The sequence below is a fragment of the Streptomyces sp. NPDC005791 genome (assembly GCF_042871485.1).
Lineage (GTDB): Bacteria > Actinomycetota > Actinomycetes > Streptomycetales > Streptomycetaceae > Streptomyces.
In genome coordinates this window covers 1-47,217 of sequence record NZ_JBIAIP010000027.1, presented here as the reverse complement: position 1 = coordinate 47,217, position 47,217 = coordinate 1, and the positions used below count along the sequence as shown (strand labels likewise).

The following is a 47,217-nucleotide window of genomic DNA, read 5'->3' as shown; positions in this document are numbered from 1 at the left end:
TCCACACCGAACCCGGAAGGCCCTCACCCGTTCAAGATCCCAAGACGGTGATCACTGTCACCGCACCCAACCTCCGTGGACAGAACACCTAGGGCCACGATCACACCACAGCGCCCCCGAGGGCGCGGATGCAGCAGTCCGGCGGCACCGTCCCTGTATGTGCAGGGAGCAGTTGGACGCGACGTCGATGGCGTGGAACTCGAAGGGGCTATCCCTGCGGGTGCGGGGAGCAGTGGTCTGCCAGGAACGTGCGGCGCGGCTTCCTGGGACCATCCCCGCGGGCGCGGGGAGCAGACTCACTGACCTGCTGTTCTATCAGCGGCAAGTCCAGTTCTGATGCACTTTCACCGAATCCGACATTGCCCCTCTAATGCCTAATTCGCCCATCACTTCAACGCGGCCCGCCTTAAGCATCCCTCCCTCATCCGGGTGACACGCCGCAGATTCTCGCCCCCGCCTGCGCCACGGACCACAGCGAGGTGAGTAAGGTAACCGCATGACCGTCCCATACTCCCCCGATGACAGGGAAAAGGTAGTCGCCAAGTTGCCCGCGGCCTTGCGGCAGGAACTCAAGGTCAGAGCGGCCGAGTTCGGTGTCGACATCAAGGACGCCGTGACCGAAGGCGTACAGGCATGGCGTGCAGATGACGCCGAGCGCTCCCCCGTGGACACCACGGGAGGAAGTTCGTTCTCCACCTATCTCCCCGCCGGGCTGTACGGGGAGTTCAAGGACGACTGCAAGCGACGCGGCCTCCCCTTCAACCAGGGCATCGCCCAAGCAATCCGTCTGTGGCTCGACACTCACCCCTCCCCCCGTAGCCCCGCAACGCGGCCCAGTTGGGCCCGCCGGTTCATCTTCGGTAACCAGAAGGGCGGGGTCGGCAAGACCGCGACCTCCTCCGGTGTCGCGCAGGCGCTGGCCGAGGCAGGCAACCGTGTCCTGCTCATCGACTTCGACCCCCAGGGCCACCTGACCAAGCAGCTCGGGTACGACCTCTTCGACATCGAAGCCCCCAGCCTGGCCAAGCACATGCTGGGCGAGGCACGGGGAGACCTGCGCGAACTGCTCGTCCCGATAGAGGACGGTGCTTTCAGCGGGCGCTTGTTCATGCTGCCGGCGTGCAAGGACGCGTTCCTGCTCGACGCCAAGCTCGCTACCAGCCGCTTCGTCCGCATCAAGGAGACGGCTCTCGAGAAGGCGCTGGAGCCGCTGGAGAAGGAGTTCGACTACATCGTGGTCGACTGCCCGCCCAGCCTCGGGTACACCATGGACACCGCCCTGTACTACTGCCGCACCCGCGAAGGCGAGGCTTCCGGCCTGTCCGGCATCTTCATCCCGGTGCTCGCGGAGGATTCGTCCGCCGACGCGTACGACATGCTCTACGACCAGATCCAGGACCTGAGCGTGGACATGGAGGTCGAGATCTCGCTGCTCGGGTTCATCGTCAACATGTACGACAGCCGCAAGGGTTACATCGCCACGTCGTCGCTCCACAGCTGGAAGGAGATCGGCGATCCGCCGGTCGTCGGTGTCATGCCTGAGCTCAAGGAACAACGCGAGTCGGTGCGGCTCAAGCAGCCCCTGCTGTCCTACGCCCCCGAGTGCGAGCAGTCCGAAATCATGCGCGCCATCGCACGGAAGGTGATGTCATGAGCGTCGCCGATCGGCTTGGCACGGGCTCGTCCTTCGGGGGCGTTCCCCGCGGCCGCAGTGCCCGTGGCCGGGCGAAGGCCATCGTGCAGGGCGACGTTCCGGCGTACGAACTGCGACGCCTGCCCTTGGACGATGTCGCGCCGACGCCGCTCAACCCCCGCCGCAACTTCGGTTCGGAGGCAGACCTCACCCGCTTCGGGGAAGAGCTGCGCGTCGCACAGCTCGCAGCGTGCGTCGCCGTGTCCCGTTCCGCGTACTTGCGGCTGTGGCCTGAACACGAGGCGCAGATCGGTGATTCTGCCTTCGTCCTGGTCAATGGTGAGCGGCGTTTCCGCAGCGCGGTCCATGTAGCCCTGGAGGCTTTGGACTTCGTCGTACGGGATGACCTGGCAGCCTCCCGCGAGGAATTCGTCGACCACCTGTTGAAGGAGAACCTGGAGCGGGAGGACTTCGATGTCGTCGAGCGTGCGCGCGGTGTCCTCGAGCTCGTACGGGTGTGCAGCGAGGAGTCCGAGAAGGGTGCTCGCACGCGGGCTGCCAAGCGGCTCGGGCGTGACCGTTCCTGGATCACGAACCAGCTCGCTCTCCTGGAACTCCCCACCGAGCTGCAGGCGATGCTCAGCACAGGTTCGCTTCCTGAGCGTGATGGGCGACTGCTCGCGCGGCGGCTGAAGGAAGAGCCTGGACTCGACGGGGCGCAGCTGCTGGCCCACCTCAAGGAGACTCGGGAGCAGGAGGTCCGCGCGCGCGAGGAGGAGAAGCAGCTTCTGCAGCAGGCCAAGCAGGCCGCTGCTGCACGGCCTTCCGCGCCGGTTGCCGACAGCTCGGAACGGGTGGGCCACTTCCCTGCTCCGGGATCCGTGTTGTCCGCGGACAACACACCGAACACGACCGAGGCCGTTCAGTCGGCTCCGGCTGGGGCCCAGTCTCGTACGAATTCCGCTTCCGCCGAAGGGCCTGTGTTGTCCGCGGACAACACGGAGGCCTTGTTGTCCGCGGACAACAAGATGGTCGTCGAGCCGGGATCGTCGGCCCCGGTTGTTCCCGTACCCGCCCCCTTGTTGTCCGCGGACAACACGAGCGATGCCTCAGCGGCTGCGCCCGACACGGCAAGCCGCCAGGGAAGTGAGACGTTCAAATCTGCAGACGAACGCAGCCTCCTCCTGGTGCGCCAGCTCGGCGCGTCCGTCGAGGAGCAGGCGCGAACCCTCGCGTCCGGACTTCCTCCCGAGCAGCTCACGCAGCTCATCGAGGAACTCCACGCTTACGTGTGACGTGTGAGACCACTGATTTGTGTGCCCGGGGGCCGGTCGGCCCCTGGGCACACTTCTGTCTTCAGCGGCTGCCGGACAAGCCGGCCGACCACGCGGCGTGAGCACCGCGTCCTCCCCGTATGCCTGAAGCGAGAAACCCGATCCTCCCGGCTCGACCGCACTCCATGCCGAGCGCGACGAGAAGTGCGCCGAGAGGCGAGCTATGCGCCGTCGTTGCCATCGCGCAGGAAGTGGATCATGCTCTGCAGGATCCGGAACGCGCCTGACTCCTCGGTCTCGGTCATGCCGGCCAGCATTCTGACCTCGACGGACCGGACCGCTACGGTCGCCTTCTCCAGGCTCCGTCGGCCACGGGGCGTGAGCCGCGTGGGAAGGGCCTTCCCGACGGGTGCCTCCGCGGGCCTGGTCACGTAGCCGTCTCGTTCCAGGGCCTGGAGCAGTACGTTCATCGACTGTCGTGTGACGAACGCGCCCCGCGCGAGTTCGGAGTTCGACAAGCCCGGCCGTTGCGCCAGCAGCTCGAGGCAGGAGTAGTGCGTCACGCTCATCCCGAGCGGCCGCAGCACCTCCTCCATGGCTACGCGCAGGGCACTCGAAGCCGCTTTCAACTGGTAGCCCAGCGATTTGTCCAGGTCGACACCGACATCCTTTTGACCCATGTCAGAATTCTGACATACATCGACATGTGTCAGAAAACTGACATGAAGAGACAGGGCATCATCATGCCTGTCACCGGCCCCGACTTCATCTCGCTCCAGGCGCGTGACCTCGACGCTTCGCAGGCGTTCTACGAGCAGTACCTCGGCCTCGTCCGCTCCCAGACGGGGCCTTCGCATGCCGTGGTCTTCGACATGAAGCCGACTGCGTTCGCACTCCGCGACGTCATTCCCGGCACAGACCTCGCATCCGTTGCCCAGCCCGGCATCGGTGCCGCGATCTGGCTCCATGCCACCGACGTCCAGGCCATCCACAATGCACTCGTCGCCGACGGTCACCGCATCGTCTCCGAACCGATCGCCGGACCCTTCGGCCGGACGTTCACCTTCGCCGACCCCGACGGCTACCAGATCACTGTCCACGACCGCGTCTGAGAACCAACGCCACCGACGATCACCGGTTGCGTCCGAGACGACCTGGCGCCTGTCAGCGCATTGCGTCCACCTGCCGACGCAGCCTGCTCGACACCGATGGCTTCAAGCCCCGACCACACCCTCTTGTGCGATGAGCCCGCCCAGCGCATGCTCCACATGACGCTCACCGTGTGGTGTGTTGTCCGCGGACAACACACCACACGGTGAGCGCGCTCTCTCATGCGGTCAGCCGGTGAGCCGCGCATCAGCCGGTTGTTGTCCGCGGACAACAACCGAAGAGACTCAGCGCTGGTAGATCAGGAGGGGAGCGGGTGTCCGCCAGCCGCCGGTGGAGGTCTCCCGAGGCTCAGCAGAACTCCGCTGTGCGTCAGGGGCATTCGCCAGTCTGCAGTCGATTCCTACGATGCGTACGAGGGCGCGGCCCCGGCATCCAGCAGCGCTCCGACGGCCTTCAGCGGCGCGGGCTGCGCGGCCACAGGCAAGCCGTTGACGATGGCGGTGCCGGAGGTCGGGGCGTCCAGCCCGAGGATCATCCGCATCGTCGTCGACTTTCCGGCGCCGTTCGGCCCCAGAAAGCCGTGACTTCTCCAGGGCGGATGGTGAAGCTCAGGTCGTCAACGGCCCGCACGTCGCCGTAGCGTTTGGTGAGCCCATTCACCTCGATCATCAGGTCCTCCAGCAAGGGTTGCGACGAGACAGCCACCGTGGCCGGTGCGTCCGAGGGGCAACCGTGTGAGCCGCATGTGAGCCGCGAGCCGGGCGATGCCACCAACACGCAGTTCAGCGGGTCAGGCCCGTGCCCCAGGGCACCGCTTGTCCCACGGACTCGCAGAGAACTCCCATAAAGCCCCCGCACCACTGCACTGGCCCGCCACGCTCCGCAGGCCACGCGTGCTGGCCTGACAGGCGGCGAGGGACCATCCCGCGGGCGCGCGGAGCAGGAGGAGTAGTAGTACGCGAGCAGCAGGGCGTCGGCAGGGCCATCCCCGCGGGTGCGGGGAGCAGGCTTCATGACCGCAGGCGGTGGCGTGCCCACCGGGACCATCCCCGCAGACGCGGGGAGCAGGTTGCCGAACCGGCGCCCGGAGGCCGGGAGCTGGGACCGCCCGTCGGCGCGCTGTCCGGCAGGGACGACGAGTTCGTGTCCAGGACTCGGGGTCAAGGCCCCGGGCCCTGCCCATGGACTTCCCTCCCTGGCGAACCTGTTACGGATTCATGGCCCGCTGGGCCGCCGCCGGCGTCATCGGACAAATCCGTGACCAGCTCCGCAAGCGGATCCGCCGCGAGATGGGCCGGGCCCCCGGAGCGGTCGCCACCGTCATTGACTCCCAATTGACTCCCAGTCGATCAAGGCCGCCGAGACCGTCGGCAAAGACTCCCGCGGCTACGACGCCGGCAAGAAGATCAACGGCCGCAAGCGGCACCTGGTCGTGGACACCAAGGGCCTGCCGCTGTTCGTCATGATCACCCCGGCCGACATGACCGACCGCATCGCGGCCAAGGAAGTACTGTTCCGGCTGCGGCTGATGCACCCCGAAATCACCATCGTCTGGGCCAACTCCGCCTATGCCGGACAGCTCGTGACCTGGGCGAAGACATACCTGAACCTGACGCTCAAGACCGTCAGCCGCCCGAAGAACGTCCCCGGGTTCGTCGTCCTGCCCCGACACTGGGTCGTCGAACGCTCACACGCCTGGATCATGCACGCCCGTCGGCACGCGCGCGACTACGAACGGCTCATCCAGCACTCAGAATCGCTCATCACCTGGGCTGCGATCACCCTCATGACCAGGCGAATCACCCGCCGAAGCTCTCGCAGGAGCGGACAGCCGGCCTCCCATGAGGCTCAACGCGACTGATCGTTTCGGCACTGACGGTCAGCAGTCCCGCCAAGAGGTCACCGGGCGCTTGGACCGGCCCCATTGTCGCACCACCAGCACGGCTCCGGCGGGCAATCCGCAACAGCGCCAGCCGTCCGCCGGCGACCAGCCGACCTCACCCCTCAAACCCTGCCGTTCGAACCCGGAGCTGGGCCAACACCGAAGCCCCACGGGCTGCCATGTCATGCCCAGCTCAGAGACACTCAACCCCAGGTGAGCGGGTCAAGATGGAGGTAGAAGCGCAGGCGGTCGTGGTCAAAGGAGATGTCGTACCTCTTGGCGAACGCCACGTCCGCGGTCCGCGCCTGCTCCTCATCCGCCCACGTCTCTCGCGCATTGGCGAGTAGCAGCGCCAGGTCGGCGTGGCGGTCGGCCAGCCCAAGGCGGCCCAGGTCAATGAAGCCCGACACGTCCAGGGTCAGCGGATCGAGGATGATGTTGGGCAGGCACAGATCCCCGTGGCAGACGACCGTGTCGGCGATCTCCTGATCCCGTCGGCGGGGGACCTCCCGGGAGATGCGGGCCAGCAGCTCCGTGGCGGGCGTGTGCTGCTGCTCGACGGGAAGAAACTCTGGATTCACGGCATCACGGGCCACGACGTCACAGGCAACGGCGAACATGGTGTCCAGGCCCCGGCGGAATGGGCACTCCGTCACCGGCAACTCGTGCAGCCGACGGACCGCATCCGCGATGCGCTCCCAGGAGGCCCACAGATCATCAGCACGCACCTGATCAGCAGGTATTCCGGAGACGGCACTTGTTACTAAGCAGGCGCCCGCATCACCGGAATACCAGCCGAGAACCTGCGGCCCCGGTACACACTGACCGCTCAGCCACGCGACCCGGTCGTGCTCGGCCCTCAGGTCGGCTGCATCCGCGGCGGGTACGCACTTGGCATACCGGGCGGCATCCCCACTGCGAAAGACGCAGGCTCCCGACTCACCCGCGGCGACAGGAAGCCAGTCGTCACCACCTGCGCCGAGCAGCGCGGGGGACACGGCCTGAGGTCCGGAGTGACCGCTCATAGCAGCCACTCTAGCCAGCCCTCACACAGGGACCATCCCCGCGGGCGCGGGGAGCAGGAGCAGAGCGAGCCGGAGCGCACCGGCGTCCCGGGGCCATCCCCGCGCGTGCGGGGATGGTCCCCCTGTTCACGACGGCCTCAGTGACACCACCTGCCCTCCACGGAATCCGAGAAGTAGGAGCCCGGGCTGGTTCGTTCCCACGCGTGGGCTCAGTTGCTCTGCCCCGTAGGAGCCTTTCGGCCCCTGCCCAAAGTCAAACGTAGGACGGGGACGGATGTGCGACATCCCGTGAGTTCCCCTGAGCCCTGCTGAGTCCCTGTCCCTGTGGCCAGGGCGTTCTTCCTCGTTCATGTGCTCTGTTGTCTTGTGACGTAACTTCGGGATTCTTGAAGCGTTCTCATCTCGTCCGATCGGTCCGTAGTCGGGCCGAAGGCGAGGAGGCTCGGGTTGGCGGCGCTGGCAGTCGTACGGGACCTGCGTGAGCACTGGGCGCCCGCGTCGGCGGAGGAGCTGGAGCGGTTCGAGACCGACGTGCTGTCCGGATTCGTCCTCGCCCGTGCCTCGGCGGGCCTGGCCGACGGCACCATCCGCGGCGACGTCGGGCACCTGGACCAGATCAGGACCTGGTTCGTCCGCCCCTGTAGGACATGGAGCCAGCCGACGCCGACATGTACTTCGGGAAAGTGCTGCGGAACTCGCCCAGCGGCACCCGGCTGGGCCCGGTCACAGGCGCTGAGCACGTACTTCATGTTCCTGGAGCTGCGGCACAAGGTCGAACTCCACCGGATGACCGGCCGGGTCGTCGAGTGCCCGATCGACGAGACGAACCGCCCACGCGGCGCGAAGGACGCCCAGCTGCGGATCCCGCCGAGCGAGCCGGAGGTCGGGAAGCTGTTCACCGGGAAGCTGCTGTCCCAGGTCGGCCTGCGGGTGAGCGAGGCGTGCGGGCTCGACCTGGACGACATCAAGTGGGACCTGGGCCGCTTCGGCAAGCTCCACGTCCGTCACGGCAAGGGCGCCCGTGGATCCGGGCCACGTGAGCGCATGGTGCCGCTGATCAATGGCGCCGACCGCACGCTGCGGTGGTTCATCGAGGATGTCTGGGGCCAGTTCGATGACGATCACACCCGCCCCGGCGCCCCGCTGCTCCCCTCCGAGCGCAAGAACGCCGACGGCTCCTCGCGCCGGGTCGGTGACGATGCCCTGCGTGGTGGGCTCAAAGACGCGGCCAAGCTGCATCTGCCGGGGTGGGAAGAGAAGCTGACGCCGCATGTCCTGCGCCACTTCTGGTTCTCCGCCAAGGCCACCGCCGGCCAGCCGCCCGCCGAGGCAGAGGTGAGGGGACCGGCTCAACGCCGTCCGGCACCATCAACTGTTCGTCACGGTCCTTGAGGAGATGGGGATCTTCCTGGCCGACAGCGAACCCTCATTCGAACGCTGGCTCTCCGAGCGCCTGGACGGCTTCGCCCCCGGCATCGCTGCGGAGGCCGAGCGCTGGACTCGGGTTCTGCGCGACGGCGGCCCTCGCAGCCTGCCCCGGCAGCAGAGCACGGTCTGGCTCTACCTCAACGGAGCTCGTCCGGCACTGCTGGGCTGGTCGGACCGCTACGACCACCTGCGGGAGGTGACCCGCGAGGACGTCCTCACCCACCTCAAGACCCTGCACGGCCACCATCGACGCGACCGACTCGGCGCCCTGCGATCCCTGTTCGCCTGGGCCAAGCGGTCCGGTCTGATCTTCCGCAACCCACCAGTCGCATCAAGGTCGGCCAGAGCGAGTACGGCGTGCTCCAACCGCTCGCACCCGGCCAGATCGACCGCTCCGTCGCGGCTGCCACCACCCCGGCCGCGCGACGGATTCTCGCCCTCGCCGCGGTGCACGCCGCCCGGGTCGCCCAGATAGCCACCCTCATGCTCGACGACCTCGACATCGGCAACCGCCGGCTGACCATCGCCGGACGAGCCCGCCCGCTCGATGACCTCACCACGAAACTGCTGCTGGACTTGCTGGAACACCGGCGACGCCGATGGCCGAGCACAGCAAACCTGCACCTGCTGATCAACAATCAGACCGCGACGAGGACCAGCCGCGCCAGCAACCACTGGATCAGCGCGACCCTGCGCGGACAGGACGCGACGCTGGAGCGGCTCCGCGTCGACCGGCAACTCGAAGAGGCCCTCACCCACGGGCCCGACCCGCTCCACCTCGCCGAGGTGTTCGGGCTCGATGAGAAGACAGCGATGCGTTACGCGGATTCCGCGCGGGCGCTCCTGGAGCAGGCCGCCGAACAAACCCCTGAGGGCCGGCAGTGACCTTCTGCCATTCTGCTTGCCATGTCCGCACGAAATCGAAGACTGCCCCGGCACCGTGCCTGGCCACTGACCACCACCGACATCAACGAGTGTCTTGGCGCTTACATGAGCCGCGTCACGGACCTGCAGTTCCTCACGGGCCATGACAGCGGGACCATCGTCCTGGGAGCAGAATGGATCGCTCCGAACCCCCGCAACTACGGCCGCGGCGTCCACCCGGACATGGTCGGCTTCCGCATAGACGTCCACCCAGTCGATGCCACTGAACGTGCCTCCACCCGCGCTGTTCTACGAGCGCATGCTTTCCCACAACTCCACGAATGGATCACGCAGGCGATCGCTGCCGACGAGACCTGGCAACTGACTCCGCACCAGCACTACTGGCGGCTCACCGACGGCCACCTCACCCACCGCGACGAAGCGTGAACCGAGTACGGACGGCCCCACACCCTCACATCAGCGAGGTCACACACGCGGGTTCACCACGAACCAAGGGGCCGCACCCAGGAATCAGGACCCCCGACCCTCGGGTTCCCGTCGAGAAACCTTCAGTTCCCCTGAACTCACGGGGCTCTACGGCCTCGAAGAACATTGGTACAGCGGTTGGCGCTGAGAAAGATCATGGTTCGATCGGCGCCAGCGTGCTGACGCGGTTCTCGTACTCGCGGCGGGCCTTGCGCTGGGCCGGGACTGCGGGAACGCCGTGGCCGCCGTCGAGCGGCTGGCAACGGTCGAGTAGCTGGCCGGTGCACGGCGGGGACTGCGGTGACGCGCAGGGTGTAGCCCTGGCCGCGCCGTAGGGCCACCCCCTGGTCGAGCGCATCCCGCTCGGCGGGGTCCAGTTCGGCGGCGCGGACGAAGTCGGCGACCTTGCCCGGCATGTCGAGGGTGACCGGCAGCTCCGGTGCCGGGGATTCCTCCTCGGTGGCGGCGTGGTCGGGCAAGAGGTCGGCGACGGCGGTGCGGATCGCGCCGCGGCTGACGCCGTGGTCGCGGGCGAGGGCGGCGACGGACCGGCCTTCCAGGTACGAGGCGCGTACGTCGGTGGTCTTGTCGGCCGCCACGGCGGGACGGCGCCCGCCCTTGCTGCCCTTGGCCTCGGCGGCACGCAGTCCGTCGTACGTCAGCTCCCGCTGGAGGTCACGCTGAGGTTCGCCGGCGGCGGTGAGGGTCTGCACCATGAACTTCACGGTGGACAGCAGCTCGCCGGTGCGCGGGTGGCGGGCGGTGAGGTCCCTCGCGGAGAACGCGCCGTCGTGGATACGCGAGATGGTCGCGGTGGAGGACGTCGAGCACGTCGAGGATGTGCCCGGTGCCGCGGACGAGGCGGAACATCTCGGAGATGTGCACGGTGTCGCCCGGCCGCGCGTAGGTGAGCAGTTCGCGGAACTTCGGCCGCTGGAGGGGGTGGAGGCGGCTGGAGGTGCCCGGGTCCTCCTCGAAGACGACCGGGTCCTCGATTCCGGCCTCGTCCTGGACGAGGTTCTGCCGGGCCGTCGACTGCCGGTCGGTCGAGACCCTCTTGTAGACCAGGTTCGCCACCGAAGATCTCTTCCGCAGGGAGGATCGGACCCTATCTGTCGTCAAACCCTGTCAGCAATCACCAACGGATCTGATTGGATTCGCGCCGCCGCGAACCCCCGCGTTGCACGGGTTCATTGGACGCGTCGGCCGCCTGTCGGCAAACGATCGTTTGCCGACAGGCAGGGATGGTCCGGTGTGGACACCCTGGCCCGCCTAGGACTACGCGGGGCCGGGGGGCAGGTGGACGGTCATGATCAGGTGGCAGGTCTCGGTGCCTGAGCCGCGGTAGGTGTGAGGGGCGTCAGCGTCGAAGGTGGCTGTCTGCCCCGCCTCGACGGGGTGGTCGGTGCCGTCGACGACGAGCACCATCTGCCCGGCGGTGACGTTGACGGTCTCCACGACGCCGGCCTGGTGGGGGTGGCTGGGGTATTCCTCGCCGGGTTCCAGCGTCCAGCGCCAGACCTCGGTGGCTGCCGGGCCGCTGGTGGTCAGCATGAGCCGGGCTTCGCTGCCGCGCTCGCCCTTCCACAGGGGCATGACGGTGGCGGCGGACACGACCCGGACGCGTTCCTCGGACCGCCCCTCCATCAGGGCGGAAACTGAGGCGCCCAGAGTGTCGGCGAGGCGGACCAGGGTGGCGAAGTTCGGGTTGCCCTGGGCCTTCTCCAGGCCGACCAGGGCTCCCTTGCTGACCTTGGCGCGGCGGCCGAGTTCGTCCAGGGACAGTCCGGCGCGGGTACGGGCCGCGCGGACGTTGTGCGCGAGTGCCCGCAGTGCCGCTTCGGTCTCGGTCATCGGCTGTCACCCCTCCAGGCAGGTGGATCACTGCACTGCACCGTGCGGTCGTTCGGTTGACGACTTTCGGTCGGTGCGTTGTACGGTGTGGTCGTTCTATTGATAGTAAGGGATGTACCCGTGATCGCTCTGCTACTGGCCCTGGGCAGTTCCCTGGCCTATGGATGCGCCGACTTCCTCGGGGGTCTCGGTGCCCGCAAGGCCCACGTCCTGCGCACGGTGATGATCGCCGCTCCGGCCTCGCTCGCCGTCGAGCTGCTGCTGTGGCCCTTCCTCGGCGCCTCCTTCGCCCCCGCGACTCTCGCGTGGGGCGCCGCCTCCGGTGTGGCGTCGGCTGCGGCGTTCGCTCTGCTCTACCGCACGCTCGCGATCGGCCCGATGAACGTGCTCTCGCCCATCACCGCACTGGTCTCGGCGATGCTGCCGGTCGGTGTCGGACTGCTGCAGGGCGAGCACCTGGGACTGGCCGGACTGATCGGCCTGCCGCTGGCGCTGGCGGCGGTGGTGCTGGTCAGCGCCGGCCACGGCGCCGACAGCGTGCGCCCCTCGCGCACCGCGCTGCTGCTGGCCTTCGGCGCCGGGGCCGCCATCGCCCTGCAGCTGGTCTTCCTGCACCAGGCGCCCTCCGACAGCGGCGTCGGACCGCTCATCATCGGACGGGCTGTGTCTTCCGCGGTCACGCTGGCCGCGGCCGGGGCCATGTTCCGGAGGCTGGGCTCGGAGAAGCCCGCCTACGCGATGTCGGCGACGGCCGGCGTGCTGGACTCGGTGGCCAACCTGCTGTTCCTGCTCGCGGCCCGCAGCGGCGACCTGGCCGTCGTCGCCGTGATCACCGCCCTGTACCCGGCCGGCACCGTCCTGCTCGCCCGCACCGTGCTCGCCGAACGGATTTACCGCGCCCAGCTCATCGGCCTGGGCACCGCTGCCATCGCCGTCAGCCTCCTCGCCCTCACCTGACCCCCGCACCTCTCTGGAAGGACCCGCGTATGTTCATCCAGCCCTGGGACGCCGCCCTGGACGACGCCGAGTGGCAGACCTGGATCGCCGACCGCCACGACTTCGGCCTCCTCAGCGTCAACGGACTGCCCGGACACGCGCCGATCGTCGTGCCCACCCACTTCACCGTCGACGGCCAGACCCTGCTGGTCCACCTCGCCCGCCCCAACCCCGTCTGGAAGACGATCGAGGCCGACCCGAACGCCACCTTCACCGTCACCAGCGACTACGCCTTCATCCCCGGCCCCTGGCGCGCCAAGCCGGATATCCCACCCACCGACGGCGTTCCGACCAGCTACTACGCGGCCGTCCAGTTCACCTGCCAGGCCACCATCGTCGACGACCCGGCGGCCAAGGCCGAGCTGCTGCGCCGGCAGATGGCGCACTTCCAGCCCGACGGCGACCACGCCTCCATCGACCCCAATCAGCCGCCCTACGGGCGGATGCTGCCCGGCATCCGCGGCCTGCGCCTGGACGTCACCGAAGTGCGTGCGAAATTCAAGTACGACGACCACAAACCCGTCGAACAGCGCACCGACACCGCCCGCCGCCTCACCGAACGCGGCCAAGGGCTGGACGCGCCCACCGCCCGCCAGCAGACACGCCGCCTGAACCGCATCGGCCCCTGGAAAGCCTGACCCCACCCCGCCCGCCCTCCCGGAACGGACCCCACCTGTGACCACCTTCCGCATCAGCCCCGCCGTCGCCGACGCCTTCCCCGACACCCTCATCGCCGTCGTCACCGCCACCGGCCTGCGCGGCCACGAACCCTGGCCGGCCACCACGACCGCCCTGGAGCACCTGGAACGGCAGCTCGCGGACAACACCTGGGCCCCCGCCGACGAGGCCGACCCGCGCATCGAGGCATGGCACACCGCCTACCGCTCCTTCGGCACCAACCCCCGCCGCATCCGCCCCAGCGTCGACGCCCTGGGCCGCCGCATGGCCAAGAAGGGCACCCTGCCCCGGATCAACCCGGCCGTCGACTCCTACAACACGGTCTCCGTCCGCCACGGCCTGCCCGCCGGCGCCTTCGACCTCGACCACGTCACCGGCGACGTCGAGATCCGGCACGCCGACGGCACCGAGACCTTCACCCCGCTCGGCGAACCCGACACCGTCGAGAACCCCAAGCCCGGCGAGATCATCTACACCGACACCACCGGCGTACTGACCCGCCATTGGAACCACCGCGACGCCCACCGCACCCGCGTCACCGAAAACTCCACCCACGTCGCCTTCGTCCTCGAATCCCTCCACCACACCCGCGACGGACACCTCCTCAAGACCGCCGCCGTCGAACTGCAGGATCTGCTCACCCCGCACGCCGCTGGAAGCGCCGTCTACTACCTCAGCCCCGAACACCCGCAGGTCAGCGTCTGAACCACACTTCCGCGTGCCCGGCCCGAACACGGCGGGACGCGAACCGGCCAGCGCCCCGGGCCGCCGCAGCTCACTCCTGGCCGCCGCCGCCGCCGTCGTCCTTGTCCAGCTCGGCCGATTCCGGGTCGCGCAGCGAGCGCAGAGAGCCGGCGGCCGGGACGCTGGCGGTGAAGCTGTAGCGGCCGAGCAGGTTCAGGTTCTTGTGCTTGAGCGGGGACAGGCGGGCGATGTCCTCTTCCCGGGTCTCGTGGCCCTCTGCTTTCAGCTGGGCGACGGCGGCATCGATGTATCGGGTGGTCCAGAGCACGATGGCGTTGAGGACCAGGCCGAGCGCGCCGAGCTGGTCCTCCATGCCGTCGCGGTACGCCTGGTGGATGGTGCCGCGCTTGCCGTGGCACACGTCGCGGGCCAGCTTGTGGCGGGACTCCGTTCAGCAGCCGGGTGGCCATCAGGACCTGGAACAGGTCCAGGGCCTCGTCGATCGCCTTCGCCTCCAGGTGCCGCATCACCGCAGTGAGCATCGCCGTACGCTTCGGCGCCGCCGCCCGCTCCAGCAGCGGCGCCTTCGACCCCAGCGCGTACCGGGCCAGCGCCGCCATCCGGTTCGGCAGGATCTGCGACAGCCTCAACCGCCCCAGCCGGTACGCACGGATCTCATCCACCCGCTCCAGCGCGCGGGCGAACGCGTCCCGGTCGTCCGCGTCGGCAGCCGACGCAGCCGCTCCACCTCCGAGAACCGCGACCCCTCCGGCGTCTTGAGCGTCGCCACCAACTCGCTCGGCAACGCCGGGTCAGCGCGGCGGGCCGCGCCCGCGACCATGGCCTGCAGCCGCCTCTCCGCGACCGCCCGGACCTCCGACACCTTCCGGGCCAGCACGCTCACCCCCGGGCAGCAGCACACGGTGCCGGCGCAGCCAGCCCACCGCCTGGTTGAACAGGGCCACCGGCCCCTCGGCGAACTTCCCGTACGCCTCGGCCTGCTCATCAGTCAGAAACTCCACCGGCACGAGCGGACCGTAGCCAGCGCCGCTACCCGCCCGGCGATCTTTCCGCGAAGCCCAACGGAGCCCTCAACCAGTGTGCTAGCTGACCATGATCGTTCTCGGCGCCAACGGCTGTACCGACCGATGGTTCCCGAGGCCGGGATACAGCGCTCGGTAAAAATGTCCGTGCCCACCCCAGCAACGAGCGCCCATCCAGGCTGACCCATGAGTCTTGCCTCGGGCAAGGACAAAAAACGCCTGCCAGGCGCGGGCGCCGTTCCCTTCCCTCGTCGTGCCCCATAAGCAAGTGGTCCTCGCTGTTCCAGCTGTGTGCGTTCGGCTCCTCCTGGTTCGCGACAGCCCAGGCGTGTCTGTCGTGCCGGGGGCGGCCGTCAGTTGCACGCTCCCCTATGTACTACCCCCTTCACGCCCCCCTCTCCGTAGACGGAACTAGACGGAAAGCAGTGCCCCACCGAGGGAGGGACCAAACTCGTTCAGTCCCTCCCTCGTTCAGTCCCTCCGCAAAAGACCAGGTCAGAGCGGTAGGCCCGGGGACCGAAGGGACTGAAGGGACCGAAACTCCCTATTCCAGCTGCGTGCGCGCGTGCGTATGTACGCGTACGTAAGAGGTACCTCTTCATATCCTGGTGCGCTGATAACTACGAAAATGAGTCCCTTCAGTCCCTCCGACCCAGCCCATAGGTGCTCTGACCTGCATAAACACCTCCGGGACTGAAAAGGGACCGTTCAGTCCCCCGCCCCCTGCAGGCCTTCGGTCCCTCAGGCGCTTGCCTGAGGGACCGACAGCTCCCGCCCCGCCGGGCGGGAGGGACTGAGGGACCGAAGGGACTGGTTTTTCGATAAGTGCTCCTGCCTCCCGCAGAGCGGCATCCCCATCGGTTAGGCTCTCTCTGCTATAAGGGAAAGTCAGTCCCTTCAGTCCCTCAGTCCCTCGTGCCGTCCTACCTGACCAGGTAAAACGTCCGGGACTCAGTTGAGAATCCACGCCTGGCCACACAAGAGGAACGGATCGACCCACAGTGCAGCGCCCCGTCGACACCGCCTCGTCCGGAGTCGCACAGCAGCCACGACCTGCGGACGTGGCCCGCTGGCTCGCAGGCCGTCAGTGGCCGGTTCACCCACTGGCCCCGGGACGCAAGACGCCGGCGGCCAACTGCGAGCAGTGCCGCACGCGTGCCCACGAGCCGGCGAACTGTCCCTGCCACCCACGAGGCTTGTGGTGTCACGGCTTCCACAGCGCGACCACCGAGCTCACGCGCATCGACGCCTGGTGGGGGAGGGAGCCCCGGGCAGGCGTCGGTGTGTCCTGCGGACCCGCGCACCTCGTGGTCCTGGACGTCGACGCCCATGCCGCGCAGGTTCCAGCCCGAGACCGGCTCCTGCCGGGCATCCGGATCCCGGAACAGGTCGATCTGGCAGGCCTCGCTTCAGGATTCGACACGCTGGCCCTCCTCGCCGCCTACCGCCAGGAACCCGACCCCGCCGAGGACGAGACCACCTTGCGAGTCCGCACGCCGTCCGGGGGGCTGCACATCTGGTACGTCAACTCCGAGCCCGCCGTCCGCTACCGCTCCTCCACCGGATCCAGCCCCAGGACCGCGCTCGCCTGGCAGGTCGACGTACGGGCCCACGGGGGATACGTCGTGGCCCCCACCACCCGCATCACAGCAGGCGTCTACACGCCCCTCGGGGCCGTACGGGAGCCCGCCCCCCTCCCCGCGTGGCTGGCCGCCGAACTGCGGCGCACGGGCCACGTCATAGGGGCCGCCCCGGTTCCCGGTCCGCGGCCGCACAGAGAGGCCCGCCCTCTGAGGTCCGGCCGCGCGCAGGCGCTCTTGCAGTCGCTCGTCGAGACCGTTCGGGAATGTGCCGGCCAGGCCGAAGGCACAGGCTTCACGGAGAAACTCAACCGAGCGGCCTACACAGCAGGAGGGCTTGCCGGAGCAGGCCATCTGAACCAGGCCGAAGCCCGCCAAGAGCTGACAGAAGCCGCTCACTATGCTCGTCCCCACCAGACCCGCCGTAGTGAGACGATCATCGACGCAGCCCTTTCCGCAGGCGCCAGTCGCCCGTTCCACCCCAAAGGACTCGCATGAGTAGGGCCGAGTACAGCCGCTTCGACGCGGCTGCCGCCGCTCAGCAGATGCTCGACATCGAGGCTGCCGCGCCTGCGTGGGTGCCCCCGCAGCAGGTGCAGCCGCCGGCCCCGGCCGATACGCCTGCTCTGCTGCCGCCGATGCTCACGGACCGGGGTAACGCGAAACTCTTCGCCCAGCTCTACAGTGACCAGTTCCGCCACGTCGAAGGCCTCGGCTGGTACTGCTGGGACCAGTTCCGGTGGAAGCGCGTGGGCGGCGAGAAGGCCGCCCTGTGGGCGGCGGGCGACATGGCCGAGCAGATGTCCGCCACCGACCCCCGCGGCATCTTCAGCGAGCGCGAGATCGCCCAGCACCGACGGCGCACCATGTCCACGAGCGGGATGAAGGCGCTGCTCCACCAGGCGAAAGCCGCGCCCGCGCTCAGCCTCGACCCCGATGTGCTCGACGGCGACGCCTACTCCCTCTGCACGCCCGCGGGCGTCGTCGACCTGCGTAACGGCCGCCTGCACAAGCCCGATCCACTCCGGGACCTGCACTCGCGCGCCACCAATGTCGCTCCCCAGGCGATGCCCACGCCACGGTGGCACGCCTTCCTGGAAGACACCTTCGGCGACGACGCCAAGGGCAAGGAGATGACCGACTTCCTGCACCTGCTGCTCGGGTACTCCATCACCGGTGATGTCGGCGCGCAGGTCCTGCCGTTCCTCTGGGGAAAGGGAGCCAACGGGAAGTCGGTCCTGCTGGACGTCATGATCCAGGTCATGGGGGACTACGCCGACGCGGCCCCACCGGGCTTCCTCATGGACAAGGGCAACTTCGCCGAGCACTCGACGGAACTGACGGAGCTGCACGGCCGCCGCATCTTCGTCTGCAGCGAGCTCAAGCCCAACGACAAGTTCGACGAGGCCAGGGTCAAGCTCCTCACCGGCGGCGACAAGATCAAGGCCCGCCGCATGCGGCAGGACTACTTCAGCTTCACCCCGACCCACAAGCTCTGGCTGCTCGGTAACCACCAGCCCGAGGTCGGGACCGGCGGGCACGCGTTCTGGCGCCGTATCCGCCTCATCCCCTTCGAACGCGTCGTCGTCGCCGACCGGAAGATCGACAACCTGGCCGGCGAACTCGTCCAGGAGGAGGGCCCGGGCATCCTGCACTGGCTGATCGAGGGCGCCATCCGGTACCTCACCAGCCGCGACCCGCTGACCGGTCCGTCCTCCGTCCGCCTGGCGACGGCCGCCTACGAGACCACCGAGGACCACATCGGGCGCTTCCTGAGCGAGTGCTGCATGCGCCAGGGGCCGGAGACCGGGGACCTGCGCGTCGAACAGGGGCTCCTCTACGGGACCTACACCGCCTGGTGCAGCTCGGAGGGCATCCGTGCCGACACGGCGCGTGCCTTCGCCGGCCGCATCCGGCAGGAGATCGGACTGGCCTCCCCGGCCGAGATGCTGAAGTCCAGCGGCAAGAAGTACTACCCCTCCCTGGCCCTGCTGCCGGATGACATCGCCCGTGCTGACGAACCAACAGGCAGGCGCTCATGAGCCCCAAGGCTTGCTGCCCAGGATCCGGGCATCGTCTTACTATGGGGATGTTCGCAGATCGTCGTACCGCCGGGTCCGCACCGAGCAGTCGTATCCACCCGTACCGCCACACCACCGACAAGGAGTTGCGGCCATGAGCTCGTTGCTGCACGAAAGCCAGCTCGCACACGAGTCGAACGTGGTGTGGCTCGAGGACCTCGACGCACTCGACTACGTCCGCCAGGCGCTCGACAAGAGCGCCCGCCGTGGTGGGAAGCCCCGCTACGCCCGTGACGGACGCATGGTCGGCTACGCGGAGCTGGACAAGGACGCGGAGGCCAACCCCGACAGCGGCCTGTTCCAGCGCCGCACCTTCTTCCTGCTGCCTCACGACCGGCCGAACGACCCGGAAGGCCTCTACAAGGAGGGCGCCCCCGGCGAGGCCGTCGACCCCCGGACGATCGAGCCGCGCCGGGTGGGGGAGAAGACGCCTCGCTCACAGGGGAAGCTGCGAAGCGAGATAGTGCCCTCCTGACGATGCTCCGTTCCGGAGCGTCGTCGGCCGGAGAGTCCCTGGTCTACTGACGCCACAAGGCGTGCACACGAACAGGCACTCCGGCCGACGGGATGCTCCGGTCCGGAAGCGGTTCACAGGACCGTCAGCGTGATCGACGCAGCTCCCTGACCGCGGCGACGGCGCCCAGGCAGATGAGCATCGTCGAGCCGAAGGCGGTGCCGCCCGACAGGACCGCGTCTGCGAGTCCCGAGCCACTGTGCTGTTTCAGCATGATCACGACGAGGGCGACGACGGCCGAGAAGAGCACCATCACCAGGAGCCACAGCGCCCAGGTGGGGGAGGGCGCGAGGGGTGCGGGCGGCGGCGTGGTCGGGGGCGGGGCAGTCACTGAGACCTCTTCATCGACGGAGGTAGGCGGGGGCGAGGGACTACGGCTGGCCGTCATGAGTTCCCACCGCCGGCCAGCCGGGTGGCGGCGTCCAGATCCGAGGTCATCAGACGTTCCGCTACGGCTGCGCGGGTGTGAGTGACCGCCTCAGCGAGGTGGATGTGGGCCCTGGCCTGGGCAGCGAGGGCGTCGAGGATCGCGACGACGCGCTGCTGTTCCGGATACGGAGGAAGCAGCACGGGCTGGTTGCCCAGCGCCGCAGCGCTGATGGACGGTGCACCTGTCGCCGTCGCACGGTCCCGTACCCAGGCGACCGACTCGGGCCGCCCCAAGTAGGCCGCGAGATAGCCGGGGTGGACCCGGGCCCTGTGCTCGTCGTCCATCCTGAGCCGGATCACGTTGGCACTCATCAGCCAGCCGGCGCCTACATCCCGGACCAGAGCCGGAGGGCCCATGGCACCGGTCCGGACACAGACGATGTCCTCGGGCCGGAGCAGGAAGCGCTCCAGGCTTCGGGCCCGCGCCTCTGTCACGTGCCGGTCATCGGACAACTCCGCGAGGCGGCCTTCGCGCAGGTTCTGGGGATAGAGGAGGCGCACGCCGCCGTCGGTCGTGATGTGCTTCTTCAGCAAGCTGTACGACGGGCCCGCCTGGATGGTGCACAGGTCCGACAGGCTCACGCACTCCCACCCGACGGCGTCGAGCAGAGCCCCCTGCTGCTCCACCTGTTCCAGGGCCCAGGCCGCGGTGGCATCCGCGTCCCATGCCTGCTGCGTACGGAGCTCCAGTATGGTCAGAGCCTCCCGATGGGCGGCCTCCGAAGTGCTGCGGCACGGCTTATGCGTATCGATGTGGTCCACGGGACTGAGGGACCAGTCCCGCTCCCTGATGGACTCCTTGGCCACGACCGCGGTCGGCACAGCAGGGTTGTGCTCGTTGTCGCCCGGGTGGAGGCAGCCCCGGTAGGCGTCGAGAAGTGCCTGTACGTCGTCGTCCTGGAGGGCGCGCTTGCCTCGGACCGGGGTTCCTACCTGTCGTCCGTCGATGAAAGCGATCTCGTCGCAGGCCTGTGACGGATGGACCAGGAACCATACCGAGACGGGCACCGACGTATGGGAGAACAAGCGGTCCGGCAGCGCGAGGACGGCCTTCACCACGCCGCGCTCCACCATGGCCTGTCGGATCCTCTTCTCCGACCGGTTCGCCGAATTGCCGGCCTTGTTGGGCATGATCACGGCAGCGGCGCCGCCCTCCCTCAGCGTGCTGAGGACGTGCTGCACATAAGCGAGGTTGTCGTTGCCCTGAGGAGGGGAACCGTAGGGCCAGCCGCCCTCGGCGCGTGGTTCTCCGGTGGAGTCACTCATGTTGAACGGGGGATTGCTCAGCACAAGGTCGAACTGCTCCGCCGAGAACGCTCCGGACGCGGTCCAGGGCGGCGCGCCCGACGAGACTCGCACGCTCGGCCGCGCGCCCAGGAGAGTGAGGTTCATCGTCGCCAGCGGCGCCGTGTCCCGCCCGTGGGTGAGACCGCGGACTCGCATCCTGCGCGGTGCCGTGCCCTGCTGCGCAGACCAGGCGGTCGCCGCCGCGAGGAGCTCACCACCCCGGGCGTACGGGTCGTAGATCCCCATGGGGGCGTCGGCCGCTCTGTTCTCCTCGGCGATGAGCACCATGACGCGTGCCACGGCGCGCGGAGTGAAGAACTCGCCGCTGTCCAGTCCGGCCAGCAACTCGTACTCGTCGAGCATGAGCACGAAGGCCTCCGGTCCGAGCTCACCCACGAGGCGCACCACGTGCCGCAGATCTCCGTACGTGCGTGGTTCGAGGCGTACCAACGCCTCGTGCATCGCCGGGCGCATACCCAGCAGCCTCAGCTTCTCGTCGACGGCCGCAGCGATGTGCTTGAGAAGAGCGGTGGAACCGTCCGAGCCCTTCCCCGTCGCGGACATCTGGACGATGTCGTTCCAGTGATCCCCGCCGGACCGCCGCAGGAAGTGCAGCGACACGAGCAGATTCACGTAGTCGACCCTGGAGCCGGCTCCTCGGACCCGGTCGCACAGCTGCCCCATGAGTTCACGCACATGGTCCGCGGTACGCGGATCGGGCTGGGTCTCCGGTGTTTCCGGCCGGGGTGCGTCGGCGGCGGGCGGCGTGCTGCGGACCCGGGACCGGCGTGCCCGGGCTCCGAACGTCGTTCCCTCCGGATCGCCCTGCAGCAAGCGCCGGGGAATGGGGCGCGCGTCGAGCCAGGCGAGGACATCGGCGCGACGGAACAGCTCCGAGCCGCCGCCGCCCTCCGAGGACGGAAAGCCGGGGGCGCGGCGCCACTGGGTGATGGTCGCCCGGGAGACGCCGGCCAACGAGGCGATCTCTGCTTGCGAATGGAGCTGGTCACTGTGATCAGCGGTGGACATGATCTGGACTCCCTCGTGACCGCCGCTCGGCGGCCCTTCTCCTGGAACGATAGGGAGCGAGAGCCGAGGGACGTAAGTGCGCACTGTCGGTGCGCAAGTATCTTACAGCGAGGAACTAGCCCGCGCGAGAACGCTCCGAGTGCCGTAGAACCGGCTCATCTACAGCATCTGACGACCAGTTTCCTCTTTTTTGGCGCGACTGTCTCTGAAGGGGCTTAAGGAAAGGGGTGACTTGAGGGCGCAGCCTACCTTCGCCGCGACGCGCCGATGCAGGTGCCGCAGGCTCCCCACCGCGCGAGGAGGGGACAGTGGGGACAGTGGGTGCGGGGCCGCGGTGTCGGTGCTCCGCGCGATGATGGAGCGCGTGGACTACAGCCTTGTGATTGCCGCCGCCCAGGCCGCCGGCCCCTGCCCGCCCGGTGAGGAAGCTGCGTGGGGCCGCCGCGTGCAGACGCTCACCGTGGACCTGCACATGATTGCCAAGCAGGCGGCGCAGGACGTCGACCGGCTGGAGAGCGCCAAGACGTTCGTCGCCTTCCTGGAGAGGGTCGAGGTCGAGGAGACCAGCCGCCGCGGTCTGCTGACCCTGCGTCCGCCGTCCGGCGACGCGGAGACAATCCGCACCGATCAGGAGGAGACCGACCGCGGCCGTCAGCTGATCGAGCGGGCCCGCTCCCTCGTCGGGAGGTGGGTGCTGGTCTACCGGTACAACGAGGAGAAGACCGGCAACCGGCAGCACAACGTACGCATGCTCGCGCACCTCGTGGATGTCGGTGACGGGGCGATCTCCGTCAACATGGCGAAGAAGGTCCTCCTGGACGACGCCGACGGCGTCGTCGCACGCGCCCAGGGAGCGTGGGAGAGCGCCGGCCTCCCGGACACCGGCACGGTGAGCGTGGAACAGCTGCAGAAGGCGCGCGCGGCACTCGGTCTTGGGGACCAACAGAACAGCCGGTGACGCCAAGCACGTGATCTTGCCGCCGTCAGCTACAGCTCGAAAGGCAGCTGCCATATCCAGTGCGGTATGTCCCTGGGCCGGGCGTCCCGCTCAATCAAAGCGTGAGGTCAGCGCACGTTCTGACATCGCCGCGGGCGCGTGAACAAGGCGCCTCGCCCAGGATGCCGGTATCGGCCGCACCGGACGGATTTCTCCAGCACCCCTGGGCCGGCGGCCGAGGCCGGCGGCCGAGGCCGGCGAGAACGAAGGCTCCCTGGTCACTGGAAGCTGAGCTGGTGCGGGTGAGCCGGATCGGTCGGGCAGGTGTGTACGCGCATCAGGCCGCGCCCGAGGTAGACCTCGGTCGGGTTGGTCGCGTACGGGTCTTGGCCGTCCCGGTCCTCGATCGGCAGCCAGCTGCGTGAGGCACCGTCGCACTCCCACATGTCCACGGTGAGCAGGGGCGGCATCGCTGCCCCGCACACCTCGCAGTCGACCGGAGCAGGGTCGGTCAGGTGCCAAGAAGCAAAGCCGCCGACCTTCCAGCCAGGGGCGATCGACAGAGCGCTCATGTAGTTGATCTCCTCGGGCTCGGCAGCTTCGGCTGCGGCCATCGCCTCTTCGTACTCCTCATACGTCGCGTAGCTTGCTGGTGGAGCGGAGTTGTATTCGTCCGCATCGTCCTCGTCGAGGAGACCCTCCTCCCACGCGTCGATCTCCTCCTGGAGTTCCTCCTCCAGCAGGCCGAGGTACTCGTGCTCCACGACGCGCTCGGGGTGTACGACGCACATGTTCGGCACGCATTCCTTCCGGCCGACCACCGGCGGCTCGGGCTGTGGCATGAGTACGGCGCCGACATCGGTGGACCGTCGCCATTTCAGTACGACGTCGATGGTGCGGTCGGCGCCGTGTACCTCGAACGGGCACCAGAAGACCTGCAGCAGGTCGTGGTCCTCGGGTCCCACGAGATCCGGGATCTCTCGTGCGTACAGCTGGGCAACGGCCAGCATCGGCAGCGGGGCGTCGTCCCGAAGTTCCGGGATGTGGTTGCCCTCGCTCATGCCCTCGAGCAGGTGCCGTTCCTCCTCTGTCTGCTCCCGCCCGCGGGAATCCTCCAGAATCCTGCGGCTCAGCCGCACGTCGGAGAGCAGGTGGCCCGTGCCCTTCGGGTGGACGGCCGTGCACACCGGCCACGGTTCATCGGCCGGCCAGAGCAAAGGACCCGCCACCGAACTGTCCTGCGTCCCGGGAGAGCCATGACGTGGGTGCAGCCGGGTGGTTGTGCGCCGGTGGGCTGCCAGGGCAGGGAAAACCGCTTCTACGTCGAGGGGACGTGGCGGGGTGGCGCGGGTCATGAGGGAGCCTCTTCCAAGTTCAGTCGGCGGCGAAGTTACACAGCGGTCCGGACACCGGCGGCGGGGTTCTCCAGACTGTGCGTGAGGGGGTAACCCCTGTTCCCGAGGGCTGTGAACTCCAGCCTGATCGGCATCGGGTTGGCCCCCTCATAGATTGGTTTGATGTGGTACTGCACGACTTCTTGATGCTTGTGCACCTGCTTGAAGACCTTCACCTCCACCGGAAGCCGCACCGTGGCGCAGCTGTCAGCCCTTGGCTACCGCGTCAAAGCCGCCAGCCGTCGCGCCGTCGACGTCCCCGGCGCGGAGGCGGTCGCATTTGACTGGTACGAACCCGCCACCCACGCCGCCGCCCTCGACGGAGCCGCGGCCCGGCGGTGGGAAGACATAGGACGAAAGGAGAACTGTGGCGTCCCGGCTCACTGGGCGCGGCAGGTCCTGAGGTAGCTCAGGAAGGATGCCTGCAGCCCGGTCACATGCGTCTCGTGCATGAGTGCGCTGGTGACGGATCCGCCGCGTGAGGTGAGGCGGTGAAGGAACGTGGCTGAGTTCTTCGCGAGATTCTGGTAGACCGCCAGGTCTCCGAGAATCTCCTGCTCGTTGAAGGTCACGTGCAGCTTGGTGTCAGGCAGGATGTCACCGATGGCTTCAAGTCGAGCGAAGACCTGACTGTCCGCATTGACGATGCCGGGGCTGCCCGCGCCGATGCTCTCGAAGAAGGTGCTCTTGGTGAGCCAGGCATAGAGGCTGAAGAGTCCGCCGTAGGAGTAGCCGAAGAGGCCGTGACCGCTGGGGGCTGTGCCGTAGTCGCGTTCGATTCGCGGGTGCAGGTCGTCGGTAAGGAAGTTCAGGAACATGTCCCCGCGGCTGTCGCTCAATTCAGCAAGGTAGGCGTCGGCTTGCTCGCGAGTCGTCACACCCCTTTCGACCCCCATTTCCACCGCATCGACGTACTCCTTCGCGATGGGTTCGCCGGGCGGCACGAGGTCGCGGTTGCGCAACCGCTCCCAGTGCTCGGCTTCCTCGCCCGCGTAGCCCACGCTGACTTGGACGTAGGGCTGAATCGCCTGCATGGGGTCCAGCTGCGTGACGATGAGTGGGGCGGTCAACCCCACGGCCCAGTTGCCGTCGAGCACGTACACGACAGGCGCCGGCGCTGCGGCAGGGGCGTAGTCCGGTGGCGTGGTGACCCAGACGCCGTAGTCGCGCCCACCACTGGAGCGCATCTCGAAGTAGTCGGTGTGGGGGAGGCAGCCCTGCCACATGGTGCTCATCTGAGGTCCTTTACGATTTCGCCGGCCTGGATGACGAGGACGGCGTTGGTGGGGTCGGAGAACAGTTCCGGGTCTTCGAGTGGATTACCGCTCCAGAGAACGAGGTCTGCCTGAGCGCCGGGAGTGATGACACCCACCTGGCCGGACAGACCGAGGATCTCGGCGTTGGTCCGGGTCGCCGCCACGATCGCTTCCATCGGCGTCTCGAGGGCTGCGCGCAGGCCGAGTTCCTTGCCCCGGCGATGCTGGGCCGGACCGATGAGATCGGAACCCAGCCCGATCCGTACCCCTGCGTGCTTGGCGACAGCGAGCGCATGCGCCATCTGCTCGCGTACGCCCTCGACCCGGTCGCGGACCGACTCGGCGAGACCGGCTCCGGCGGTGTCGTGCAGCAGTTGCTCGACGACGGCGAACGTGGGCACGAGGGCAACCTCGCGAGCGGCCATCAGAGCCGCTGTGGATTCGTCGAGGCCGGTGCCGTGCTCGACACAACGCACCCCGGCCTCGACCGCGTGGCGTACGCCCTCGTTGTTGTGCGCGTGGACGGTCACATAGGTGTTCCGCGCCGCAGCTTCCTGAACTGCGACAGCGATCTCTTCCGCGGTGAACTGGGTATCGGACAGTCGATCATGTCCGCCCACCACTCCGCCGGTGACGCAGAGCTTCAGGAAGGAGGCTCCGCGACGGAAGGCTTCGCGGACGTTGTGCCTCAGCTCGTCCGCGTTGCCCGCCATCATCGACAGGGCACACAGGCCCGGGATGTGGTGGCTGCTCCATAGTTCGGTGGGTTCCCATTCGGCTCCGTAGTAGCCGTGCCCACCGATCTGGCACTGAACAGGGCCACACGACAGGACGCGCGGCCCTCTGACCTTGCCCTTCGCGATCGCGGTCACGACACCGCCGTCGATCCCGCCGGTGTCCCGAACGGTGGTGAAGCCGGCGTCGAGCGTCGCGCCGGCTGTGGCGAAGATGTCGGCCGCGATCTCGGCGGCGCTGATCTGAAACGAGAAGTGCGGCTGGATCGGGCTCGACAGGCCCAGGTGGACGTGAGCGTCGATCAGGCCGGGCGTCATCGTCAATCCCTCGGCATCGAGGCGCTCGGCGTGCGCGCTGGAGCCGCCGAGTCGGGTGATGCGGCCGTTCTCGATCGTGAGATCGAGGCTGCTGGGGTCGCGCCCTGATCCGTCGATGACCGTCGCGCCGACCACATGAGCAGGTCCCATCGTCGATCCTCCGCCGTTGCATCCGTCTTTTCCAATGGATAAACTGTGGGAGTGATCCTGTCAACCTCGCAAGGCAGCGGTAGTGCGCGCGACCGACTCCTGGTACGGCTTCTCGACGCCTTCGGCGAGACCCTTCCCCCGCCGGAGATGTCGCTCCGTGAGATCGCCGCCCGAATCGATACCAGCCACGCCCTGTTGCGCTACCACTTCGGGTCGCTCCCGGGCGTCCTGGCCGCCGTGCTCACGGCCCAGCGCTCCCGTGACAACGAGGCACTTCTGGAGGCCGCCCAACAGGGCACCTTCGACGATTTCGTCGTGGCGATCTGGCGTACTTACACCCGGCCGGAGCAGCTGTCGCGTGTCCGCGGCTTCTTCTACGTCGTCGGCCTGGCCGCGTACGCACCCGAGAACTTCCGTGGGTTTGTGGAGTCGATCGACGACCTGACCGAGATGCTGTCCTCACTCGCGGAACGCGAAGGGCTCGACGTGAAGGAAGCGCGGGAGGCGGCCACCGTCACCATTGCCGCGATTCGCGGCCTCCTCCTGCAGGAACTCCTCAGTCCCGGAACCCGCTCGGAGGACGCGGTCACCTTGATCTTGCGCATGTGCGGGAGCCGACCCGCTCCAGGACGTGAGGCGAAGGCGAGATAGCCGAGCATCGCCGGGACTACATAGACCAGGGTGGTGACCGACTGCGCTCACGGGGCCTTCCATAGCGCCGCTGGGGCAGCAAGCTGCTGCCGGACGGGCGCCGACCAATCAGTCGATATAACAGCAAGAAGCCACAGGCGCCCAGCGGAGGAGCCGGGGCCCGTTTCGGGGAGCGGGGTGGGGCGTGATGACCGTATCGGACCGTGACGTTGCGATTCGGTTCGACACGGACCGATACGAAAGCCGCAGCAGATGGGGGAGATCTGTTGTGCAGCTTCTTGCTGTTATACAGTATGTCCAGAACTGGATCCGTACGCTGAGAGCATGTCGCACACCCGCAGCACGCACCCGGCCGATGCGCGTGCCGCGATCGGCCACTTCCTCGACGCTCTGGAAGCCCGCGGGCACGTACACGAGACGCGACGGCTGCGTGCGCACTTCCTCAACGAGTATCTGGACCACGTCCTGGGCGAGGCGAAGACCACCACGCTCGGCGTCGACGAGCTCATGGACGTCGCCCCAGCCGAGGCCTGGCTCGCGGCCGCGGCCGCCGGCCTGACCCGTCGACGCAACACCCTCACAGGGCCCGACGCCGCCGCCGCCGGCAACAGCCAGCGCGTCCGCGTCCAGACGTGGAACTCCTTCGCCGAATATCTCGGCCTCCCCCTACGGCTCGAGACGCCCCCCGCCACACACGGCGACTGGCTGGAGCCCGAGGAGTGCCACAGGCTGCTGCGCACCCTCGCGGTCAAGCGCCCTGTCGGCTCCAACGCCGCGACCGCCATCCGCACCGCCGCGGTCGCCGCGGTCGTCGCCGCCACCGGCCGCTCCGTACCGGACCTCCACCGCCTGGACGTCGCCCATGTCGACCTCGAGCACCGGCCCATGCCCCGGCTCAGCCTGGACACCGGCCCCCACCCTCTCGACAAGGACACCACCGACATCCTGCGCCGCTGGCTCGACGTCCGCGCCGGCATCACCCGCCAGCTCGAAGGCAGCGACCCCGGTTACCTCTGGATCCCCACGAAACCCGGCCGGCCCCGCGGCGGCGAGGAGCCACCCAAACCCGGACTGACCCGGGCCGCCGTACGCACCCTGCACTCCGCCCACCGCAACCTCGTCCTCCAGGTCTTCGGCGCACCACTGCGCCCCGGCGCGCTGGTGCTGTCTCACCCCTGACAGCGCTGATCGAGCGCTCCGACCGCGTTTCTGGCCGTCGTCGCAGTCGAGCCAAGAAGGGGGTTGAGGAACATCCGTGTCAGATCGTGCGCTAAGGACCTGTCGGCCCTGGTGGGCGGCTGACGGGGCGTCGTTTCTGAGGTCGGTCTGAAGATGTTCCGCAGATAACGCCCTATTATCTGCGGGAGCCAGGTTCGTCACCTGCCCCTGCGGTCACGTTCTCCGGGCCGCACATGAAGCGGCCCTTGGCTGGGCTGGTGCGCGTCGTACGGCTACGACGGCCCGGCGGTCCCGGCCTGGACGAAGCGGCTGGCGGTGCCGGACTCCGAGACTCCGGCCCGCTCGAAGATGGCCGTGGACCGGCTCATCGCCCGGCGCGAGGTCCACCTGCGGGAGAAGACGCTGTGGCGGATGCCCTACGAGAGCGCCGGACGGTCCGAGGAGATCCTCGGAGTGAACATCGAGGACCTCGACCTCGCCGCCCGCCGCTGCCCGGTCAAGGCCAAGGGCGCCCGGAGCAAAACCCGCCGCCGCGGGCAGGCACGCGAGGACTTCGTACTGGGGGTGCCGGTAAGAATGCTGTCACCAGCCGCAAACGGCGGTGATCATTCCTCGGACCTGGTGGGTTGGGGCAGTTCCGGCGTGCTCGTCGCCTCAGCGAGTGCGAGGCGACCGCCCTTCAGCTCGGGCACGTAGTTGTAGATCGTGTTCCTGGAGACGCCGAGGAGCTTTGCGATCGAGGTGACGGTGTTCTGCGGGCGGGCGAGCAGGTCGCGGGCGTGACGTACCTGTTCCTCCGTCATCGCCGGCGGGCGGCCGAGTCGGGCGCCGCGGGCGCGGGCGGCGTCCAGGCCCTCATTGGTGCCCTGCACGATGAGTTCGCGGATGAACTCCGCGAGCGCCGCGAACACGTGGAAGACCAGGCGCCCGCCGGGCGTGGTCGTGTCGAGCGCCTCGTGCAGCGAGGTGAAGCCGACGCCACGCTTGCGCAGGCCGGACACGATCGCGATGAGGTCCTGGATGGAACGGCCGAGCCGGTCCAGCGACGGGACGACGAGGGTGTCGCCCTCGCGCAGGTAGTCGAGGGCCTTCCACAGTTCCTCGCGTTCGGCGTTCTTGCCGGACTTCTTGTCGGAGAAGATCCGGATGCAGCCCGCTGTGTTGAGTGCGTGGATCTGCCGGTCGAGCAACTGCCCCTTGGTGGACACGCGTGCGTATCCCACGAGGCTGCCAATCCGTACGGCCGGAACGGGTGCGAGGAGATCAGCGGTGTCGTCGTCCTGGGGTGGCTGCACCCGCCAGATCGTACAGAAAACGGTGCTCGTCAAGTTCTTGAGCACATCGACTTTCTGACACCGTTTTATGGGCATGATCCGGTGTCGATCCGGCCGCGCATCGCCGCCTATCGATCTTGCTTATCAACCGGTCGATAGATGAGCAGTGCCGCCTTGCAGGCGAGCCGAATCGCGAAGACTTCTTCGCGAATATCTCTTTGCGAAGAAGTCTTTGCGGTCTACCGTGTGGCGTATGGCTGATGCAGTGAAGAGGCCGGATGGCCTGAACGTTGAAGAGGACTCGGTTGTCCTGGATGCCAAGGGGCTCCGTGCCCTGGCGCATCCGGTGCGCGTGCAGTTGGTCGGGCTACTGCGGAAGTACGGCCCGTCGACAGCCACCCGCCTCGCGGAGCGGCTGGGTGTGAATTCCGGTACGGCCAGCTACCACCTCCGGCAGCTCGGCGCGGCCGGCTTCGTCGAGGAGGACACTGAACGCGGCAACGCGCGAGAGCGCTGGTGGCGTTCGGTACACCGGACGACCTGGTTCAACGATCCGGAGCTGGCCGAGCGAGAGCCCGAGGCCGTACTGGCCTATCAGCAGTCCGTCGCCGCCATCTACACCCTGCGCACGCAGCAGACCCTGAACGAGTTGCAGACGATGCCCCGCGCATGGCGCAACACCTTCGACATGAGCGACTGGGCCTTGCGGCTCACGCCCGAGGAAGCCGCCGCCCTGTACCGGGAGCTGGCGGAAGTCGTCGCGCGCTACCGGCGGGACGCGCCGGAGACGGCGGTAAGTGCCCCCGAGGGAGCCGAACGGGTCGCCGTGATCACGCAGATCCTGCCCGAACTGGACGCGCCTGCCGCGTCGGCGCCCCCTTCCGGTCCTCAGGAAGAGGAAGGAAACCCGACGTCATGACTGACGATGCCTCGGAGGCCCGCGGCATACCTGGCAAGAGGTCCTTATGGCCGCTGGGTGGGGTGCTGGCGGCCATGGCTGTGTCGCTTACCGGCACGCGCATCTCCGTTGTGGCACTGCCCTGGTTCGTCCTCGTCACGACCGGCAGCGCCACCCAGACCGGCCTCGTCGCCTTCTGCGAGATGACTCCCTACGTGGTGGTCAAGGCGTTCACCGGACCGCTGGTGGACCGGATCGGCCCGCGAGCCGTTTCCTGGACCACCGATCTGGCCAGCGCCACCGCCGCAGCTGCGGTGCCCCTGCTCCACGCCCTGGACCTGCTCTCCTTTCCCCTTCTTCTGGTTCTGGTTGCACTGATCGGCGCGGCCCGGGGCCCCGGCGACCTGGCCAAGGAGGTGATGGTCCCAGAGGCGGCTGAGCGCGGCCGAGTACCGCTGGAGCGCGCCACCGGTCTGTCCGGCGTGATCGAGCGGCTCGCCTCTACCGTCGGCCTGGCGATCGGCGGATCCCTGGTGGCGCTGCTCGGCCCCCTGACCGCGCTCGCCGTCAACGCGGGCTGCTTCGCCCTCGGGTCGGTGATCATCAAACTTGCGCTGTCGCGCGACATGGGGCACACGGCCGAGGAAGTCCCCTCGGCGGCCGGGAAGACGGAACCGGGCTACTGGCGGCGGTTCGGCGAGGGCTTCACCTTCCTGCGCGGCGAGCCGCTGCTGCTCACCGTCATCGTCATGGTGGGGATCACCAACCTGCTGGATGCGGCGTTCGTCTCGGTGCTCGTGCCCGTCTGGGCCAAGGAGTCCGGCAACGGGCCGGCCGCGATCGGCCTGATGGGCAGCGTAATGGGAGCCGCGGGAGTCGGCGGGAGCCTGATCGCCGCACTGGTCGCGCACCGGCTGCGGCGGCGGGTGGTGGTTCTCACCGGGTTCCTGCTGGCCGGGGCACCGAGGTTCATGGTCCTCGCATTCGATGCCCCGCTGGGGGTAGTCCTGGCCGTCTTCGCGGTCACCGGGTTCGGCGCCGGCTTCGTCAACCCAGTGCTGGGGGCCGTCCTCGTCGAGCGGGTGCCGCGCCGGATGCTGGGCCGGGTCAACGCGCTCGGAGACTCGCTGGCCTGGGCCGGTATCCCACTCGGCGGGCTGCTCGCCGGGGCGGCGGTGACCACTGCCGGACTCGTGCCGGTGCTGCTCACCTGCGGGGCCGCGTACTTCCTCACCACGAATCTGGCTGGACTGCGGCCGGAATGGCGCGAGATAGACCGAACGCGCGGGCGGGCCGTCGTGAAGCCGCATTCCAAGGAAGACGCCTCACCAGACAGCGCGAACGCCGCGACCTGACGCTTACCGGGAGGGAGGCGGATCATCTGGCTTCCTTCTTCCTCCCACCGCTTCTTCTGACCTCGCTTGCGCTTCACGCACGCTCAGATGAATGCTGGCCGACGGCGTCCGCCGGAACTCGGGGGCCCGGAAGTTTGACCGCAGCAAGGTCGAGGCGGGCGTCCATGTCGAGGTTAACCTCTCCGTACGGACGCACGTGCGACCAGAACAGCGGGGTCAGGCCACGCCGATCGGCGGGCGTGAGGAGCTCGGCCCACTCCGGTTCGCCGAGGACGTCTTGAAGCATCAGGGTGTTCACGTAGACCAGGGCCGATTGCAGAATCCGCAGGCACAGCACGAACATCTCCTGCTCGTCGCGCCGGTTCGAGGCGATCTCCCCGCCCTTGCCGTAGGCGATCACAGAGTTCGCACCGTTGGAGGACTCCATTACGTTCAGCCCCTCCTCGATCTCCCGCTGGAGGTCCCGTAGCCGCAGGTAGCGGGCCACGAAGATGGTCTTCTGCGCGCGGCCGACCTCCAGCATCGCCGCATAGGTGGGGTGGGAGGCGTTGCGGGTGAAGCGCCGAAGGATCGCCTCGGTGGACGCGGTGCGGGTCCGGATCGCGGTGGCGTACTTGATCATCTGGTCGTACTGCTGGGCGATGAGTTCCCAGCGGATCGGGCGGGTCAGTGCCGGGGTCAGCTGCGGGTAGGCGTCCGGCTCGCCGGCCACCGGCCGGTACAGCTTCACCTTGTTGATCCGCTTGATCCTCGGCAGTAGGTCGAAGTTCAGCAGCCTCGTGATGCCGAACCCGATTTCCGACTGGCCATGACTGTCTGTGTAGTTGGCCTCGACATCCATGGTGGTGCCGTGCCGCATGGCGCCCTCGATCATTGCGGCGACCTCGGAGGCGGTGCAGTTGATCAGCTGGGAGTGGATAGCCAGGGACTTCTTCTCCACGTGCCAGTAGATGAGCACGCCCCGGCCGCCGTAGCGCGAGTGCCACTCGGTGAAGAGGTTCTGGTCGTAGGCGCGCACGTGGGTGGAGTCGGAGGCGACTGCTGTCGAGCCCTGGCCCCACAGCTCGGTGCTACGGGCGGCGAAGGTGGCGTTCGCGATCTGGACGGCGATGGCGCGGGCTGCCTCCGCCGACAGGTACCGGCGACGTACGTAGCGCAGCTCGTCCTCGGTGTGGCCGTGGCCGCCGGACGCCACGGCCTTGATCCCGGTGTTCGTGCCGTACGCGTAGATGACCAGCAGCAGCCGTTCGGCAAGCACCTCCGGCGAGAGGCTGCCGCCGCCGGAAACGGAGGTGACCGCGTCCAGGCAGCCGGTCCGCAGGACCGCTTCCTTCAGCATGTCGACGAGCGGCACGATGCCCCACCGCCTCTGTACCTCGGCCTTGATCCTGCGCAGGTTGCGCGGCTCGGGCTGGGCCTCGGCCGCCGTCAGCCGGATCGCCCCGGACTTCCGCTCGGCGATGTCCAGCCAGGACAGCTTGGGCATCTTGTCGTTGAGCAGGGCCAGCTCGGCCGTCATCTGCTCGCGCAGCTCGTCGACGAACACCGCGGCATCCAGCGGTTTACGCAGCTCCCGGTAGTTCTCCGCCCGCCTCGCCTCGAAGTCCTGCGGCAGATCCTCATCTGGGTTGCGCCACTTGTCGGCGCCGACCACCCAGATCTCCTTGCACTTGAGCTGATCGCGCAGGGCCTGGAAGGCGACAACCTCGTAGACCATGCGCACCACCCGGCGCCGGCCCCGCTTGTCTGCACGGTGCACGACCTCCGCCCAGTCCCCGCCCATTGCCTTGTGGACCGGCACCGACTCGCCCAGCGGGTAGTACGTCGTGTTCCCCGCGTTCGCGTACCTCGCCACCAGCGCCAGAGCCTCGATCACCGGCCGGTGGGCGTGATTGCTGGAACGGAACTCCAGCACGTCCAGCAGCCTGATCAGCCCGCGCCGGTAGTGGTTGGTGTACGACGCCTTCAGCGTGGTCTGCACCGTGCGCCGGTAGACCGGCCCACGGGTCTTGAACTCGTGCACCAGCTCCCGCAGCGTCGCCTCACCCCCGGACACCGCCGGGAACACGACCTGGCGGACCGTCCCCTCCGGGGTGCCGAGCGACGCCTCGGCGAGCTTGAAGAGGATGTTCTCCTTGCCCGATACCTTCTTGAACGCGTTAATGAGCTGTTCGGTGACCTTCTTCTCCGCCCGCGCCCCGATCCGGTGCACCGTGGAGATCAGCAGCTCCACCAGCGTGTCCGTGATCTCCCGCTCCCGCTCGTGCAGCAGCGCAGCCAGCAAGGTCACTCGCAGCGCCACCGGGTGCGTCCGCAGATGGGAAGGCGACTCCACCGCGGCCCGCGCTCGCCAGCCCGTCACGACCTTCGGCGCGACATCGACGAACAGATCCCGTGGCAGACCGATCGCCCGCACCGCCAGGAGCTTGTCGATCTCAGTGAGCATCGTCTCCAGGCTCACGTTGCCCGGCGCTTCCTTGACCTTCGCCAGCACCGGTGGCGCGTCCTCGCCCTCCGTACCACCGCGCTCGGGTCCGGCGTCGTCCTGGTCTGCGCCGGCCACCAGAGCCACGATCCGCTCAATGCTCTCCACGGTCAGCCGCGAGGAGACCAGGGCAGTCAGTGACTCCTCGGCCGACGCAAAGCGGCCCCCACGATCCGGTCGCACCGGCCCGAGGTGGGCGGCTCGATGCTCTCCTCGCGACAGCGCACCAGCAGTTCCACCCGGACCTGCTCGGGCCTGCGCTCCTTGTGCGCGACGTGCTCGGCCAGATACGCCGTCAGCTTCTCCGCGTCCGCGACGCTGCACTCACGGAAACCGAGGTGCTCCCGGATCTGCGCGCGGTGGTACTCGACCGTGCGGCCCGTCCAGTCGTAGGACTCCAGTTCCAAGGCGGGAACCTGTACCTGACGGGCGACGAACTCCACGGCCTCACCGGGCAGCTCTGCCCGGTTCCGAGGAAACCGGCCGTACTGCGTGTAGAACTTCAGCAGCACGGCGAAGCCCAGTCGCGTCGCACCACGCTTGCCGGACACGAGCGTCTGCTCGTCCTTCAGCAGCGTCCAGTGCTCGACGAGTTCGTCCAGGTCCAGCGGAGTACGGGCCACGATCGACGATCGTCCCCGCAGAGCTTCACCCACCGCAGCCGTACGGCCCAGGACTCACCCACACGGGTGACGCCCTCCCAAGATCATCGCCGTTTGCGGCTGGTGACAGCATTCTTACCGGCACCCCTACTGGAGACCGTCTACTGGGACGCCGGCACCGCCCGGCTCCTGCCCCGTCTGCTGCGGGGCCGCACCCGCGGCCCGGTGTTCGTGACCCACCGCCGTCCCGGCCCGGGGAAGGTCGTCAGCCCGCGCGACGTGTGCCCGGACACCGGCCTGGCCCGCCTCTCCTACGGCCAGGCCCGTGCCCTCCTCGATGAGCACACCGCCGTACGCGGGCCGGGAACCGGCTGGGACCTGCACGAGTACCGCCACAGCGCCCTGACCCACCTCGGCGAGCAAGGCGCCTCCCTGCTGATGCTGATGGCGAAGTCCCGGCACAAGAAACCGGAGAACGTCCGCCGCTACTTCAAGCCCTCCCACGAGGCGCTCTCCGAGCTGACCAGTCTTCTGGCTCCGGGCGACGTCCGCCGCTGAACGGCACCGGTACGTATGGCACCGGATCGTCCGGACTCAGGCCGTTGGACCGAGGTTCTCCCGCGCCCACTCCTCCACTGTGGTTCCGGGACGCCCCAGAACGGTCTGGACGTCGTCGTGGACGACGGCCTCAAATCCCATGTTGCCGAGCACTGTCTGGCGCATCGTCGCGACAGCACTCTCCATGTAAAGGCGATCGGCGGCTGAAGGGACTGAGCTCACGTACGCCGCCAGGTCGTCGGGGCCCGACACAGAGCACGTGATCTCGGTTCCCAGCACCTCGCTGAGGGTCTTGGCGACCTGCGGACCTGTGGCCATTTCCGTGCTCAGCCAGTAGTTCTTGCCTCCGTGTTCGTCTGGTCCTTCACGCAGCACCGCAGCTGCGACCGCGGCGATGTCGGCGGCGCACACCCACCCGCGTGCGCTCTCCTGCCAGGGGACGTTGAACGAGCCGGTCTCGGCGACCGTGGCCAGCACCGTGTCGGTGATGACGTTGGGGTGCAGGTGCGTCCATGCGAGCCCGCTGGCCTCGATGTAGGTCTCGATGAGCTCATGCCAGCTGTAGTGGGGAATCCTGTGGCGGCCGGCGCTGAAGACGCCGAGGTGGACGATATGGGCCACCCCGGCCTGCGCGGCGGCGTCGACGAACATCTTGCTCTGGTGGAGCATGTCCGCGGTGTACCCGGTCAGGAGGAAGACCCGGTCAACCCCGTCCAGCGCCTCGGCGAAGTGCTCGGGCCGGTCCAGATCCAGCAGGACGGCTTCGCGCCCCTGGGCGTGCCACTGCTCGGCGACCTCGGCGCGCCGTGTCGCTAGGCGGACTTCAAGTCCCTCGTGGTCCTTGTCCAGCTCGTTGACCAGCTGCGATCCGACTGTTCCGGACGCGCCGATGATCAGGGTCGTTGCCATGGTGGATGCCTTTCAGTTCTGCGGGCGTAACACCGCCCCGCCGGCGCGGCGGGGCGGGTTCAGGCCGCGGTCGCGTTCTTGGTGAGCGCGTCCATGAGGAGTTCGACGAGCCGGTGGGCCTGCTCCCTGGTGCTGTGCTGTGCCGAGGCGGCGGCGCTGCCCACCAGGAGCAGTGCGTCGCCCGGGGTGATGTCGGCGCGCAGGGAGCCGTCCCGGGCTCCGGAGTCGATCAGGGTGGTGACGGCGTCGTTCAGGAGGGTGTGCGTATGGGCGTAGGGGTCGGCGTCGGAGGCGAGGGCGGCGTTCAGGGCCGCGCACATGTTGCTGTTGGCCATCGCGTGGTCCAGGAAGTGTTCCAGCCACGCCCGGGTGGCCTCGGCGCCGGTGTGCCGGGCGACGAGGGCGCCTGCCTTCTCACACACGAGGGTGATCTGCCGCGTATGGGCGGCAACGAGGAGGGCTTCACGTGTCGGAAAGTGTCGGTAGAGGGTGCCGACCCCGACGCCCGCCTGCTTGGCGATGGCGGCCGGCGTGGCCTCCGGGCCCTGCTCGGCGAAGGCGCGCGCGGCGATCTCCAGCAGTCGCTCGCGATTGTGCAGCGCATCGCTCCTGGTCCTGCGGGGGGCGGTGGGCATGCGGCATCCTCCTTCGATCGCCCCGACTCATTTTCCGGAACGCATTCCGTTTAACACATTAAACGGAATGCGTTCCGGAAAAACTGTACACCCCGGCACCCGGAGGGTGCTGCGTGTGCGATTCGGGCAGGTGTGAGCTTTGCGGCCCCTGGCCGGGTTCACGCACCCGCGGTAGCCCTGTCCGGCCAGCCGATCCTGCGGCGAGCACGGCCAGGCGCCCCACCTCGTCCACGACGTGGTTGCAGCCCCGCCCGCACAGCACCGCCGCCTCTCGGCTGCGCGGGAAGCCGGATGTCCCGGGGTACCCGAGAGCTGTGGGTGAACTGGCGCAGTTCGTAGTCCCGCTCCTCGCCTCCGAGCGATCGGCCTCTGCGTGCCGGCGCCTACTCCTCGACAGGTACGCGGGGGTCGCGCAGGGGCCGCAGGCCGCCGACGACGAGTGAGCGCGGGGCCGACCGGGGAAGGCCGCACCGCGCCCTCCTCGGTCGGCCCGCATGTGACACCGGCGCCATCAGCCGCGCGGTGGACTGGACATGCCCGTTCCGTCGGTGCGGATGCCGGCCAGGAGGAAGGCGAGGTGCTGGCGGTACTTGTCGGGTGAGGTGTCCCGGGTTGCGTCTGCAGTCGCCGGCACCACGAAAAGGCGCGTCGTGACATCGGAATTTCCCAAGCCGGTCACGCGGCCGCCACCAACATGTATAGGAAGAAAATAGCCATGAACCTCTTCACGCCATGGTCGATCGGGAGCATCTCCCTCCGAAATCGCATCGTGATGGCACCGCTGACTCGCGCCCGCGCGAGCGATGACGGCGTCCCCTCGCCGCACGCGGCAACCTATTACAGCCAACGCAGCGGTGCGGGGCTCATCGTCGCTGAAGCCACGAACATCAGCCCGCAGGCGAAGGGATTCGTCAATACGCCCGGCATCTACACGCGCGAGCAGATCGAGGGCTGGAAGCCGGTCACGAAGGCGGTGCACGACAACGGCTCCAAGATTTTCCTCCAGCTCTGGCACACCTCCAGTCCGGTTGCTCGACCACCTTCAGGGAGTAGCGCATGCCGTTTCTGACCCAGCTCATGTCCATGGCGTCACGGTAGGGGCGCTCTGCCGCACCGCGAGGCGGAACCGGGTGCTCTCTCTGATGCCTTCGGCTGATCCGCCCAGTGCGTTGAGGAGAAGGATGCTGCATTCCGGCGGCTCGCGCTGGCCGTCGAGGGCTACTGCGTCCACGCCGGTTACCGTCACCGTCCCGCGTTCTACGGGTTGGACCTCCTACTACGCCGAAGCCCTGCCACCGGGGGCGAGACGGAAGCGTGAGCGATACCGCCAAGGTCCCGAAGACCCGGTACCTGCCGTAGAGAACCGATCGGTTACTGGACATTCTCTTCCGACGGGCAGTCAGCTGCCATGCTGAGCACGGCCGTGGGACTGGTAAGTCCGCATGTTGAGGTGTCGCGTATTCAGCGACTGGGGCCGACCTTTGGTTACTGGCTGTCGCCACTGGCGGTGGTCCAGCGCGGGTCGATGTGGCCCAGCCATGCGTCTTGGTCGTCCGCCAGTGGTTGCTCCAGAGGGAGGGGGAGGAACCGGCAGGTGAAGATAAGGCCAGCGTCATCTCCGTCGCCCTTGACGCGGTGGTTCCACGCATCTCGGGTTTCTGCTGATGCCTGCACAGAGAAGAAGGTGGTTCGTCGTGGCTGACCGGTGTCGGGATGGGGCTTGCTCTCCACGGCAATCTGTCGGACGACCGTGGCTGTCAGCAGCCCGGTCTCCTCGGCGACCTCTCGAAGGACCGCTTCCTCCAGATCTTCGCCTGATTTGACTCCCCCCGCTGGGACTTGGGTGCCGGCCTCGGGCATGCCGGTGTGGTCGAAGACCAGAACTTCGGGGACGGCGCGGTTCCGGATGACGTATGCGGCGACACGGATTCTGGGTCGGGTCATCCCGGCATTGTCAGTCATCTGCGCCGTTCATGGTCGCCAGGGGCGTATCGGCTCCAGGTTCCGCCGGCTTCGGTGACCAGGCGAGTGGCGGTCTTGGCGTGGTAACCGAGGGCCTTCGCGATGACGGGGGCCGGGGCCTGGAGGACGAGTTGTCGGATCGCGGAGGTCCTGCCGCGTTGCGGAGGGACGCCGATCTTCCGCAGGTGGACTTGGAGGCTGACCGGGTTCATCGGCTGTCCGGGCTGGCGGCCGGGGAAGAGCCACTGTGAGCTTCTGCTGCTGGCGTAGGGCAGGTGCCGGCAGGACTGGATGTATGCCCGTATGAGGTCAGCGACGGGTTCCGGAAGCGGAGACGGCGGGTCTCCCAGCCGGACGGTGACCGTGGTGCCGTCGTCGAGGACGTCATCGACGGTGAGGCGGACGATGCGGGTGACGGGTTGGGCGTAGAGGAGGACGAGCGCGGCGGCGACCCGGGCCCGCAGGGGCAGGGAGCCGTCGTTGAGAACCCGCCGGAGAATGGCGAGTCGGCGGTGCTGATGTCGGAGCGGTGATCTTCAGTAATCAAGCGCCCTGCTGCCGGTCGACAACCGGAAGCAGCCTGCTGAAGGTGTTTCGCGTGGCCACCGGGCGGCCCGCAAGAGGGCCCTGAGGGTTGGTACGTCAGCCCGAGGCGCCGCTGCGCCGGGCGTAGGCGCGGGCGGCACGGACACGGTCGCCGCAGCGGGTGGAGCACCAGTGGCGCCGGCCGTGGGTGCGCAGGAGGAACCGGTCACAGGGGGTCGATCCGCAGGCGGCGAGGATGTCGGCGTCGGGGCCGGTGAGTAGGTCGGCGGCGTCGGCGGCGAGGGTCGCCAGTGCGTGGTTGACGGCCTGGTCGGTGGGGTGCGCCTGGACGCGGCGCAGCCCCTGGGCCCCGTCCCAGGCGAGGAGGGGGGCGGTGGGCACGGCCGTGAGGGCCTCGTTCACCGCGCGCAGGGATTCCTCGGGCGGGGTGGTGGTGTCGACGCGGGCGGCGAACAGGGCGCGGATGTGGTCGCGCAGCGTGCGCATCCGCTGTGCGCACACCTCGTAGAGCTGCACGTTTGGGGTGGTCAGGTCGTGGGCGGCGAGCCAGCGCATGGCGGATTCCGGGGCTGCGAGCAGGTCGTAGCTCTGGCTGGCGGGCAGGGTGGCGGCGGTGTCGGCGAAGTCCAGGGAGCGGTACCGGTCGGCACCCGGGGCCGGAGGCAGAGCGGTCGGTGCCACGTCGGTGGCCAGGATGTCGTCCATACCTCTCATGGTAGCGCTTGCATTTTTCCGTGATGCCTGCCTAGCCTGGTATCACGTTAACCGAAGGTTTTTTTCGTGAGAAACGGAGATGTGATGTCCCAGCTCAACGCCAGCCAGTTCCCGATCCGCACGTTCGGCGGTCCGACCGCCCTGTTCGAGTACGGCGGCCTGCGCTTCCTGACCGACCCGACCTTCGACGGCCCCGGCAACTACCCCGCGCCCGGTGGCCCGACCCTGACCAAGACCGCCTCCTCCACCACTACCCCTGCCGACCTCGGCTCCATCGACGTGGTCCTGCTCTCCCACGACGAGCACGCCGACAATCTCGACACCTCCGGCCGTGCCCTGCTCGCCGACGTCCCCCTCACCCTCACCACCCCAGGCGGCGGCAAGCGCCTCGGGGCGAAGGCCAAGGGCCTGGCCGACTGGGAGTCGACCGAGCTGGAGCGCCCGGGCGGCGGCACCATCACGGTGACCGCAGTTCCCGCCATCCACGGCCCCGGCGCGCGTGAGGAGATCGAGCCCTTCACCGGCCAGGTCGTCGGCTTCGTCCTGACGGGCGAGGGCCTGCCGACGGTCTACGTCAGCGGCGACAACGCCTCGCTCGACGCGGTCAGGGAGATCGCCGACCGCTTCGCCCCGATCGACACCGCCCTCCTGTTCGCCGGAGCGCCCCGCTTCCCCATGCTCTTCGACGGCCGACCGGTCGTCCTGGACAGCGCCCAGGCCGCCGAGGCCACCCGGATTCTTGACGCCCGCCGTGTCGTCCCGGTCCACCACGACAGCTGGGCCCACTTCACCGAGGGCCGCGACGAGCTGGAGGCCGCCTTCGCCGCCACGGGCCTGACCGACCGCCTGGACCAGGACTGGGCGCAGCGCGCCTGAGCCCGGACCACCCCTCAGGAACCCAGAGCTCGTGCCGGGGCCGGGACCCGCAGCACCCCGAGCCCCGACCCCGGCACGACCCTTCGCGGCGTCCCCTGCGCCGTGCCAGAACGACAGAGAAGGACCCGATCGCATGTCCACCGGAACCAACGCCGGCCTCGTGCACCGCTTCTACCAGGCCCTTCAGCAGGGCGACTACGACACGCTCATCGGCATGTTCCACCCGGACTTCGTCTTCTACCCCCAGATCGACAGCCCCCGGCCCGGCGCCGCAGGGTTCATCGACGCGGAGAAGAAGCACGTCGACGCCTTCCCCGGCATCCGCCTGACGGTTCTCGACACCGTCGCCTAAGCCGACAAGGTCGGCGCCTACGTCGTGGTCGAAGGAGACCAGGGCGGCGACTACTACGGCATCCCCCACGCGGAGCGCACGTACGGTTTTCCATGTTCAACCTGTTCACGTTCAAGGACGGGAAGATCATCGAGAAGCGGGCCCACTACAACCTGGCCGACATCAAGGACCAGCTCACGGCCGACCCCGCCGCCTGACGACACGGGCCTCGACAGGGCCACGCCCTGCACCTCTCCACCGCCGCCCACCGACGGCACCCGCCTGGAGCGAAACGCTCCCACCCAGACCACGATCCGGGCCCCGGCGTCCGAGAACCGACCGCCCTCCGGCGTCACCAGCGTGGCCACCAGGTCCCCGGGCAGCGCCACGTCCGCCCGGTGCGCGGCTCTGTCGACCGTGGCGTGCAGCCGCCTCTCCGCGACCGCCCGGACCTCCGACACCTTCCGGGCCAGCACGCTCACCCCCGGGCAGCAGCACACGGTGCCGGCGCAGCCAGCCCACCGCCTGGTTGAACAGGGCCACCGGCCCCTCGGCGTGCGTCCACGCCCGCCCGTGCAGGAACGTACGGAACCGCCGGGACCACTCCGCGTCCTCGTACTCGTACGCGTCCCGGATCTCCCACGCGTGCTCGTACGCCGTCGGCTTGCGCTCGGTGTACTGCTTCACGCAGCTGACGTCCTTGATGCCGAGCTGTTCCCCGAGGTACTCCACCACCGCCCACGGAACGTCCAGCGGGTCGTCCGGGAGGAACCGGCCGATGTAGCGCACGGTGCACATCTGGAGAGCGAACCCGAGCCGGTTGTGATCACCGCGCTGCTTCGCGACCAGCTTGCGGTCCACGTCGTCGAGGAAGAAGAACCGCTCCAGCTCCGGCCGGGTCGGCTCCTCGTTGAACTTCCCGTACGACAGCCGCCTGCTCGTCAGTCAAGAACTCCACTGGCATGGACCTGACGCTAACGACCCCGCAGCCGCTCAACGATCTTCCGCCGAACCCCGGCGCCAGACCGATCACCTGTGCTAGACGCCCATGATCACTGGCTTGGCGTTAACCGCTGTACCGCTGTTCCCCAAGGCCGGCGAGGCCCGCGGGTTCAGGAAAACCGAAGTCTGTTCAGCGGGAACTCGCGGGTCGGTCCGTGTGCATCAGCTGCGCGAATCCGTGGGTTCGGCGGGAACCGTGGGGTGTGCTGCGAGGCGGCGGGCTTCGGCGGTGACCTCGGCATCCGCCTGGTCCACGGTCCTGTCGCCGTATTCGAGGATGTCGTACTCGTCGTCGAGTTCAGCGAGGCTCTCGGTCAGGGGCAGCCCATGTCCGTGGCGCTGGTGAATCCGGAAGGTGAACTCCCGAGGTGTGAGCTCTCCAGTGAGCATGCGGCGTGCGAGGGCTCGGGCGACGGCTTCCTGACCGGCCTCGCTGCCGACCGGATAGAAGGCGAGGCCGAGTTCGTCGAGTGCTTCGGGAAGCAGGTCGTGGACGTCGTAGTCCGCCTCGGCGCGCGTGCAGGCGGCGAGAATCCGAAGGCCGGGGGTGTCGAGTCCGGCGACGAGCGCATCACAGGCGGCATTCACCACGTCGCTCGCGCGGATTTCCCCCATGCTCCAGAGAGCGGCATGGTCCTGGAGAGCGATTGCTGCTGCTTCGGTCGACATCACTCATCCATGATTCCCTTCACGGCACGTCCAGGTCGACCGGATTTCATCGAAGGTGCTGTTCAGCGGCCTGTTCCAGCAGGGCTCGTGCGGAGTCCGCGTAGCGCATCGCGGTCTTCTCGTCGAGCCCGAAGACCTCGGCGAGATGCAGTGGGTCAGGCCCGTGGGTCAGGGCCTCTTCGAGCTGCCGGTCGACACGAAGCCACTCCAAGGTGGCGTCCTGTCCTCGCATCGGAGCACTGATCCAGTGGTTGCTGGCCCGGCTGGTCGTATTGGCGGTCTGGTTGTTGATCAGCAGGTTGAGGTTCGCGGTGCTGGGCCACCGACGGCGCCGGTATTCCAGCCACTCCACCATGAGCTCCAGAGTGAGGTCGTCGAGAGGCCGGGCCCGTCCAGCGATGGTCAGTTGGGCATCTTCGAGGACGACAGCGAACCGTCCTTCGACCTCGCCCACCGGTTCGCCGAGGCCCGCGGCCGAACATGTGGCAGGCGGGGCAGAGCCGTCCACTGAAGTTGCCCCAGGGCCAGGCAGCCAGAGCAGGAACTGGTGGGCTTGACGTAGCCCTCGCGAGTCCATCCTCGTCGGACGCAGTGAAGGAGGGTTCCACTCGGAGAAACAGATCGGCCACCCCTTGCTGCACACCGGAAACGCATCCGGGCTGAAGGAATTTTTCACAGAACGAGAACCCTGCCAAAAGAATCCGCAATGCAACAGATGGATGGATTACTATTTCAAGAAAGACAACCCGGATCTTGAGGTGACACACGCGGCCAATTACGACCAGTTCAGCCCGGGCCAGGGCAAGGAGCGCAAGCAGTATGTCAAGGACCTCACGGAGGCTCACGGGGTGAGTTAGAGTAAGATGTCAACATGAACTCCCCCGTAAGCTACCGCGACCTGACGCAGCTTTATGGGATGGGTGGCGTGGTGCTCTACCCCATTCAGGAACCCAGTTCGCTTCACGCTCCGACCGCACTGTTCCTGGGGTCTGTTGGTCTGCCGAACGACAGGTTCTTCACCTCCCGTGCCGGAATTACGGGATCCGGGCGGGACCCTTACGAATTGGCCCCCCTGTTCGCCCTGAATGACCGCCATTGCCCGGAAGAGTCACAGACTTGGCATGTTCTGGGGTACCTTCCCGCAGCCCTCGTCACCGTCGACCCCTCCTCCGGAACGGTATACATCTTCCCGGAAAGCGCGCGCGAGTACCAGCTCGCACACCGGAACGTTGCGACACTTGTTCATTGCCTGACCGAATTCAGGAAACTCGAGGACGCATACAAGTCGCCCGACCCTGATGTCGAGGATCTGGTCGACACGTTTCGCGAGGCGGTGAACGTATTCGACCCGACTCCACTTATGGACCCCGAGTCTGAATGGAACCGCATGCTCGAGGAAGTACTTGAGGAAATGTGGTAGGAGCTGACCACGCCTCCGGGATACGGGTGTCGCTGCACCTCAGCTGCCGGGGCGCGCCCAGCGCCGAGTGCGCGCAATGCGTGGGCGAGCTCGTCGGCCCGAGGGCTGGCCGCCGTCCGCGTCACGGTGACTACACCGGTGCGCGCGCGGCGGCGTTCTTGGCGAGTACGCCGCCGGCGAGGAGCCTCGTTGTCGGGATAGCCGAGCGCACCGAGCAGAAAGGCAGAGCGGGGCCGCCCTGCCCAAGGACAGAACGACCCCGCCGATGGGGCCGAAGGCCCTGCTTGGAACAACCGTCAGCGCCCTGTGGCCCCCTGAACCGGGAACGCACGCGCCCAGGCGATGAACTCATCCGCTACGGGATAGTCCATCTCCACACCGGCCAGCGTGGCCTCCAGCGCGGCCGGAGGTACCCGGTCGACGTTCAGGAGCACCTCAGCCCAGCCTGGCGGACGCCGGTGACGAAACCCGCTGGATCGCGCCTTCATCTCAGCGCTCAGGGCATCGCGGTCGAGGAACCACCGCATCTGCGGAAACGTGTGTTCACGCAGCATCGCGAGCAGTTCTCCCGCGCACACGTCCGGATCCATGTGGGGCCCGTATGCCCAGTAGCCGCGGGCGGGCATGTCCGCAGCCGGATCCAGAGCGACACCTGCCGGTGGGATCAGGTCCCAATGCAGCATCGCCTCACTCGCGTCCGGGGCCTTGCCCCTGGCCTGATCCCAGTGCTGACGATGGACCCAGACCCGCTGCGGAGCGGGAACGATCGACACCCGCGCGAAGAAGACCTCCCGGCGCAGATCGATCCGGTGCGGATGGAACTCCACCAGCGCACAGTCACCATGTCCCCCGAAAAAGCGGAAGACCTTGGTCCCGTCCGGGACGAGCCCAGCCTCCTTGGCGGCTGGCACGACATGTCGACGCCGCCAGGCCCTCTGCGAGATCATTACCGCCTCCTCCTTCCGACTATCATGCCGAGCATCACCGCCAGATCGGCGGCGACCCGACCCGGATCGTGCCCGGTCCCGCACGGCCGCAACTACCGCAACACATCGCCGTACGCAGCCGTCAGCGACGCAACGGGCCAGCCGCAGGCGTCCGGCCTCGGTCAGCGGTGCATCACGGTGGGGCATGAAGGCCCTTCGGACTGGTGTAGACGTCGCCCACACCGAACCCGGAAGGCCCTCACTCGTTCAAGATCCCAAGACGGTGATCGCTGTCACCGCCCCCAACCTCCGTGGACAGAACACCTAGCCTCGCGCTTTTATGGCGCCAGCTGTCCGAGGCTTGATCAAATAAGCGGAGAGCGCCCCTGACCTGCAACGATGGGACTTGTCTAGGGTCCTGTTGGCTGCACGGAAAGAAGCACTCTTCAGGTGAAGAAGCGTATCTGGCCTCGGGGAACATCGGTACAGCCGTTGGCGCTGAGAAGGATCATGGTCCGGTCGGCGTGAGGATGCTGACGCGGTTCTCGTACTCGCGGCGGGCCTTGCGCTGGGCCGGGACTGCGGGAATGCCGTGGTTGCCGTCGAGTGGCTGGCAGCGGGTGAGGAGTCCGAGGTGCACGGCGGGGGCGGCGCTGACGCGCAGGGTGTAGCCCTGGCCGCGTCGTACGGTCACCCCCTGGTCGAGCGCATCCCGCTCGGCGGGCTCCAATTCGGCGGCACGGAGGAAGTCGGCGACCTTGCCCGGCATGTCCAGGGTCACCGGCAGCTCCGGCGCCGGGGAGTCCTCCTCGATGGCGGCGTGGTCGGGCATGAGGTCGGCGACGGCGGTGCGGATCGCGCCGCGGCTGACGCCGCGGTCGCGGGCGAGAGCGGCGATCGAGCGGCCTTCCAGGTACCCGGTGCGCACGTGGGCGGTCTTCGCGGCCGTCACGGCGGGGCGGCGCCCGCCCTTGCTGCCCTTGGCCTCGGCAGCGCGCAGTCCGTCGTACGTCAGCTCGCGCTGGAGGTCTCGCTGGAGTTCGCCGGCGGCGGTGAGGGTCTGCACCATGAACTTCACGGTGGACAGCAGCTCGCCGGTGCGCGGGTGGCGGGCGGTGAGGTCCATGGCGGAGAACGCCCATCGTGGATGCGCAGGGCGACCTGGTCGCGGTGGAGGACGTCGAGCACGTCGAGGATGTGGCCAGTGCCGCGGACGAGGCGGAACATCTCGGAGATGTGCACGGTATCGCCCGGCCGCGCGTAGGTGAGCAGCTCGCGGAACTTCGGCCGCTGGAGCGGGTGGAGGCGACTGGAGGTCCCCGGGTCCTCCTTGAAGACGACCGGGTCCTCGATCCCCGCCTCGTCCAGGACGAGGTTCTGCCGGACGGTCGACTGCTGGTCGGTCGACACTCGTTTGTAGACCAGGTTCGCCACTCGGGGCCCCTTCCGCACGGAAGAACGGACCCTAGTAGGGCTTGGTCATGTGCGGTCTGTGATGGCGTGTCTTCTTGATCAGTCGTGTCGTTGACCGGGTGTGCTGAGTGAGGAGTTGGCTGCGG

47 protein-coding genes and 8 pseudogenes are annotated in these 47,217 nt (G+C 68.1%); 28 read left to right on the top strand and 27 right to left on the bottom strand.

The window, feature by feature from the left end; all coding sequences use genetic code 11:
- Window positions 1–496: 496 nt before the first annotated feature.
- Window positions 497–1,654: a ParA family protein gene (locus ACFYSH_RS32720; RefSeq protein WP_359478681.1), complete on the top strand. Its 1,158-nt coding sequence runs from the start codon at window positions 497–499 to the stop codon at window positions 1,652–1,654.
- Window positions 1,651–2,928 (top strand): ParB/RepB/Spo0J family partition protein, encoded by a 1,278-nt coding sequence (locus ACFYSH_RS32715; protein ID WP_388757356.1) that lies wholly within the window; start codon window positions 1,651–1,653, stop codon window positions 2,926–2,928. Before ACFYSH_RS32720 ends, ACFYSH_RS32715 begins: the two co-directional genes overlap by 4 nt.
- Before the next feature lie 200 nt (window positions 2,929–3,128).
- Here the strand turns inward: ACFYSH_RS32715 and ACFYSH_RS32710 are convergent, their stop codons facing one another.
- A complete protein-coding gene (locus ACFYSH_RS32710; protein WP_388757353.1) occupies window positions 3,129–3,587 on the bottom strand; it encodes a MarR family winged helix-turn-helix transcriptional regulator in 459 nt (152 codons plus the stop codon).
- Between the two features lie 63 nt (window positions 3,588–3,650).
- On the opposite strand from ACFYSH_RS32710, the gene ACFYSH_RS32705 reads away from it, so the two are divergent.
- Complete coding sequence (locus ACFYSH_RS32705; protein ID WP_388757363.1) at window positions 3,651–4,019, top strand: VOC family protein; 369 nt, start codon at window positions 3,651–3,653, stop codon at window positions 4,017–4,019.
- A 419-nt stretch (window positions 4,020–4,438) separates the two neighbouring features.
- On the opposite strand, the pseudogene ACFYSH_RS32700 reads toward ACFYSH_RS32705, so the two are convergent.
- Window positions 4,439–4,686 (bottom strand): annotated as a pseudogene (locus tag ACFYSH_RS32700) (ATP-binding cassette domain-containing protein); the annotation flags it as partial.
- 488 nt (window positions 4,687–5,174) lie between these two features.
- Here ACFYSH_RS32700 and ACFYSH_RS32695 point away from each other — a divergent pair.
- Window positions 5,175–5,824 (top strand): annotated as a pseudogene (locus tag ACFYSH_RS32695) (IS5 family transposase); the annotation flags it as partial.
- 278 nt (window positions 5,825–6,102) lie between these two features.
- On the opposite strand, the gene ACFYSH_RS32690 reads toward ACFYSH_RS32695, so the two are convergent.
- A complete protein-coding gene (locus tag ACFYSH_RS32690) occupies window positions 6,103–6,924 on the bottom strand; it encodes an APH(3'') family aminoglycoside O-phosphotransferase (protein WP_388757350.1) in 822 nt (273 codons plus the stop codon).
- Between the two features lie 447 nt (window positions 6,925–7,371).
- On the opposite strand from ACFYSH_RS32690, the gene ACFYSH_RS32685 reads away from it, so the two are divergent.
- The 4 genes from ACFYSH_RS32685 to ACFYSH_RS32670 are packed head-to-tail and all read left to right on the top strand — an operon-like array spanning window position 7,372 to window position 9,663.
- Window positions 7,372–8,316, top strand: coding sequence for a site-specific integrase (locus ACFYSH_RS32685; RefSeq protein WP_388757347.1), 945 nt, complete (start codon window positions 7,372–7,374; stop codon window positions 8,314–8,316).
- Window positions 8,317–8,320: 4 nt separating this feature from the next.
- Entirely contained in the window at window positions 8,321–8,827 is a 507-nt protein-coding gene (locus ACFYSH_RS32680; RefSeq protein WP_388757344.1) for a hypothetical protein, read from the top strand.
- Window positions 8,710–9,237, top strand: coding sequence for a hypothetical protein (locus ACFYSH_RS32675; protein WP_388757342.1), 528 nt, complete (start codon window positions 8,710–8,712; stop codon window positions 9,235–9,237). Before ACFYSH_RS32680 ends, ACFYSH_RS32675 begins: the two co-directional genes overlap by 118 nt.
- A 21-nt stretch (window positions 9,238–9,258) precedes the next feature.
- Complete coding sequence (locus tag ACFYSH_RS32670; protein ID WP_388757339.1) at window positions 9,259–9,663, top strand: hypothetical protein; 405 nt, start codon at window positions 9,259–9,261, stop codon at window positions 9,661–9,663.
- 137 nt (window positions 9,664–9,800) lie between these two features.
- Here ACFYSH_RS32670 and ACFYSH_RS32665 read toward each other — a convergent pair whose 3' ends face one another.
- From ACFYSH_RS32665 to ACFYSH_RS32655, 3 genes are all read right to left on the bottom strand, one after another.
- On the bottom strand, window positions 9,801–10,418 hold the full coding sequence (locus tag ACFYSH_RS32665) for a hypothetical protein (RefSeq protein ID WP_388757336.1): 618 nt from the start codon (window positions 10,416–10,418) through the stop codon (window positions 9,801–9,803).
- On the bottom strand, window positions 10,378–10,779 hold the full coding sequence (locus ACFYSH_RS32660; protein WP_388757333.1) for a recombinase family protein: 402 nt from the start codon (window positions 10,777–10,779) through the stop codon (window positions 10,378–10,380). Before ACFYSH_RS32660 ends, ACFYSH_RS32665 begins: the two co-directional genes overlap by 41 nt.
- A 201-nt stretch (window positions 10,780–10,980) precedes the next feature.
- Window positions 10,981–11,556, bottom strand: a complete 576-nt coding sequence (locus tag ACFYSH_RS32655) for a helix-turn-helix domain-containing protein (RefSeq protein WP_388757330.1) — start codon at window positions 11,554–11,556, stop codon at window positions 10,981–10,983.
- Between the two features lie 120 nt (window positions 11,557–11,676).
- Between ACFYSH_RS32655 and ACFYSH_RS32650 the strand changes: the two genes are divergently transcribed.
- Genes ACFYSH_RS32650 through ACFYSH_RS32640 form a run of 3 tightly spaced genes read left to right on the top strand, consistent with a single transcriptional unit; the run spans window position 11,677 to window position 13,935 of the window.
- The gene (locus ACFYSH_RS32650; protein WP_388757327.1) at window positions 11,677–12,513 is read left to right on the top strand and encodes an EamA family transporter; all 837 of its coding nucleotides are present in this window, start codon (window positions 11,677–11,679) and stop codon (window positions 12,511–12,513) included.
- A gap of 29 nt (window positions 12,514–12,542) precedes the next feature.
- Window positions 12,543–13,190, top strand: coding sequence for an FMN-binding negative transcriptional regulator (locus tag ACFYSH_RS32645; protein WP_388757324.1), 648 nt, complete (start codon window positions 12,543–12,545; stop codon window positions 13,188–13,190).
- A 37-nt stretch (window positions 13,191–13,227) separates the two neighbouring features.
- Window positions 13,228–13,935 (top strand): B3/4 domain-containing protein, encoded by a 708-nt coding sequence (locus ACFYSH_RS32640; RefSeq protein ID WP_388757321.1) that lies wholly within the window; start codon window positions 13,228–13,230, stop codon window positions 13,933–13,935.
- A 70-nt stretch (window positions 13,936–14,005) separates the two neighbouring features.
- Here ACFYSH_RS32640 and ACFYSH_RS32635 read toward each other — a convergent pair.
- Window positions 14,006–14,362, bottom strand: a pseudogene (locus tag ACFYSH_RS32635) (Tn3 family transposase); the annotation flags it as partial.
- Window position 14,363: 1 nt separating this feature from the next.
- Window positions 14,364–14,894: pseudogene (locus tag ACFYSH_RS32630) on the bottom strand (DUF4158 domain-containing protein); the annotation flags it as partial.
- A gap of 1,124 nt (window positions 14,895–16,018) precedes the next feature.
- Between ACFYSH_RS32630 and ACFYSH_RS32625 the strand changes: the two are divergent.
- From ACFYSH_RS32625 to ACFYSH_RS32615, 3 genes are all read left to right on the top strand, one after another.
- Window positions 16,019–17,035, top strand: a complete 1,017-nt coding sequence (locus ACFYSH_RS32625; RefSeq protein WP_388757361.1) for a bifunctional DNA primase/polymerase — start codon at window positions 16,019–16,021, stop codon at window positions 17,033–17,035.
- On the top strand, window positions 17,032–18,579 hold the full coding sequence (locus ACFYSH_RS32620; protein WP_388757318.1) for a phage/plasmid primase, P4 family: 1,548 nt from the start codon (window positions 17,032–17,034) through the stop codon (window positions 18,577–18,579). Before ACFYSH_RS32625 ends, ACFYSH_RS32620 begins: the two co-directional genes overlap by 4 nt.
- 133 nt (window positions 18,580–18,712) lie before the next feature.
- Window positions 18,713–19,093, top strand: coding sequence for a DUF6009 family protein (locus tag ACFYSH_RS32615; protein WP_359476529.1), 381 nt, complete (start codon window positions 18,713–18,715; stop codon window positions 19,091–19,093).
- Window positions 19,094–19,217: 124 nt separating this feature from the next.
- Here the strand turns inward: ACFYSH_RS32615 and ACFYSH_RS32610 are convergent, their stop codons facing one another.
- Together ACFYSH_RS32610 and ACFYSH_RS32605 are read right to left on the bottom strand one after the other, a co-directional pair.
- Entirely contained in the window at window positions 19,218–19,463 is a 246-nt protein-coding gene (locus ACFYSH_RS32610; protein WP_359476526.1) for a hypothetical protein, read from the bottom strand.
- A 53-nt stretch (window positions 19,464–19,516) separates the two neighbouring features.
- On the bottom strand, window positions 19,517–21,877 hold the full coding sequence (locus ACFYSH_RS32605; RefSeq protein WP_388757315.1) for an N-6 DNA methylase: 2,361 nt from the start codon (window positions 21,875–21,877) through the stop codon (window positions 19,517–19,519).
- A 364-nt stretch (window positions 21,878–22,241) separates the two neighbouring features.
- On the opposite strand from ACFYSH_RS32605, the gene ACFYSH_RS32600 reads away from it, so the two are divergent.
- Window positions 22,242–22,835: a hypothetical protein gene (locus ACFYSH_RS32600; protein ID WP_388757312.1), complete on the top strand. Its 594-nt coding sequence runs from the start codon at window positions 22,242–22,244 to the stop codon at window positions 22,833–22,835.
- Between the two features lie 257 nt (window positions 22,836–23,092).
- Here the strand turns inward: ACFYSH_RS32600 and ACFYSH_RS32595 are convergent, their stop codons facing one another.
- The 3 genes from ACFYSH_RS32595 to ACFYSH_RS32585 form a co-directional block, all read right to left on the bottom strand.
- On the bottom strand, window positions 23,093–24,043 hold the full coding sequence (locus ACFYSH_RS32595) for a hypothetical protein (RefSeq protein WP_388757309.1): 951 nt from the start codon (window positions 24,041–24,043) through the stop codon (window positions 23,093–23,095).
- A gap of 545 nt (window positions 24,044–24,588) precedes the next feature.
- Window positions 24,589–25,443, bottom strand: coding sequence for an alpha/beta hydrolase (locus ACFYSH_RS32590; RefSeq protein ID WP_388757307.1), 855 nt, complete (start codon window positions 25,441–25,443; stop codon window positions 24,589–24,591).
- Window positions 25,440–26,666, bottom strand: a complete 1,227-nt coding sequence (locus ACFYSH_RS32585; protein WP_388757304.1) for an amidohydrolase family protein — start codon at window positions 26,664–26,666, stop codon at window positions 25,440–25,442. The genes ACFYSH_RS32590 and ACFYSH_RS32585 overlap by 4 nt, the downstream gene beginning before the upstream one ends.
- 45 nt (window positions 26,667–26,711) lie before the next feature.
- On the opposite strand from ACFYSH_RS32585, the gene ACFYSH_RS32580 reads away from it, so the two are divergent.
- The 3 genes and pseudogenes from ACFYSH_RS32580 to ACFYSH_RS32570 form a co-directional block, all read left to right on the top strand.
- The gene (locus ACFYSH_RS32580; protein WP_388757302.1) at window positions 26,712–27,317 is read left to right on the top strand and encodes a TetR/AcrR family transcriptional regulator; all 606 of its coding nucleotides are present in this window, start codon (window positions 26,712–26,714) and stop codon (window positions 27,315–27,317) included.
- A gap of 324 nt (window positions 27,318–27,641) precedes the next feature.
- Complete coding sequence (locus ACFYSH_RS32575; RefSeq protein ID WP_388757300.1) at window positions 27,642–28,496, top strand: hypothetical protein; 855 nt, start codon at window positions 27,642–27,644, stop codon at window positions 28,494–28,496.
- A gap of 246 nt (window positions 28,497–28,742) precedes the next feature.
- Window positions 28,743–29,057, top strand: a pseudogene (locus ACFYSH_RS32570) (site-specific integrase); the annotation flags it as partial.
- Between the two features lie 44 nt (window positions 29,058–29,101).
- Here the strand turns inward: ACFYSH_RS32570 and ACFYSH_RS32565 are convergent.
- Complete coding sequence (locus ACFYSH_RS32565) at window positions 29,102–29,791, bottom strand: recombinase family protein (RefSeq protein WP_388757297.1); 690 nt, start codon at window positions 29,789–29,791, stop codon at window positions 29,102–29,104.
- A 232-nt stretch (window positions 29,792–30,023) separates the two neighbouring features.
- Between ACFYSH_RS32565 and ACFYSH_RS32560 the strand changes: the two genes are divergently transcribed.
- A complete protein-coding gene (locus ACFYSH_RS32560; RefSeq protein ID WP_388757294.1) occupies window positions 30,024–30,689 on the top strand; it encodes an ArsR/SmtB family transcription factor in 666 nt (221 codons plus the stop codon).
- Window positions 30,686–32,023 carry an MFS transporter gene (locus ACFYSH_RS32555; RefSeq protein WP_388757291.1) on the top strand — a complete coding sequence of 446 codons (1,338 nt, stop codon included), beginning with the start codon at window positions 30,686–30,688 and terminating at the stop codon, window positions 32,021–32,023. Before ACFYSH_RS32560 ends, ACFYSH_RS32555 begins: the two co-directional genes overlap by 4 nt.
- A 73-nt stretch (window positions 32,024–32,096) precedes the next feature.
- On the opposite strand, the gene ACFYSH_RS32550 is transcribed toward ACFYSH_RS32555, so the two are convergent.
- Both ACFYSH_RS32550 and ACFYSH_RS32545 read right to left on the bottom strand, forming a co-directional pair.
- On the bottom strand, window positions 32,097–34,616 hold the full coding sequence (locus tag ACFYSH_RS32550; protein ID WP_388757288.1) for a Tn3 family transposase: 2,520 nt from the start codon (window positions 34,614–34,616) through the stop codon (window positions 32,097–32,099).
- Window positions 34,617–34,642: 26 nt separating this feature from the next.
- Window positions 34,643–35,131 (bottom strand): DUF4158 domain-containing protein, encoded by a 489-nt coding sequence (locus tag ACFYSH_RS32545; protein WP_388757285.1) that lies wholly within the window; start codon window positions 35,129–35,131, stop codon window positions 34,643–34,645.
- Window positions 35,132–35,257: 126 nt separating this feature from the next.
- Between ACFYSH_RS32545 and ACFYSH_RS32540 the strand changes: the two are divergent.
- Window positions 35,258–35,668: pseudogene (locus ACFYSH_RS32540) on the top strand (site-specific integrase); the annotation flags it as partial.
- Between the two features lie 36 nt (window positions 35,669–35,704).
- Here ACFYSH_RS32540 and ACFYSH_RS32535 read toward each other — a convergent pair.
- Complete coding sequence (locus ACFYSH_RS32535) at window positions 35,705–36,577, bottom strand: NmrA family NAD(P)-binding protein (RefSeq protein ID WP_388757282.1); 873 nt, start codon at window positions 36,575–36,577, stop codon at window positions 35,705–35,707.
- 59 nt (window positions 36,578–36,636) lie between these two features.
- Window positions 36,637–37,212 carry a TetR/AcrR family transcriptional regulator gene (locus ACFYSH_RS32530; RefSeq protein WP_388757279.1) on the bottom strand — a complete coding sequence of 192 codons (576 nt, stop codon included), beginning with the start codon at window positions 37,210–37,212 and terminating at the stop codon, window positions 36,637–36,639.
- 715 nt (window positions 37,213–37,927) lie between these two features.
- Between ACFYSH_RS32530 and ACFYSH_RS32525 the strand changes: the two genes are divergently transcribed.
- Window positions 37,928–38,281 (top strand): hypothetical protein, encoded by a 354-nt coding sequence (locus ACFYSH_RS32525; RefSeq protein WP_388757276.1) that lies wholly within the window; start codon window positions 37,928–37,930, stop codon window positions 38,279–38,281.
- 102 nt (window positions 38,282–38,383) lie between these two features.
- A pseudogene (locus ACFYSH_RS32520) lies at window positions 38,384–38,530 on the top strand (DUF6420 family protein); the annotation flags it as partial.
- 167 nt (window positions 38,531–38,697) lie between these two features.
- On the opposite strand, the gene ACFYSH_RS32515 reads toward ACFYSH_RS32520, so the two are convergent.
- Together ACFYSH_RS32515 and ACFYSH_RS32510 are read right to left on the bottom strand one after the other, a co-directional pair.
- Complete coding sequence (locus tag ACFYSH_RS32515; protein WP_388757273.1) at window positions 38,698–39,156, bottom strand: NUDIX domain-containing protein; 459 nt, start codon at window positions 39,154–39,156, stop codon at window positions 38,698–38,700.
- A gap of 14 nt (window positions 39,157–39,170) precedes the next feature.
- Entirely contained in the window at window positions 39,171–39,386 is a 216-nt protein-coding gene (locus ACFYSH_RS32510) for a hypothetical protein (RefSeq protein ID WP_388757270.1), read from the bottom strand.
- 63 nt (window positions 39,387–39,449) lie between these two features.
- On the opposite strand from ACFYSH_RS32510, the gene ACFYSH_RS32505 reads away from it, so the two are divergent.
- On the top strand, window positions 39,450–39,707 hold the full coding sequence (locus ACFYSH_RS32505) for a hypothetical protein (RefSeq protein WP_388757268.1): 258 nt from the start codon (window positions 39,450–39,452) through the stop codon (window positions 39,705–39,707).
- A gap of 109 nt (window positions 39,708–39,816) precedes the next feature.
- On the opposite strand, the gene ACFYSH_RS32500 is transcribed toward ACFYSH_RS32505, so the two are convergent.
- On the bottom strand, window positions 39,817–40,434 hold the full coding sequence (locus ACFYSH_RS32500; protein WP_388757265.1) for an ABATE domain-containing protein: 618 nt from the start codon (window positions 40,432–40,434) through the stop codon (window positions 39,817–39,819).
- An 84-nt stretch (window positions 40,435–40,518) separates the two neighbouring features.
- On the opposite strand from ACFYSH_RS32500, the gene ACFYSH_RS32495 reads away from it, so the two are divergent.
- Together ACFYSH_RS32495 and ACFYSH_RS32490 are read left to right on the top strand one after the other, a co-directional pair.
- On the top strand, window positions 40,519–41,310 hold the full coding sequence (locus tag ACFYSH_RS32495; protein WP_388757262.1) for an MBL fold metallo-hydrolase: 792 nt from the start codon (window positions 40,519–40,521) through the stop codon (window positions 41,308–41,310).
- 133 nt (window positions 41,311–41,443) lie between these two features.
- Window positions 41,444–41,662: a nuclear transport factor 2 family protein gene (locus ACFYSH_RS32490; protein WP_388757259.1), complete on the top strand. Its 219-nt coding sequence runs from the start codon at window positions 41,444–41,446 to the stop codon at window positions 41,660–41,662.
- Between the two features lie 305 nt (window positions 41,663–41,967).
- On the opposite strand, the pseudogene ACFYSH_RS32485 reads toward ACFYSH_RS32490, so the two are convergent.
- The 3 genes and pseudogenes from ACFYSH_RS32485 to ACFYSH_RS32475 all read right to left on the bottom strand — a co-directional run.
- Window positions 41,968–42,605: pseudogene (locus ACFYSH_RS32485) on the bottom strand (DUF4158 domain-containing protein); the annotation flags it as partial.
- Between the two features lie 200 nt (window positions 42,606–42,805).
- The gene (locus ACFYSH_RS32480) at window positions 42,806–43,312 is read right to left on the bottom strand and encodes a hypothetical protein (protein WP_388757256.1); all 507 of its coding nucleotides are present in this window, start codon (window positions 43,310–43,312) and stop codon (window positions 42,806–42,808) included.
- 46 nt (window positions 43,313–43,358) lie between these two features.
- Window positions 43,359–43,820, bottom strand: a complete 462-nt coding sequence (locus ACFYSH_RS32475; RefSeq protein ID WP_388757253.1) for a hypothetical protein — start codon at window positions 43,818–43,820, stop codon at window positions 43,359–43,361.
- A gap of 67 nt (window positions 43,821–43,887) precedes the next feature.
- Between ACFYSH_RS32475 and ACFYSH_RS32470 the strand changes: the two genes are divergently transcribed.
- Window positions 43,888–44,169, top strand: a complete 282-nt coding sequence (locus ACFYSH_RS32470) for a nucleic acid/nucleotide deaminase domain-containing protein (protein WP_388757358.1) — start codon at window positions 43,888–43,890, stop codon at window positions 44,167–44,169.
- A 14-nt stretch (window positions 44,170–44,183) separates the two neighbouring features.
- The gene (locus tag ACFYSH_RS32465) at window positions 44,184–44,732 is read left to right on the top strand and encodes an SUKH-4 family immunity protein (protein ID WP_388757250.1); all 549 of its coding nucleotides are present in this window, start codon (window positions 44,184–44,186) and stop codon (window positions 44,730–44,732) included.
- Window positions 44,733–45,028: 296 nt separating this feature from the next.
- Here the strand turns inward: ACFYSH_RS32465 and ACFYSH_RS32460 are convergent, their stop codons facing one another.
- The 3 genes from ACFYSH_RS32460 to ACFYSH_RS32450 form a co-directional block, all read right to left on the bottom strand.
- The gene (locus ACFYSH_RS32460) at window positions 45,029–45,679 is read right to left on the bottom strand and encodes a hypothetical protein (RefSeq protein WP_388757247.1); all 651 of its coding nucleotides are present in this window, start codon (window positions 45,677–45,679) and stop codon (window positions 45,029–45,031) included.
- Window positions 45,680–46,166: 487 nt separating this feature from the next.
- A complete protein-coding gene (locus ACFYSH_RS32455; protein WP_388757244.1) occupies window positions 46,167–46,784 on the bottom strand; it encodes a hypothetical protein in 618 nt (205 codons plus the stop codon).
- Window positions 46,733–47,092, bottom strand: a complete 360-nt coding sequence (locus ACFYSH_RS32450) for a recombinase family protein (RefSeq protein ID WP_388757241.1) — start codon at window positions 47,090–47,092, stop codon at window positions 46,733–46,735. Before ACFYSH_RS32450 ends, ACFYSH_RS32455 begins: the two co-directional genes overlap by 52 nt.
- Window positions 47,093–47,217 lie beyond the last annotated feature (125 nt).

Bases quoted from the DNA above. Each gene is read 5' to 3' on its own strand.
- ACFYSH_RS32515 (WP_388757273.1), bottom strand. From the start codon at position 39,156: ATGACCCGACCCAGAATCCGTGTCGCCGCATACGTCATCCGGAACCGC.
- ACFYSH_RS32705 (WP_388757363.1), top strand. From the start codon at position 3,651: ATGCCTGTCACCGGCCCCGACTTCATCTCGCTCCAGGCGCGTGACCTC.
- ACFYSH_RS32555 (WP_388757291.1), top strand. From the start codon at position 30,686: ATGACTGACGATGCCTCGGAGGCCCGCGGCATACCTGGCAAGAGGTCC.
- ACFYSH_RS32525 (WP_388757276.1), top strand. From the start codon at position 37,928: ATGAACCTCTTCACGCCATGGTCGATCGGGAGCATCTCCCTCCGAAAT.
- ACFYSH_RS32655 (WP_388757330.1), bottom strand. From the start codon at position 11,556: ATGACCGAGACCGAAGCGGCACTGCGGGCACTCGCGCACAACGTCCGC.
- ACFYSH_RS32620 (WP_388757318.1), top strand. From the start codon at position 17,032: ATGAGTAGGGCCGAGTACAGCCGCTTCGACGCGGCTGCCGCCGCTCAG.
- ACFYSH_RS32495 (WP_388757262.1), top strand. From the start codon at position 40,519: ATGTCCCAGCTCAACGCCAGCCAGTTCCCGATCCGCACGTTCGGCGGT.
- ACFYSH_RS32670 (WP_388757339.1), top strand. From the start codon at position 9,259: ATGTCCGCACGAAATCGAAGACTGCCCCGGCACCGTGCCTGGCCACTG.
- ACFYSH_RS32490 (WP_388757259.1), top strand. From the start codon at position 41,444: ATGTCCACCGGAACCAACGCCGGCCTCGTGCACCGCTTCTACCAGGCC.
- ACFYSH_RS32530 (WP_388757279.1), bottom strand. From the start codon at position 37,212: ATGCCCACCGCCCCCCGCAGGACCAGGAGCGATGCGCTGCACAATCGC.
- ACFYSH_RS32575 (WP_388757300.1), top strand. From the start codon at position 27,642: ATGTCGCACACCCGCAGCACGCACCCGGCCGATGCGCGTGCCGCGATC.
- ACFYSH_RS32480 (WP_388757256.1), bottom strand. From the start codon at position 43,312: ATGTCGACCGAAGCAGCAGCAATCGCTCTCCAGGACCATGCCGCTCTC.
- ACFYSH_RS32585 (WP_388757304.1), bottom strand. From the start codon at position 26,666: ATGGGACCTGCTCATGTGGTCGGCGCGACGGTCATCGACGGATCAGGG.
- ACFYSH_RS32615 (WP_359476529.1), top strand. From the start codon at position 18,713: ATGAGCTCGTTGCTGCACGAAAGCCAGCTCGCACACGAGTCGAACGTG.
- ACFYSH_RS32605 (WP_388757315.1), bottom strand. From the start codon at position 21,877: ATGTCCACCGCTGATCACAGTGACCAGCTCCATTCGCAAGCAGAGATC.
- ACFYSH_RS32460 (WP_388757247.1), bottom strand. From the start codon at position 45,679: ATGATCTCGCAGAGGGCCTGGCGGCGTCGACATGTCGTGCCAGCCGCC.
- ACFYSH_RS32680 (WP_388757344.1), top strand. From the start codon at position 8,321: ATGGGGATCTTCCTGGCCGACAGCGAACCCTCATTCGAACGCTGGCTC.
- ACFYSH_RS32690 (WP_388757350.1), bottom strand. From the start codon at position 6,924: ATGAGCGGTCACTCCGGACCTCAGGCCGTGTCCCCCGCGCTGCTCGGC.
- ACFYSH_RS32535 (WP_388757282.1), bottom strand. From the start codon at position 36,577: ATGGCAACGACCCTGATCATCGGCGCGTCCGGAACAGTCGGATCGCAG.
- ACFYSH_RS32590 (WP_388757307.1), bottom strand. From the start codon at position 25,443: ATGAGCACCATGTGGCAGGGCTGCCTCCCCCACACCGACTACTTCGAG.
- ACFYSH_RS32720 (WP_359478681.1), top strand. From the start codon at position 497: ATGACCGTCCCATACTCCCCCGATGACAGGGAAAAGGTAGTCGCCAAG.
- ACFYSH_RS32560 (WP_388757294.1), top strand. From the start codon at position 30,024: ATGGCTGATGCAGTGAAGAGGCCGGATGGCCTGAACGTTGAAGAGGAC.
- ACFYSH_RS32645 (WP_388757324.1), top strand. From the start codon at position 12,543: ATGTTCATCCAGCCCTGGGACGCCGCCCTGGACGACGCCGAGTGGCAG.
- ACFYSH_RS32465 (WP_388757250.1), top strand. From the start codon at position 44,184: ATGAACTCCCCCGTAAGCTACCGCGACCTGACGCAGCTTTATGGGATG.
- ACFYSH_RS32500 (WP_388757265.1), bottom strand. From the start codon at position 40,434: ATGAGAGGTATGGACGACATCCTGGCCACCGACGTGGCACCGACCGCT.
- ACFYSH_RS32510 (WP_388757270.1), bottom strand. From the start codon at position 39,386: ATGAACCCGGTCAGCCTCCAAGTCCACCTGCGGAAGATCGGCGTCCCT.
- ACFYSH_RS32455 (WP_388757244.1), bottom strand. From the start codon at position 46,784: ATGGACCTCACCGCCCGCCACCCGCGCACCGGCGAGCTGCTGTCCACC.
- ACFYSH_RS32710 (WP_388757353.1), bottom strand. From the start codon at position 3,587: ATGGGTCAAAAGGATGTCGGTGTCGACCTGGACAAATCGCTGGGCTAC.
- ACFYSH_RS32715 (WP_388757356.1), top strand. From the start codon at position 1,651: ATGAGCGTCGCCGATCGGCTTGGCACGGGCTCGTCCTTCGGGGGCGTT.
- ACFYSH_RS32665 (WP_388757336.1), bottom strand. From the start codon at position 10,418: ATGGTGCAGACCCTCACCGCCGCCGGCGAACCTCAGCGTGACCTCCAG.